General features: G+C 48.8%; 58 protein-coding genes, 1 other RNA gene and 1 other annotated feature (1 of these 60 cut by a window edge). Of the genes, 38 read left to right on the forward strand and 21 right to left on the reverse strand.

All coding sequences use genetic code 11. The annotated features are described in order from the left end of the window. Positions 1-66 precede the first annotated feature (66 nt). Complete coding sequence (locus ASG81_RS00005) at positions 67-744, forward strand: helix-turn-helix domain-containing protein (protein WP_056627247.1); 678 nt, start codon at positions 67-69, stop codon at positions 742-744. A gap of 32 nt (positions 745-776) precedes the next feature. Beyond that, the gene (locus tag ASG81_RS00010; RefSeq protein ID WP_235548695.1) at positions 777-1619 is read left to right on the forward strand and encodes an IS3 family transposase; all 843 of its coding nucleotides are present in this window, start codon (positions 777-779) and stop codon (positions 1617-1619) included. Positions 1620-1824: 205 nt separating this feature from the next. On the opposite strand, the gene ASG81_RS00015 is transcribed toward ASG81_RS00010, so the two are convergent. Both ASG81_RS00015 and ASG81_RS00020 read right to left on the reverse strand, forming a co-directional pair. Beyond that, complete coding sequence (locus ASG81_RS00015; RefSeq protein WP_056627254.1) at positions 1825-3861, reverse strand: LTA synthase family protein; 2037 nt, start codon at positions 3859-3861, stop codon at positions 1825-1827. Positions 3862-3885: 24 nt separating this feature from the next. After that, a complete protein-coding gene (locus ASG81_RS00020; protein ID WP_056627257.1) occupies positions 3886-5031 on the reverse strand; it encodes a THUMP domain-containing class I SAM-dependent RNA methyltransferase in 1146 nt (381 codons plus the stop codon). A 146-nt stretch (positions 5032-5177) separates the two neighbouring features. Between ASG81_RS00020 and ASG81_RS00025 the strand changes: the two genes are divergently transcribed. Further along, entirely contained in the window at positions 5178-5807 is a 630-nt protein-coding gene (locus ASG81_RS00025) for an O-methyltransferase (RefSeq protein WP_056627260.1), read from the forward strand. Positions 5808-6481: 674 nt separating this feature from the next. Here the strand turns inward: ASG81_RS00025 and ASG81_RS00030 are convergent. Then, positions 6482-6766, reverse strand: a complete 285-nt coding sequence (locus tag ASG81_RS00030; protein WP_056627262.1) for a hypothetical protein — start codon at positions 6764-6766, stop codon at positions 6482-6484. 162 nt (positions 6767-6928) lie between these two features. Further along, a complete protein-coding gene (locus tag ASG81_RS00035; RefSeq protein WP_056627265.1) occupies positions 6929-8149 on the reverse strand; it encodes an MFS transporter in 1221 nt (406 codons plus the stop codon). 214 nt (positions 8150-8363) lie between these two features. On the opposite strand from ASG81_RS00035, the gene hemE reads away from it, so the two are divergent. From hemE to ASG81_RS00070, 7 genes are all read left to right on the forward strand, one after another. Then, on the forward strand, positions 8364-9434 hold the full coding sequence (hemE, locus tag ASG81_RS00040) for a uroporphyrinogen decarboxylase (RefSeq protein WP_056627268.1): 1071 nt from the start codon (positions 8364-8366) through the stop codon (positions 9432-9434). After that, entirely contained in the window at positions 9427-10380 is a 954-nt protein-coding gene (gene hemH, locus ASG81_RS00045; RefSeq protein ID WP_056627270.1) for a ferrochelatase, read from the forward strand. The genes hemE and hemH overlap by 8 nt, the downstream gene beginning before the upstream one ends. A 5-nt stretch (positions 10381-10385) precedes the next feature. Then, positions 10386-11858 carry a protoporphyrinogen oxidase gene (gene hemG / locus ASG81_RS00050; RefSeq protein ID WP_155971039.1) on the forward strand — a complete coding sequence of 491 codons (1473 nt, stop codon included), beginning with the start codon at positions 10386-10388 and terminating at the stop codon, positions 11856-11858. 99 nt (positions 11859-11957) lie between these two features. Continuing rightward, positions 11958-13256, forward strand: coding sequence for a CapA family protein (locus ASG81_RS00055; protein WP_056627276.1), 1299 nt, complete (start codon positions 11958-11960; stop codon positions 13254-13256). 29 nt (positions 13257-13285) lie between these two features. After that, complete coding sequence (locus ASG81_RS00060; RefSeq protein WP_056627278.1) at positions 13286-14026, forward strand: glycerophosphodiester phosphodiesterase; 741 nt, start codon at positions 13286-13288, stop codon at positions 14024-14026. Between the two features lie 45 nt (positions 14027-14071). After that, the gene (locus tag ASG81_RS00065; protein WP_056627281.1) at positions 14072-14938 is read left to right on the forward strand and encodes a DUF92 domain-containing protein; all 867 of its coding nucleotides are present in this window, start codon (positions 14072-14074) and stop codon (positions 14936-14938) included. A 166-nt stretch (positions 14939-15104) separates the two neighbouring features. After that, entirely contained in the window at positions 15105-15383 is a 279-nt protein-coding gene (locus tag ASG81_RS00070) for a DUF2277 domain-containing protein (RefSeq protein ID WP_056627283.1), read from the forward strand. Positions 15384-15500: 117 nt separating this feature from the next. Here the strand turns inward: ASG81_RS00070 and pepF are convergent, their stop codons facing one another. The 3 genes from pepF to ASG81_RS00085 all read right to left on the reverse strand — a co-directional run bounded on the left by pepF (position 15501) and on the right by ASG81_RS00085 (position 18033). Next, complete coding sequence (gene pepF / locus ASG81_RS00075; RefSeq protein WP_056627285.1) at positions 15501-17291, reverse strand: oligoendopeptidase F; 1791 nt, start codon at positions 17289-17291, stop codon at positions 15501-15503. A gap of 194 nt (positions 17292-17485) precedes the next feature. Beyond that, positions 17486-17668 carry a hypothetical protein gene (locus ASG81_RS00080; protein ID WP_056627290.1) on the reverse strand — a complete coding sequence of 61 codons (183 nt, stop codon included), beginning with the start codon at positions 17666-17668 and terminating at the stop codon, positions 17486-17488. Positions 17669-17799: 131 nt separating this feature from the next. Next, entirely contained in the window at positions 17800-18033 is a 234-nt protein-coding gene (locus ASG81_RS00085; RefSeq protein ID WP_056627292.1) for a hypothetical protein, read from the reverse strand. A gap of 141 nt (positions 18034-18174) precedes the next feature. Here ASG81_RS00085 and ASG81_RS00090 point away from each other — a divergent pair, with 141 nt between their 5' ends. The 3 genes from ASG81_RS00090 (at position 18175) to ASG81_RS00100 (ending at position 20071) form a co-directional block, all read left to right on the forward strand. Then, a complete protein-coding gene (locus tag ASG81_RS00090) occupies positions 18175-18876 on the forward strand; it encodes a class I SAM-dependent methyltransferase (protein WP_200961392.1) in 702 nt (233 codons plus the stop codon). Positions 18877-18955: 79 nt separating this feature from the next. Then, positions 18956-19153: a cold shock domain-containing protein gene (locus ASG81_RS00095; RefSeq protein ID WP_056627297.1), complete on the forward strand. Its 198-nt coding sequence runs from the start codon at positions 18956-18958 to the stop codon at positions 19151-19153. A gap of 198 nt (positions 19154-19351) precedes the next feature. Next, positions 19352-20071, forward strand: coding sequence for a YebC/PmpR family DNA-binding transcriptional regulator (locus ASG81_RS00100; protein WP_056627300.1), 720 nt, complete (start codon positions 19352-19354; stop codon positions 20069-20071). A 92-nt stretch (positions 20072-20163) separates the two neighbouring features. Here ASG81_RS00100 and ASG81_RS00105 read toward each other — a convergent pair whose 3' ends face one another. Next, positions 20164-21351: an MFS transporter gene (locus ASG81_RS00105; RefSeq protein WP_056627302.1), complete on the reverse strand. Its 1188-nt coding sequence runs from the start codon at positions 21349-21351 to the stop codon at positions 20164-20166. Between the two features lie 133 nt (positions 21352-21484). Between ASG81_RS00105 and ASG81_RS00110 the strand changes: the two genes are divergently transcribed. The 3 genes from ASG81_RS00110 to pfkA all read left to right on the forward strand — a co-directional run bounded on the left by ASG81_RS00110 (position 21485) and on the right by pfkA (position 23909). Continuing rightward, complete coding sequence (locus ASG81_RS00110; protein WP_056627305.1) at positions 21485-21802, forward strand: hypothetical protein; 318 nt, start codon at positions 21485-21487, stop codon at positions 21800-21802. Between the two features lie 78 nt (positions 21803-21880). Beyond that, on the forward strand, positions 21881-22909 hold the full coding sequence (locus tag ASG81_RS00115) for a tetraprenyl-beta-curcumene synthase family protein (RefSeq protein ID WP_155971086.1): 1029 nt from the start codon (positions 21881-21883) through the stop codon (positions 22907-22909). A gap of 31 nt (positions 22910-22940) precedes the next feature. Continuing rightward, positions 22941-23909: a 6-phosphofructokinase gene (gene pfkA, locus ASG81_RS00120; protein WP_056627311.1), complete on the forward strand. Its 969-nt coding sequence runs from the start codon at positions 22941-22943 to the stop codon at positions 23907-23909. A gap of 80 nt (positions 23910-23989) precedes the next feature. Here the strand turns inward: pfkA and ASG81_RS00125 are convergent, their stop codons facing one another. The 3 genes from ASG81_RS00125 to ASG81_RS00135 all read right to left on the reverse strand — a co-directional run bounded on the left by ASG81_RS00125 (position 23990) and on the right by ASG81_RS00135 (position 26559). Continuing rightward, positions 23990-25186, reverse strand: coding sequence for a putative glycoside hydrolase (locus ASG81_RS00125; protein ID WP_056627314.1), 1197 nt, complete (start codon positions 25184-25186; stop codon positions 23990-23992). A 242-nt stretch (positions 25187-25428) separates the two neighbouring features. Next, a complete protein-coding gene (locus ASG81_RS00130; RefSeq protein WP_056627316.1) occupies positions 25429-25623 on the reverse strand; it encodes a hypothetical protein in 195 nt (64 codons plus the stop codon). A 138-nt stretch (positions 25624-25761) separates the two neighbouring features. Then, positions 25762-26559 (reverse strand): YitT family protein, encoded by a 798-nt coding sequence (locus ASG81_RS00135; RefSeq protein ID WP_056628254.1) that lies wholly within the window; start codon positions 26557-26559, stop codon positions 25762-25764. Positions 26560-26753: 194 nt separating this feature from the next. Here ASG81_RS00135 and ASG81_RS00140 point away from each other — a divergent pair, with 194 nt between their 5' ends. The 4 genes from ASG81_RS00140 to ASG81_RS00150 all read left to right on the forward strand — a co-directional run bounded on the left by ASG81_RS00140 (position 26754) and on the right by ASG81_RS00150 (position 29996). Next, the gene (locus ASG81_RS00140; protein ID WP_056627320.1) at positions 26754-28358 is read left to right on the forward strand and encodes a DEAD/DEAH box helicase; all 1605 of its coding nucleotides are present in this window, start codon (positions 26754-26756) and stop codon (positions 28356-28358) included. A gap of 128 nt (positions 28359-28486) precedes the next feature. After that, positions 28487-29263, forward strand: a complete 777-nt coding sequence (locus ASG81_RS00145) for a YesL family protein (RefSeq protein WP_056627322.1) — start codon at positions 28487-28489, stop codon at positions 29261-29263. Positions 29264-29310: 47 nt separating this feature from the next. Next, positions 29311-29493, forward strand: a non-coding RNA gene (gene ssrS, locus ASG81_RS29500) — 6S RNA. Between the two features lie 113 nt (positions 29494-29606). Then, positions 29607-29996 (forward strand): DUF1499 domain-containing protein, encoded by a 390-nt coding sequence (locus ASG81_RS00150; protein ID WP_081417032.1) that lies wholly within the window; start codon positions 29607-29609, stop codon positions 29994-29996. An 80-nt stretch (positions 29997-30076) separates the two neighbouring features. Here ASG81_RS00150 and tpx read toward each other — a convergent pair whose 3' ends face one another. Continuing rightward, complete coding sequence (tpx, locus tag ASG81_RS00155; RefSeq protein ID WP_056627328.1) at positions 30077-30595, reverse strand: thiol peroxidase; 519 nt, start codon at positions 30593-30595, stop codon at positions 30077-30079. A 102-nt stretch (positions 30596-30697) separates the two neighbouring features. Here tpx and ASG81_RS00160 point away from each other — a divergent pair, with 102 nt between their 5' ends. Both ASG81_RS00160 and ASG81_RS00165 read left to right on the forward strand, forming a co-directional pair. Then, entirely contained in the window at positions 30698-31342 is a 645-nt protein-coding gene (locus tag ASG81_RS00160; protein ID WP_056627331.1) for a rhomboid family intramembrane serine protease, read from the forward strand. A gap of 38 nt (positions 31343-31380) precedes the next feature. Further along, entirely contained in the window at positions 31381-32277 is an 897-nt protein-coding gene (locus tag ASG81_RS00165; RefSeq protein ID WP_056627334.1) for a LysR family transcriptional regulator, read from the forward strand. 86 nt (positions 32278-32363) lie between these two features. Here the strand turns inward: ASG81_RS00165 and ASG81_RS00170 are convergent, their stop codons facing one another. After that, a complete protein-coding gene (locus ASG81_RS00170) occupies positions 32364-33044 on the reverse strand; it encodes a zinc metallopeptidase (RefSeq protein ID WP_056627337.1) in 681 nt (226 codons plus the stop codon). Between the two features lie 36 nt (positions 33045-33080). Beyond that, on the reverse strand, positions 33081-33506 hold the full coding sequence (locus ASG81_RS00175) for a MerR family transcriptional regulator (RefSeq protein WP_235548688.1): 426 nt from the start codon (positions 33504-33506) through the stop codon (positions 33081-33083). A gap of 528 nt (positions 33507-34034) precedes the next feature. Here ASG81_RS00175 and ASG81_RS00180 point away from each other — a divergent pair. The 3 genes from ASG81_RS00180 to ASG81_RS00190 are packed head-to-tail and all read left to right on the forward strand — an operon-like array spanning position 34035 to position 37253. After that, complete coding sequence (locus ASG81_RS00180; RefSeq protein ID WP_056627339.1) at positions 34035-35390, forward strand: ammonium transporter; 1356 nt, start codon at positions 34035-34037, stop codon at positions 35388-35390. A gap of 48 nt (positions 35391-35438) precedes the next feature. Continuing rightward, positions 35439-36506 (forward strand): DUF294 nucleotidyltransferase-like domain-containing protein, encoded by a 1068-nt coding sequence (locus tag ASG81_RS00185; protein ID WP_056627342.1) that lies wholly within the window; start codon positions 35439-35441, stop codon positions 36504-36506. A gap of 12 nt (positions 36507-36518) precedes the next feature. Continuing rightward, complete coding sequence (locus ASG81_RS00190) at positions 36519-37253, forward strand: 3'-5' exonuclease (protein WP_056627346.1); 735 nt, start codon at positions 36519-36521, stop codon at positions 37251-37253. On the opposite strand, the gene ASG81_RS00195 is transcribed toward ASG81_RS00190, so the two are convergent. After that, positions 37239-37706: a Mov34/MPN/PAD-1 family protein gene (locus ASG81_RS00195; protein WP_056627350.1), complete on the reverse strand. Its 468-nt coding sequence runs from the start codon at positions 37704-37706 to the stop codon at positions 37239-37241. The genes ASG81_RS00190 and ASG81_RS00195 overlap by 15 nt on opposite strands. A gap of 320 nt (positions 37707-38026) precedes the next feature. Here ASG81_RS00195 and ASG81_RS00200 point away from each other — a divergent pair, with 320 nt between their 5' ends. After that, positions 38027-38566, forward strand: a complete 540-nt coding sequence (locus ASG81_RS00200; RefSeq protein WP_056627353.1) for a TlpA family protein disulfide reductase — start codon at positions 38027-38029, stop codon at positions 38564-38566. A gap of 58 nt (positions 38567-38624) precedes the next feature. Here ASG81_RS00200 and cimA read toward each other — a convergent pair whose 3' ends face one another. Continuing rightward, positions 38625-40241, reverse strand: a complete 1617-nt coding sequence (gene cimA, locus ASG81_RS00205; RefSeq protein WP_056627356.1) for a citramalate synthase — start codon at positions 40239-40241, stop codon at positions 38625-38627. A 202-nt stretch (positions 40242-40443) separates the two neighbouring features. On the opposite strand from cimA, the gene ASG81_RS00210 reads away from it, so the two are divergent. The 3 genes from ASG81_RS00210 to ASG81_RS30515 all read left to right on the forward strand — a co-directional run bounded on the left by ASG81_RS00210 (position 40444) and on the right by ASG81_RS30515 (position 42321). Further along, entirely contained in the window at positions 40444-41730 is a 1287-nt protein-coding gene (locus tag ASG81_RS00210) for a DNA polymerase IV (RefSeq protein ID WP_056628259.1), read from the forward strand. A 53-nt stretch (positions 41731-41783) separates the two neighbouring features. Next, positions 41784-42020: a ferredoxin gene (locus tag ASG81_RS00215; RefSeq protein ID WP_056627358.1), complete on the forward strand. Its 237-nt coding sequence runs from the start codon at positions 41784-41786 to the stop codon at positions 42018-42020. Between the two features lie 118 nt (positions 42021-42138). After that, a complete protein-coding gene (locus ASG81_RS30515; RefSeq protein ID WP_162254981.1) occupies positions 42139-42321 on the forward strand; it encodes a L,D-transpeptidase in 183 nt (60 codons plus the stop codon). Positions 42322-42327: 6 nt separating this feature from the next. Here ASG81_RS30515 and ASG81_RS31770 read toward each other — a convergent pair whose 3' ends face one another. Further along, a complete protein-coding gene (locus ASG81_RS31770) occupies positions 42328-42468 on the reverse strand; it encodes a hypothetical protein (protein ID WP_200961393.1) in 141 nt (46 codons plus the stop codon). A 174-nt stretch (positions 42469-42642) separates the two neighbouring features. Here ASG81_RS31770 and ASG81_RS00220 point away from each other — a divergent pair, with 174 nt between their 5' ends. Continuing rightward, on the forward strand, positions 42643-43740 hold the full coding sequence (locus ASG81_RS00220; RefSeq protein ID WP_081417033.1) for a quinone-dependent dihydroorotate dehydrogenase: 1098 nt from the start codon (positions 42643-42645) through the stop codon (positions 43738-43740). A gap of 17 nt (positions 43741-43757) precedes the next feature. Next, the gene (locus ASG81_RS00225) at positions 43758-44561 is read left to right on the forward strand and encodes a GTP pyrophosphokinase (protein ID WP_056627367.1); all 804 of its coding nucleotides are present in this window, start codon (positions 43758-43760) and stop codon (positions 44559-44561) included. Positions 44562-44657: 96 nt separating this feature from the next. On the opposite strand, the gene ASG81_RS00230 is transcribed toward ASG81_RS00225, so the two are convergent. Together ASG81_RS00230 and ASG81_RS00235 are read right to left on the reverse strand one after the other, a co-directional pair. Continuing rightward, on the reverse strand, positions 44658-45194 hold the full coding sequence (locus tag ASG81_RS00230; RefSeq protein WP_056627370.1) for a PCYCGC motif-containing (lipo)protein: 537 nt from the start codon (positions 45192-45194) through the stop codon (positions 44658-44660). Then, a complete protein-coding gene (locus ASG81_RS00235) occupies positions 45191-45706 on the reverse strand; it encodes a thioredoxin family protein (protein WP_056627372.1) in 516 nt (171 codons plus the stop codon). Before ASG81_RS00235 ends, ASG81_RS00230 begins: the two co-directional genes overlap by 4 nt. Positions 45707-45849: 143 nt before the next feature. Here ASG81_RS00235 and ASG81_RS00240 point away from each other — a divergent pair, with 143 nt between their 5' ends. The 3 genes from ASG81_RS00240 to ASG81_RS00250 are packed head-to-tail and all read left to right on the forward strand — an operon-like array spanning position 45850 to position 49090. After that, positions 45850-47493, forward strand: coding sequence for an RsmB/NOP family class I SAM-dependent RNA methyltransferase (locus tag ASG81_RS00240; protein ID WP_056627375.1), 1644 nt, complete (start codon positions 45850-45852; stop codon positions 47491-47493). A gap of 1 nt (position 47494) precedes the next feature. Then, complete coding sequence (locus ASG81_RS00245; protein WP_056627378.1) at positions 47495-48247, forward strand: pseudouridine synthase; 753 nt, start codon at positions 47495-47497, stop codon at positions 48245-48247. A gap of 45 nt (positions 48248-48292) precedes the next feature. Further along, positions 48293-49090, forward strand: coding sequence for a Cof-type HAD-IIB family hydrolase (locus ASG81_RS00250; protein WP_200961394.1), 798 nt, complete (start codon positions 48293-48295; stop codon positions 49088-49090). An 85-nt stretch (positions 49091-49175) separates the two neighbouring features. Here the strand turns inward: ASG81_RS00250 and ASG81_RS00255 are convergent, their stop codons facing one another. Further along, complete coding sequence (locus ASG81_RS00255) at positions 49176-51149, reverse strand: DEAD/DEAH box helicase (protein WP_056627383.1); 1974 nt, start codon at positions 51147-51149, stop codon at positions 49176-49178. A gap of 129 nt (positions 51150-51278) precedes the next feature. Between ASG81_RS00255 and ASG81_RS00260 the strand changes: the two genes are divergently transcribed. The 4 genes from ASG81_RS00260 (at position 51279) to leuS (ending at position 56051) form a co-directional block, all read left to right on the forward strand. Next, the gene (locus ASG81_RS00260; RefSeq protein WP_056627386.1) at positions 51279-51473 is read left to right on the forward strand and encodes a YwbE family protein; all 195 of its coding nucleotides are present in this window, start codon (positions 51279-51281) and stop codon (positions 51471-51473) included. 55 nt (positions 51474-51528) lie between these two features. After that, positions 51529-51831: a hypothetical protein gene (locus ASG81_RS00265; protein ID WP_056627389.1), complete on the forward strand. Its 303-nt coding sequence runs from the start codon at positions 51529-51531 to the stop codon at positions 51829-51831. A 144-nt stretch (positions 51832-51975) separates the two neighbouring features. Continuing rightward, entirely contained in the window at positions 51976-53178 is a 1203-nt protein-coding gene (locus ASG81_RS31560) for a GNAT family N-acetyltransferase (RefSeq protein WP_056627393.1), read from the forward strand. 107 nt (positions 53179-53285) lie between these two features. Further along, positions 53286-53531 (forward strand) — a binding site (T-box leader). Positions 53532-53612: 81 nt separating this feature from the next. Further along, complete coding sequence (gene leuS / locus ASG81_RS00275; RefSeq protein WP_056627396.1) at positions 53613-56051, forward strand: leucine--tRNA ligase; 2439 nt, start codon at positions 53613-53615, stop codon at positions 56049-56051. Between the two features lie 40 nt (positions 56052-56091). On the opposite strand, the gene comER is transcribed toward leuS, so the two are convergent. After that, a protein-coding gene (gene comER, locus ASG81_RS00280; RefSeq protein ID WP_056627399.1) for a late competence protein ComER crosses the window boundary here: on the reverse strand, positions 56092-56389 show its 3' portion. The gene runs 542 nt beyond the window's last position; only the last 298 of its 840 coding nucleotides appear in the window; its start codon lies off the right edge, out of view — the gene reads right to left on this strand; it ends in the stop codon at positions 56092-56094.

Consider the following 56389-nt stretch of genomic DNA (forward strand, 5'->3'; position numbering starts at 1 on the left):
TGATATGCTCCCCATACAGTAGACAGGTTAAATAATAAAACCTGCTGCTGTGAGGGGAGCTTTTTCATGTCAAAAGAACAGTATAGCGCACCAGAGAAACTTGCGATCCTTGATGAAATAAAGAGGGGGGAAATTGGTGTTAAGGCTGCAGCTGCTAAATACAGCACAAACAAAACAACCTTGGCAAAGTGGCGTCGTCGTTATGAGTTGTATGGATATGAAGGGTTAGAGAAACAGAGCCACAATCGAACATATTCCGCGGATCTGAAGCTTCAAGCGGTAAAGGATTATCTCTATGGAGGGTTATCTCAGTATCAGATCATCGACAAGTACAAAATAGCCAGCCGAACCCAACTCTCCAACTGGTTGAAGAAGTATAATGGTCATAGCAGCTTAACAACCTATACAGGGGGCAAGAAAGCTATGACAAAGGGTCGTTCAACCACGTGGCAGGAGAGGATAGACATCGTTCTCTATTGTGTTGCCCATCATCATGACTWCCAAAAGGCGGCAGATCATTACGAGGTCTCCTATCAACAGGTGTACCAGTGGGTAAAGAAGTATGAGGACGGGGGGCAAGAGGCTCTCAAAGATGGCAGAGGGCGTAAAAAAGCGACAGAGGAGCTAACCGAAGCAGACCGCCAAAAGCTTGCGATGAAGAAGCTGGAGTATGAAAATGAGCGGCTTCGAGCAGAAAATGCGTTCCTAAAAAAGTTAGAGGAATTCCAAAGGAGGCGAAGCTAAGCGGGCACCGTCAGGAGAACGTCTATCTTGCCATTCAAGCCGTTCAGCAAGAAGAATCATTCAGCGTACAAACTTTGTGTGAAATCGCAAATATTCCACGGYCAAGCTATTATAAATGGCTGAAGCGCAGACCCAGCTCCCGTGAGCTGGAGAACCAACAACTTACTCTTGCTATGATCGAGCTGTACGAGAAGGTTAACGGTATCTACGGATACCGTCGATTAACCCTTCATTTGCGCAGGCAGACCAATCACCCGATTAACCATAAGCGCGTACAACGCCTTATGAAGCTAAAGGGAATCCAATCGGTTATTCGTAGAAAGAGAAAGAAATATGTGAATGCAACCCCGCAGCAAGTCGCTGAAAATCTGTTAAACCGCGAGTTTCATGCAGAAACACCGAATGAGAAGTGGTTAACCGATGTAACGGAATTCAAATATGGCAGCGGTCAGAAAGCATATTTAAGTGCYGTTCTGGATCTTCATGATAACACGATTGTCTCTTATGTCTTAGGACATTCCAACAACAATAGTCTTGTATTCCGAACGATAAAGTCAGCCTTACGAGCGGCACCGGGCAGCAAGCCTATGCTTCATAGCGATCGTGGCTTTCAATATACCTCTTTAAGATTCAAGAAGTTATATGGAAAAAAATTGACCCAAAGCATGTCACGTGTTGGCAGGTGTATCGATAACGGCCCCATGGAATCATTCTGGGGAACCCTAAAATGCGAGAAGTATTATTTGCGTACTTACAGTACCTTTAAGGAGCTCGAAAGGGATATTAAGGCCTACATCCGCTTTTACAATTACGAACGATTACAGGCGAAATTAAACGGCCTCAGTCCGATGGAATTTAGGACTAAGGCCGCATAACTGGTTTTTATTATTTGTACTGTCTACTTGACGGGGCGCAGTTCACGATTACAGGCGAAATTAAACGGCCTCAGTCCGATGGAATTTAGGACTAAGGCCGCATAACTGGTTTTTATTATTTGTACTGTCTACTTGACGGGGCGCAGTTCAGTTTGGTATCGAGTCAGCCCTTCTTGTTATGCAAAAAATAATATTTTAACTGGCTTTACTTATGGCTAGCTGTCTCTACATCGCTGCTGGCGCGCGTTTCCGCAGCAGCTTGCTCCTTGAAGCCATTGATCAGATCGTTCATAACGATCTGATCGGACATGCTTAGCTCGGTGCGCGCACCTTCGTAGGCGCCAATGCATGCGCTCATATCGCCTGCTGTATGTTCTTGAATATTCCAGCAGGCGCCATGCCCCGCGATACCGTCGGCAGAAGGCATATAGTAGACGGCACCATCGGTGAAGGCGCCATTTCTCAGTACGACCTTTTTGCCTAAGAGCGGTTTATCCGTCAGCAGAGGAGTTCCGATCAAGTATTGATCGGCAGTTGAAATGCCTAGTAAATGCATGATCGTCGGCGTTATATCAAGCTGTCCGCCTACCCCGGTATACGTTCCCGCATGCTCGTCCTTCGGCAAATGAACAATCAAAGGAACCTGCTTTAGAATCATTTGCTGCTCAAGTTCATCTAGCTTCCTGCCAAGGAATGATTCGAACAGCGACCAGTCATTGATCGAGTTGTCGTGATCCCCGTACATCACCAGAATTGTGTTGTTCCAAAGTCCTTCTGCTTTCATTCTGTCCACCAGCTCGCCGAGCGCGGCATCCACATAATGAATCGCCTGCAAGTAATCGCCCATCATTGTACCATCCAGCTCTCCCAGGCTAAGCTTCTTCTCCGCAGCCGGAATCACGTAGGGATGATGGCTGGACAGCGTGATGAGGAACGAGTAGAAGGGTTGCTTCTGTTCGGAGATCACATCGATCGATTGCCTGAAAAAAGATTTGTCTCCAAGCGCCCACCCGATTTTTTCATCCTGCGTAAAATGCTTCAAACTGTAAAACTGATCGTACCGCATATTGTGATACATCGTGTTACGGTTCCAAAAGCCGGCCTCATAGGAGTGAAAAACGGTTGTCCCATAATCGTTTTCTTTTAAAGTTTTGGACATGCAATCAAACTCGTTCGGTGCGTACTGGATGAATACGGAACCGTTTGCTGCCGGCTGCATCGAGCAGTTTGCGGTAAAATCGGCATCCGAGGTTCTTCCCTGGGCGGTTTGATGATAGAACTGGCTGAAATAAGCGCTTTGCTTGATCAGGCCGTTTAGATGAGGCGTAATCTCTTGGCCGCCAATAGATCGATTGATCATAAAGTTTTGAAAGGCTTCAAGCTGCACCATTAAAACATTGCTTCCTTCGTACGCGCCAAAAAGCGCATCATGCTCGAGCGCACCGCGCAGGTCGCCGCGCGCTTCGATCCACTTTTGCGCTTCCGAGTACTGCTCGGCGGTTACGGTCTCGGCGTCAAGCCAGTTCTGCTTCACGTAACGGTATACGTCATAACCGTGGAAGCCAAGCGCGCCCGTGACATTATAAATCGATAGGTTCCACCAGTTGCCGTCGAAAATACCTTGTCCCCACGTACGCTTAGCTTCATTCACATTCGTGAAAACAAGCGATGAGCCGATGGTCAAGATGACGGCGCTCAGCATGATACGGACGATCGCTTTTTGCCAGACGGGAGCCGCTTTACGATGCTCGTTCGTATGGCGAAGATCGCCGTGGCCGCGCCAAATCACATAGACCGCAAACGGAATAATAGCGATCCAGTCAAAGAACAAAATAAAATCTTTCGCCTGAAGCAGCGTTCCGATGCTATCGCCTAATGAATCTACTTGTCCGAGCTGAAGCAGCACCGGGACCGAGATTAAATCTTGAAAGTAACGATAATAAATGAGATCGGCATATAAAACGAAGGATGCGATCACATTTAGCGCAATAAGTGAAACAATCCGCCCGCGAACGGGCAGCCAAATCGTCCAGAAGCTGAAGATCAGAACGGCGCCCAGCTCAATAAGAGCGTCGATACCGGTCATTTTCATGTTGGCTACATGAAGAATTTCTGAGAACCAATATAGTTTGGCCAGCATCACGGCAGTAAACAACAGCAGGTCGACAGCTTTAAACCGCTCAAGCCCAATTAACAGGATGCTCATGCCGCGACGTACTGGATTTTGTCCACTAGATAACATAAGTAAACGACCCTTCCTCTCTCGCTACTGCCGATTTCCGCGAGGAGGAAGCGGTCCGAAAAATTGCAAGTAATTACACTCGATACGCCCATTGAACAGCTTCCGTTTCTTATCAGCCGGGCGTCCAAAATAATGCTCGATCGTTGTGGAAGGACTAATTGAGAAATACGACCATGTCGGATAGTGCAGCGCAGTCAGACCGAATTGGCGCAGCGCGGCCTCCGCTTGCACATCATCACCGAGCCGTTCGCCGTATGGCGGATTCGTAATGATAACGCCGTATTCGCCTTGCAGCTTTACTTTTGCAACAGGCTGAACGGACAGCTTAATCTCTTTGCCGAAGCCTGCCTTCTTGATCGCAGCCTCTGCGATTTCGATCGCACCCGGATCAATATCGGAGCCGGCAATTTGGAGCGGAATATTATCCTTAACGGAATCAAACGCCTCGTCGCGCGCTTCATCCCACAGCTCATTCGGAATAAGCGGCCAGCCTTCGCTGTTAAAGCTCCGACGAAGTCCAGGCGCAATGTTCCACCCGATCATAGCAGCTTCAATCAGTATCGTGCCTGACCCGCAAAAAGGATCATACAGCGGTCGTTCAGGACGCCAGCGGCTAAGCTGAACGAGCGCAGCTGCCAGCGTTTCCCGAATTGGAGCTTCGGTAGCTACTTTGCGATAGCCCCGTTTGTGCAAGCCGTCGCCGGTCGTGTCAAGCGTGAGCATCGCCCGGTCATTCATAAGCGTTACTTCAATAACGTAACGACCACCGTCCTCAGGAAACCATTCGGTGCCGTAACGCTCGGACATTTTGTCCACGACTGCCTTTTTTACGATGCTTTGGCAGGCTGGAACGCTTGTCAGTTGTGATTTTTGCGACCGGCCGTTAACGGGAAATTCTCCGTCGTTCGGAATCCATTCCGGCCAATCGAGCGCTTTCGTGCCTTCAAACAGCTCCTCGAAGGTGGTTGCATGGAATTCTCCCATTTTAATAAGGATTCTGCCTGCGGTGCGCAGCCAGAGATTGGTTCGGCAAATATCGATCGGCCCGCCTGTGAAATTAACGCGTCCGTTCTCCACTTGCAAGTCGGTATACCCTAAATCTTTCAGCTCGCGTGCGACAACCGCCTCAAGCCCCATCGGCGCGGTTGCGATTAGCTGTAACTTTTCCATTTTTACACTCTCTCTTCATCTATACTTTGCGACGGTAGAAGTCACGATTAAGACATATGCTTGTAACCCTACGAACAAAAACATACAATCAAGTATAGGACAAATTAGGTTGTTTTTACAAATTGCAAAAATGGAGAGAGAAAATAATGTTGCAGAACGAACAATATGTAGATTCACTTTATGGGAAAGATGCCGATCTTGAACGCGCAAAAGCAGGCATAGCAGCAAGCGGAATGCCGGATATTTCCGTTGCTGACGGCTATGGCAGGCTGCTTACGATGCTTGTATCGCTGTCGAATGCGGAAAGTATTGTAGAAATAGGCGCGCTTGGCGGGTATAGCGGCATTTGCTTGGCACGGGGGCTGCGGGAGGGCGGAAGACTGGTATCGCTCGAGCTGCTGCAAAACTACGCGGATCTAGCCAAAGTGCATATGGAAGCGGCCGGATTAGGAGACAAGGTGGAGTATATGGTTGGCGATGCGAAGCTAAGCTTGGAGGAGCTCAAGTCAGCCGGCCGTAAATTTGATTTTTTCTTCATTGATGCGGATAAAGAAGGATACCCGGTCTATCTGGATTATGCCATTGCCCTGGCTAATCCTGGAGCTGTTATCGTAGGCGATAACATTCTGCTCCGCGGCAGAACGGTCGATCCAGCCAAAGCGGGCCCGTCGGTTCGCGCAGTACGTTCCTTTAATGAAACGATCGCGTCAGACGACCGCTTGCAGAGCACGGTGCTGCCCGGCTACGACGGACTGGCGATAGCTATTGTCAAATAAGTTAAGTAATCGACGCCCGGAGCGATTTCGGTATGACGCCGAAATCCTTTCGGGCGATTTTGTCACTTGAAGTTTCTCATTTGATTGAAAGAGTAAAGAACTAAGAAAAAGAGAGAAATTAGGCGATTTCAGGAGAGAAATAAGGATATTGCAATCTAAAATGAATTATTTGAATATTTCAAAAAATGAGATTATAGTATAAGTATCAACTCAAGATAAAAGTTCTTGAAAAGGCTAACCCTCACAAGGAGACTTTAGTAGTGAGAGCGCATTCAGGAACTATAGTATCTTGGAGATTGATACTATATCCTCAATCCTTATGGTAATGATTTCGAATCACCGTCAGGACGGTCTGGATTAAATAGCTTCTATTAAGCAGGCTATTTAACCAACGTCAAACCCAATGGGTATAAGATGAAAGATGGAAGGAATTACCTGACAGGTTAGGCAGAAGGGATAAGGTAGCTGATGAATAATCAGTATTACCTGCTCAATGCCAGTCTCAGACGATTTCTATCGGATGAGAATAATCGTGGAGAGGAGTCTGGGAAGTAGAATGGATATAGTGGAAATCACGTAAGCCTCATTTATTGACGAATGTCGATAAATGAGGCTTTTTGTTTGTGTGACGACCTTACTCCTGGACTCTTTGCGATCGCGAAATTATTAGGCTCCTAGCTAAAAAACAACGAGTGCATGCAATCGATAAACATCTTGTTGTACTCCGAGCGGCTTAGGTCACGGCTGCAGTTAATATCTCTTCCGAGAAATTGAAACCATTCAATGATTGTATCATCCTTCTTGTACACAAATTTGCTGTTTTCCAGTAAAAATGTATCGGTTTCAATTTTCGGAACGTTGGCAAAATCAAGCTGCATACCTTTTTGATCCGCAGCCATCTTTACAAGCAAGATCAGCATTTTAAACGGATCATCGTACATTTCGAACTGTTCGCTCATCCTCGTTCACTCCTCTCGCATTCTCAAGCCCATCTTACTTTAGCCTTATCATAATGAGAAGAGGGTTAGCACATTTCATGACGATTTTAAAGAAAGTGATGAGAATTTTAAGACTTTATCCTAGGAATGTATTCCTCCTCACAAACTGTCTAGCGAACGGCGTCAGCCGTCATTGCCTCGCTGTGGCAGCGGCCGCTTGCGCTGCAGCGACTGCCACACCCATCCCGCGTTAACCATAAGCATGACCGAGGATAGGATGAACAAGCCCTGAATACCGATCCAACCGGAGAGGGCCCCGCCGGTAATAGGGCCGATCATGTTGCCAAGGCTCATCGTACTGGTGTTAAAGCTGTAGGAACGGCTCTCCATACCGTCAGGTGTGTATTTGCGAATAAGGGAGTTTACCGCTGGAATAAGCCCCCCCAGAAAAATGCCGAGCATAAAACGAGCCAGCAGCAACTGCCATACGGTTCCTGCCAAAGCTTGTGGAATAAAGGCAAGCGAGGCTCCGACAAGTGCGGCCCCGAGCACACGCTCCGCGCCAATCCGGTCGCTAAGCCTGCCAAGCAGCGGCGAAGCAACGAGATTGGATAGTCCTGTGACGGAGCCGACGAAGCCGGCGTAGAAGGCAAGATTAGCGGTTGTACCGTGCAGCTCCTGAACGTAGAGCGGAATAAGCGTCATCGGACTCATCATCGCGAATTGGATGAGAAAAGTGACGGCGAACAGGGCCGTAAGCTGAGGAATTCCGCTTAGCTTCCGGAAACCTTCAATAACCGAAGCCTGCTCGCGGGCAGCTGCCTTCATACGGTCAAAGGGCTCTTTTACGACCAGCAAGGCAAGCAGCGAAGCCGCAAACAGCAACGCTCCCGTCAAATAGAATATCGGCCGGAAGCCGATCGTATCTGCAAGCAAGCCGCCAATGAATGGACCGAGTATCGTTCCGGCAATCCCGCCGGATTGAATCGTTCCCATCGCGAAGCCCATCCGGTTTTTTGGCGTTGTTGCGGAGATCAAAGAAATCGAGGCAGGGTTAAAACCGGAAATCGTACCGTTCACCATACGAAGCAGCAGCAACTGCCAAGGGTTAGTGGCAAAGCCCATCAATACCATAACGATCGACATGCCGAAGCCTGATCGAAGCAGCATCATTTTGCGGCCGTACCGGTCCGCCATCTTCCCCCATATCGGTTGAAATATAAATGAAGAAACAAAGTTTCCGGCAAAAATAAACCCGGCCCAAACGCCGATCTCATGCTTATCTTTTAAGCCTAAATCAAATTGTAAATAAAGAGACAAGAACGGAATGATCATCGTCATCCCAGCCATAACGAGAAACTGTCCGAACCACAACACGATCAGATTTTTTTTCCATTGTTCCATAACCAAAGTATAACATAAGTTATACTGAAATTTCCTTTGGCCGGTTGTACAGAAGCATGGTGATCAGAATGGGCAATTATTCATGCGCTCTTCATGCAACTAACGACTGATTGTCATACTATTGTCATAGGAAGCCGAAAAGCGGCGGTTGTTAGGTTCGATGAAAAAGGGCATAATGGAAGCATAGGAAAATTCATAGAAATGGGGAACGGGAATGTCTTATAACGACCGTTTCATACGGGCTTGCCGGAAGGAACACGTAGATCAAATACCTGTATGGTACATGCGACAGGCAGGAAGGTACGATCCTGATTATCGCAAAATAAAAGAAAAGTATTCTTTGCTTGAAATATGCAAGCAGCCGGAGCTTGCGGCTGAAGTTACGATGATGCCGGTTCGCAAGCTGGGCGTCGATGCCGCTATATTATACTCGGACATTATGAATCCAGTTGCTTCGATCGGCATAGATTTTGATATTGTCGCCAACATCGGGCCGGTAATCGCGAACCCGATTCGTTCTGCGGCTGACGTGGAGCGTCTGAAGCCTATTGACGTGGAAGGGGATCTCAGCCATGTCATTGAGACGATTCGTATACTGGACCGTGAGCTAGAGGTTCCGCTAATTACGTTCGCTGGCGCGCCATTCACGATTGCGAGCTATTTAATTGAAGGAAGACCTTCCAAAAACTATTTACGCACGAAAGAAATGATGTACAGCGAGCCGAAGCTATGGCATGAGCTGATGCGAAAGCTTGGCGACATGGTCATTACTTATTTGCGCGCGCATATTGCGGCAGGCGGCAAAGCTTTTCAATTATTTGATAGCTGGGTAGGCGCCTTGACTCCTGCTGATTTCCGGCAATTCGTATTGCCGACGATCGAGCGTATTTTCGCAGAGCTGGCGGATTTGCCGCAGCCGAAAATTTATTTTCCAGGCGTTAGCTCAGGCGAATTGCTTCCGGAGCTGCAAAATGTGAAGGCAAATGTGATCGGTCTAGATTGGCGTGTATCGCTGGATGAAGGCCGTCGTAGACTGGGCGGCGGATTTGCGGTTCAAGGCAATTTGGATCCGACAATATTAACGGCGCCGATCAGCGTTATTGAATCGTATGCGAAGGAAATTATGGATAGCGGCATGGAGAAACCCGGATTTATTTTTAACCTTGGGCACGGTTTATTCCCGGAAGCTTCGCTCGAGAAGCTGGCTGAGCTAACTGCATTCGTACATTCGTACTCGAAGAAAGCGATCGCAGACAGAAGTCTGAAGGAGGCCAGTCATGTCTGAGCATAAAGGGCAAAAAACCGGGGTGCTCGTTATGTCCTACGGTACGCCGGAGTCGATGGACGATGTAGAGGCATATTACACGCATATTCGCCGCGGAAACGCCCCGACGCCTGAACTGCTTGCAGAGCTGAAGGGCCGTTACGAAGCCGTCGCGGGCGGCGTATTTCCTTTGCGGGAAAATACGAACGGGCAGGTAGCCGGTCTGCAGGACAAGCTGGAGCAGCTGGCACCGGGCCGATTCGTTTGCTATCAGGGCTTGAAGCACGCAAAACCTTATATTGAAGTCGGCGCCCAGGAAATGGCGAAGGATGGCATCACGCAAGCGGTTGGGATCGTGCTTGCCCCTCATTTTTCGACGATGAGCGTAGGCAGCTACATAAAGCGTGCGGAGGAGAAGGCGAAGGAGCTTGGCATTGCGATGACTTTCGTAAAGCAGTACCACATGCATCCGAAGCTGCTGCAGGCGCTAACTGGCCGGGTCGTAGACGGATTAGGCCGTTTGGCCGCCGCTGCAGGTGGGGAAGAGAACGTGAAGGTGCTGTTCAGCGCACACAGCTTGCCTGAGAAAATTCGCGAGCTTGGCGATCCGTACGAGCAGCAGCTGCTTGAAACTTCTGCAGCGGTTGCGAAAGCGGCTAATGTGAAGGATTGGCAGTTTACATGGCAAAGCGCGGGTAGGACAAGGGAGCCTTGGCTCGGACCGGATATTTTGGAAACACTGCCGGTGCTGGCGGAAGAAGGCGTTAAAGCGGTGCTCGTTGCGCCGGTCGGCTTCGTGTCGGATCATTTGGAAGTTTTATATGATCTTGATATTGAAGCGCAGGCTGTTTCAAAACAGCTGGGCTTAGCTTTAGACAGAATCGCGATGCTGAATCGCGATCCACTATATATGGAAACGTTGGCGGAATCGGTTATCGAGGCCTTGAACTGCCAAGGGAAGGAATGAATGAGATGCGGAGAATCGGAAACCCTGATCGAATTGTCATTATTGGCGGAGGGATCAGCGGACTGAGCTCCGCTTTTTATTTGCAGCGGGAAGCGGAGCGACAGGGCAAGGAGATTGCAATTACCATCGTAGACGGTGCTCCTGCCTTTGGCGGAAAAATTAATACGCTGCAGCATAACGGGTTCGTCATCGAGAAGGGGCCGGACTCTTTTTTGGCGCGCAAGCAGGCCATTATCGATTTGGCATTAGAGCTTGGTTTGGAGGATGAATTGACGACAACGAATCCGGGAGCGAAAAAAACATATATTTTGCATGAACGCAAGCTGTACCCCATGCCGCCTGGACTCGTGCTTGGCATACCGACGGAGATTGGCCCATTCGTAAAAACTGGCTTATTGTCATGGGGCGGCAAGCTGCGCGCTTTGCTGGATTTGGCGCTGCCGGTCCGCAAAGATAACAGCGATGAGTCGCTTGGCGGCTTTTTGGAGAGGCGTGTAGGCAATCAAGTGATGCGCCGTATCGCTGAGCCGTTGCTCGCGGGCATTTATGCGGGGGATTTGAAGAAGCTGAGCCTGCAGGCAACCTTCCCGCAGTTTGCAGCTGCTGAGCGCAAGCACGGCAGCCTTATTCGCGGCATGATGCATAACCGTAAGGCTAGCGCGTCTGCCGGCGCTCTGCCAGCCGTTGCGAAGGGAGGCACCTTCCTCACGTTTAAGGGCGGTTTATCGACGCTGGTAAAGGCGCTTGACGAAGCCTTGAGCAAAGCTCAGAGGCGTCTTGGCACGAAGGTTACGGAGATTAGGCGCAATGCGGATAGCTCAGCGGAAGCGGGCAGCATGCGTGAAGTATCCGCTGAGGGCGGGGCAGGCCGTTACGAGGTTGTGCTGGACAGCGGAGAAAGGCTGCAGGCTGACCGGATTGTGATGACGGCACCGGCTTATGATGCGGCTGATCTGCTGGAGCCATTGACGGATTGCAGCGAGCTGCGAACGGTTAATTACGTATCGGTGGCAAACGTGGTAATGGCGTTTGACAAGTCGACGTTTGGGCTTGATTTTGACGGATCAGGGTTTGTTGTGCCTCGCTCGGAAGGGCTGCATATTACGGCTTGCACATGGACGTCAAACAAATGGCTGCATACGAGTCCGGATGATAAGGTGCTGCTGCGCTGCTATGTAGGCCGCTCAGGAGCCGAGGAAAGCGTTAAACTGCCGGATACAGAGCTTATTAAGGCAGTACGGAAGGATATTGAAGAAACGATGGGCATTAAGGCAGTTCCGATGTTTACTGAAATTACGAGATTGCCACGTTCAATGCCGCAATATCCTCTCGGCCATTTAACGAATATGAAGCAGCTTCGGGAACGTTTTGAACGGGAGCTGCCAGGCGTCTGGATCACCGGCGCGGCATTTGATGGCGTCGGTCTACCGGATTGCATCAGACAGGGCAAGGAAGCGGCGCAGGCGATTTTAAAATAAGGCCATGTAATTGTTTCCCCACCTAAGGTGGATCATTGCTATAATGGTAGAGTCTAAGATTCCCAGACTTTTAAACCTTTCGCAGAGGAGCCATCTTTCATGCATGTATCACGGTCCGAAACGCATAAGCAGGACAAGCTTAGCCGGAAAAAAAGGCTTAAAAGACTCATTATCGTTAATTTAACGCTGCTTGGTATCCTTATAGTAGGGCTCGGCGCATGGCTTGCCGCAGCGAATTCAGATAAGCTGCAAGATTGGTTTAGCTTTGCGGGCGGTAATAAGAAGGAACAGGCGGAGGCAGCGAAGCAGGATGCCGAGGACGCAGGAAATGCTGCAGAACAAGAGGGAAATACGAATTCATCCATAGATGAACAGAGCAATAAAGGCGGTACAAATGTAACGCCTGAGGAAGACAATGCAGCTGCAGCGGAGCCTGAAGCAGCAGACAACGAAGCTGAAAAAATTAGCCTTTCCTTTGTCGGAGATTTGCTGGTCGAACAATATGTGAGTGCAATTACGGAGCAAGAGGGCTATGATTATTTGTATAAGCCGTCGATGCTTTACTTAAGCGAGCCAGATCTTACGGCAGGAAATTTGGAATTTCCAATAACGAATCGCGGAGTGCCGGCAGAGGGTACGCCATATGTGTTCAAAGGCGCGCCGGATGTACTTCCAGCGATGCGCAATGCCGGCTTCGATGTCATGAGCCTTGCCAATAATCATGCGCTTGATCAAGGCGCTGAAGGCATGTTCGACACGATGAAGCATTTGGATAAGGCAGGCATATCGCATATGGGTACGGGAAAAAACGATGCGGAAGCTTTTACGCCTGTCATCAAAGAGGTGCGGGGCATTAAAGTAGCTTATATCGGCTTAAGCAGAGTGCTGCCGTTCAATTCGTGGAAAGCGGATAAGAATGTAGCCGGAATAGCCGAAAGTTACGATACAAAACGCGCGGTTGCCGCTATTGCGAAAGCAAAGGAGCAGGCGAATATCGTTGTTGTTATGGTGCATTGGGGCAAGGAGCGGGTCGATCAGCCGGAGCAATACCAGAAGGATTTTGGAAGACAGTACATTGATGCAGGCGCGGACCTTGTAATCGGCAGTCACCCGCATGTGCTGCAGGGCTTTGAAATGTATAAAGGCAAATGGATTGCATACAGTTTAGGAAACTTTATTTTTAGCTCTTATCCGAAGGAGACAGCGGCAGAAACAGGGGTCCTTGACGCGCTGTGCTCAAAAAACGGCGACTGCGGCCTGACTTTCCATCCAATGGTTACGGTACAAGCGCAGCCGACTCCTCCTAAAGCGGATACGGCAAAAGCGATACTGGACCGGTTGTCCGCCCTTTCGTTTGGCGTGAAGCTCAATGAGGACGGCACAATCGTTCCTAATTAACGGATGCCTTCTGAAAGGATGATTGCATAATGAGAAATCCGTGCGTTGCGCACCGAGGCTGGTCTAGCCGCGCGCCGGAAAATACGATGGCTGCCATACGGCTTGCAATCGCTGATCCTGATGTGGAATGGATTGAAATAGATGTTCATCTGTCGAAAGATCATATACCGGTAGTTATACACGATTACACGCTGCGCAGAACGACGAATGGAAGGGGCGATGTGAAGAGCCTGACGGCTGATGAGCTTACGTCCCTCGATGCCGGCCATTGGTATTCGCAAAAATATCAGGGAGAGCCTGTTCCGACGCTTGAGCAGGTGCTCAGAGAAGCGGTTGGCCGCTGTAAGCTTAATATTGAGCTGAAGACCGATGGAATCCGTTACCCTATGATTGAGCAAAAGGTATTGGGATGCATTCAGGCTTACCGGGCGGAGAAGGAAGTCGTCATCACGTCCTTTCATGAAGGGACGCTATTTCGTATGCGGAAGCTCTCGAGTCAAATTCGTACCGGACTTATTATTGATGGTTGGCGCAATACGCTGCCGAAGGAGCTAAAGGAGCTCGGCTCCGATTTTCTGTCCATCGGCTATTCAAGGTTAAATAAGGAGCGAGTCGCGCTGCTCAAAAACGCAGGCATTCAAGTGATGGCCTGGACGGTCAACGAGAAACGCGCGATCCGTAAAATCGCCGCGCTTGATCCTGATATCATGATATGCACGAACTATCCGGAGCGGTGGCACGAGCTGCGGCTGCAGAGCGTGATCAGTTAGGAGCACTCATTTCGGATATCGCAAAAGCAGGAGGTCGCTCATTTCATGGTTGGATTGCTGGAGGAATGGTGGTTAAGGCTGCTTGCCGGACTATTAGGAAGCGGCCTTATTGCCGCAGCTGCCTATCGTGTGCGCTCGTTGTCCGCTTCAGGCGCATGGTCGGCGATTATTATGGGCACAGGCTATGTCACATGGGGAGAGCCGGTCTGGTTCGGTTTGCTGATCGGCTTCTTCGTCTCCTCGACGCTGTGGTCGAAATGGAAGCGGAAGCATCGTGCGAAGGCATCGGCCGAAGCAAAATATGAGAAGACCGGTCGCCGCGATGCCGGGCAAGTCTGGGCAAACGGCGGCGTCGGCTTGTTCTTGTGCGCCGCCAATGCGCTGTGGCCCGATCAGGGGTGGCTGTTCGCGTACATCGGCGTGATGGCTGCCGTGAACGCGGATACTTGGGCCACCGAGATCGGAGCCCTAAGCAAGACGGCGCCGCGATCGGTGACGAGCGGCAAGCCGGTTGTTGCGGGAACGAGCGGCGGGGTCACGCCGCTCGGCAGCGCAGCAGCGCTCGCAGGCGCCGTGTTCATCGGCGCCGTTGCCGCGCTGCTGCTGGCGGCCCCGCAGCCTGCCGAGGCTGCTGCGGGTACGCCAGGCGGCGGAGCCGCAGCGGCGGTCTATATCGCCGCCGCGGCCGCCGCCGGCCTGGCCGGTGCCTTCGCCGACTCCTTGCTCGGCGCAACCGGCCAGGCCATGTACCGCTGCCGGATATGCGGCAGCGAAACCGAGCGCGCCGCGCATTGCGGCAGCGCGGCGGAGAAAGTGCGCGGCTTCGCCTGGCTTAACAACGACAGAGTGAACCTGCTGTCGTCGCTTTTCGCAGGCGGGCTGGCATGGATCATTGGTCAATTGCTGCTGTAAATCCCTTAGTAAAACCGATCACATCGTAAAAAAACATCGCGGCTTTCGCGATGTTTTTCATTTTTTTGCAAGGTTAATTATTCTGCCTATTGCCGCTCGATTCACTGGCAAGGGAAAATGATGTGTTGTAATATTGAAGGACTACTGAAAATAAAAGGAGAAAGCTATGTGCCGAAATATAAAGACGTTATTTAACTTTGATCCTCCGGCTACCGACGATGAGATTTTTGCGGCCTCGCAGCAATTCGTGAGAAAGCTTTCGGGCTTTAACAAGCCTTCACAGGCGAATGAGGAGGCATTTAATCGCGCTGTAGAGGAGGTTGCAATCGCTGCGCGAACTTTGCTCTATTCACTCGTAACGAGCGCCGATTATCGTAATCGCGAGGTGGAGCTAGAACGTGCCCGCGCTAGATCTGCGCGAAGGTTTGGAGCGGGAGAGGGTTAAATGGACTCTTCCGCGATCGTTACACTGCCGGAACAGCCAATACCGTTCATTCTTTAAGTCAGGATATTTCACAATAAAAAGACCGCCAAGCTCGCTTGGCGGTCTACCTTATTTTGTCTACTTCGTCAATTGCTCCATCTGTCCGATAAGCTCTTCGAACACGCTCATCGCTTGCTCGATCGGCTCAGGTGAGGACATGTCGACGCCTGCCTTCTTCAGAATGTTGATGGAGAAGTCGCTGCCTCCGCTTTTCAGGAAACCGAGGTAACGTTCAACGGCAGGCTCGCCTTCCTCCAGGATCTGCTTGGAGAAGCTGGTTGCTGCCGAGAAGCCTGTTGCATATTTGTACACGTAGAAACTGTTGTAGAAATGGGGGATACGAGCCCATTCCATTTCGATATCTTTATCGATGACCATGTCTTTGCCGTAATACAGGACGTTAAGATCGTAATAGATTTTGCTAAGCTCCTGCGGAGTCAGCGAATCGCCTTGCTCGGAGCGCTCGTGTACGATTTTCTCGAACTCTGCAAACATCGTTTGACGGAATACGGTCGTACGGAACTGATCCGCGTAATACGTAAGCAAATACATTTTTTCCTTTGGATCTGTCGATTTGCCAAGGAGATAATCCATCAGCAGCGCCTCGTTCAATGTAGAAGCGACTTCAGCCAGGAAAATCGTGTATTGCGCGTCACGGTAGTTTTGATTCGTGTCCGAGTAGTAGGAATGCAGCGCATGGCCCATTTCGTGCGTCAAAGTGAACATGCTGTTCAAGTTGTCTTTATGGTTGAGCAGCACATAAGGATGCGTACCAAAAGCGCCCCAGCTATAAGCGCCGCTGCGTTTTCCTTCATTCTCGTAAACGTCAATCCAACCGTTGTCAAAGCCCTCTTGCAGCACCTTCAAATAATCTTCGCCTAGCGGCTTTAAGCTTTCGCTTACCGTTTTTTTAGCTTCCTCGAACGTAATGTCCAGCTTGAACTCGTCAACGAGGGGGGCGAACAAATCATACATATGAAGCTCGTTTAAGCCGAGCAGCTTCTTGCGCAGATTCATATAACGGTGCATAAGCGGCAAATGCTTGTGAATTGTATCGATCAGGTTCGTATACACTTCCTGCGGAATGTTATCGCCGTAGAGGGACATATCCAGCACAGAATTGTATTTCCGGGCCTTCGCATAAAAAATGTTTTTCGTTACGTTTGCAGTTAACGTAGAAGCGAGCGTGTTTTTCAGCTTGCCGTAAGTATCGTACACCGCTTTAAACGCTTCGCGGCGCACATCTTGATTTTTGCTTTCGAGAAATTGTATGTAACGGCCATGTGTCAGCTCGATTTCTTCGCCGTCTTCATTTTTTACTTTAGGGAACTTCAAATCCGCATTGTTCAGCATGCCGAAGATCGTTCCTGGCGCGGAGCTCATATTGCCCACCTGAGCAAGCAGCGCTTCTTCGTTTTTCGATAAAACATGAGCCTTCTGGCGGCGCATTTCTTCGAGGGTGTGGCGGAATTTGGCAACGGACTTATCAGATATGATCGCATCCAGCTTCTCATCTGGGAGGCTGAGCACTTCAGGCGTTATGAATGAAAGAGCCTCTCCCGATTCAACGCTTATTTTTTTCGATTTATCGGAAAGCGCTTGATAGGTCGGCTCTGCGGTATCCTCGTGATGTTTCATATTTGCATATACATAAAGCCGTTCCACATGCATCGACAGTTCATCCTCCAGCTCGAAGCAAGCTTTAAGCTGTGCGACGTCAGCCAGCTTTCCTTGGAATTCAGGAATTTTTTTGATTAGTGCCTTCGCTTCCGCAAATTCCTTGTCCCAAGCAGCTTGGCTTTCAAATAAATCCTCTAGCTTCCAGCGGGTTTCCGGTGCGGATTCTGAACGTTTCGGTACGTGATTCATCGAATTCCTCCTTGGTATGGATAAGGTTGGTAAGACATGCCCGGTATATGCTGCTGTTTCTTTGGAAGCGCCAGCACCCGGCACGAGGCTTAAAGCAAGCAGCAGGGGGAGCCATTTCATCCGGTTATCACCTCGGAACACAGTTTGTGTTTACTATGTCCGAACGCGACGCACCGTATTCAGCAGTCCGCTAACTATGCTGGACCCATCGTAAAAAAGGCATAAACAATAAGGAAGAACGCAAACGCTATGAATGCGATGGATAGCATCGCAAGTCCGCGGCGCAAACCAAGGGGCAAGGAGTCGCGCTTCATAATAACGATCGCTCCAAGCGAGAAGGCTGCAATAATAAAAATAATCGAAGCGGTAGGATCCATCTGCGGGTAAGGCCTCCTGAAAATAAACTGGCTGGACTGGCAGCATCATCATTTTACCTATGCAATGCGGCGTAACGTTATGTTCGCCGCAAAGGGTAAATTTTCCTGCCTCATGGAAAGAACCGTAAGGATTATACTTCCTTCAAAGCGCGCATAATCGATTCTAATTCTTCTTCGCGGCCTGCAAAGTCGGAAGCGCGAAACCGGTTTTGCGCCCAATGCAGCATTTCTGGACGGCTTATGAACGTATGGGTGTCTTCTCCCCATTGATCGGAGATTTCCCGAACGATGAGCGTTTTGCCTTGTACTTCTACAGTCAGCATATTGTATTTGTCGGTCTTATAAATTTCGTGTTTTTTGAACATGTGTACTTTCCACCTTTGTAGTAGTTAATTATGGTATTATTATCATCATAGCCATTATGAAGGCTGTAATCAATACGGCAGCGCAATAAGCAAGCTCAATAGAGACGAGATTTGATGAGACGAGAAGAGGAGAGAGCACGAATGGGTAAGCAGGGTTACGAGCAAATTGGTGTCGCTATGACATGCAGAAGCTACGAGGAATATATTAGAATGTTCGATTTGCAGCAATCGGATTTGGAGAATGGTACGGTGCTTGATGTAGCGGCAGGCGGCTCTTCTTTTACAGCAGAGGCAAACGCTAGAGGGTATTCGGCATATGCTGTAGATCCAAGGTACGGAGCGGGGATTGAAGCGTGGATCAAAGAGGCCGAGCAGGAGATCGATACATCGACTGCTAAGCTTGCAAAAATAAAAGAAAATTTTGACTGGAGCTTTTATGGCTCGCTTGATAACCATCGCGCAGGCCGGGAAGCGTCCATAGAGCGATTTGCTGCCCATGTACAAGGCAGCTCCGAAACGGATCACTATGTATATGGCATGCTGCCTGAGCTTCCATTCACGGATGATCAATTTTCACTTGTGCTTTGCAGTCATTTTATGTTTTTGTACGCGAATCAATTCGGACCTGATTTTCATATAGAGGCTATTTTAGAGCTAATGCGCATCTGTAAGCCCGGCGGTCAAATACGCATTTATCCGCTTATCTCATTAAATTGGGAGCCGTATCCCGAGCTCGAGCAGCTGCTTGAGACGATATCGGCGAATGGAGGCAGGACAGAATTGTTTCCTTCAAGGCTTCCTTTTATTCCTGGATCGAGTCAATATTTGAAAATTTTACTTTAATTGCTTTTTCTTTTTTGGATCGATATAATAATTTTACTCGCCATCTCAAAAGGGCGGTTATATTTAGGAGGTTGTTCAATTGAAAGGAACAGTTAAATGGTTTAATGCGGAGAAAGGCTACGGCTTCATCCAAACAGAGGGTGGAGAAGACGTCTTCGTGCATTTCTCAGCGATTCAAGGCGAAGGTTTCAAATCTTTAGATGAAGGGCAAGCGGTCGAATTCGACATTACTGAGGGTAACCGCGGTGCTCAAGCGGCCAACGTCACTAAACTATAGGAACAATGTGCGAATGAACGATTGAAAAGGGCTCCCTGGCGACAGGGGGCCCTTTTTTAAAGTAATGCAATGATTTATAAATATGGAAGAGCTGATTTTTGCTTCCAGCTGAAGCGCGCGCGCGCTCGCTTTCATTGACCAAGTCGTGTCTGCGGTGATAAACTGTTGCTTGGAAACTTTGTCAGGGGAGCGAGCATAATGAAATTCAAATTGTTCAAAGACCGTAAAGGTAAGGCCGATCAGGCTAAAAATAACAAGTTCGTTAAGCTCGGACGTGAAATTTACGTTCAAGCGCGCAGAGGTGGACCGAATCCGGATTCTAATTTCGGTCTGAAGACGGCGATTGCCAATGCAAGAGCAGAGCAAATGCCGAACGATAATATCGAACGGGCGATTAAGAAGGCTGCTGGCGCTGGAGATGGCGTTGAATACGAGGAAATCATGTATGAAGGCTATGGGCCAGGCGGCGTAGCCATTATGGTTAAATGCTTGACCGACAATCGGAACCGGACGGCTGCCGACGTCCGCTCCGCGTTTAACAAGCGCGGCGGAAACATGGGCGAGAGCGGCTGCGTAGGCTATATGTTTGATCATAAAGGACTGCTTGTTGTGGATCGTGAAGTTCATGAGACCGACGAGGATTCGATGATGATGATTTCACTTGAAGCCGGTGCGGAGGATGTTGTCGTTAATGATGACAGCTTTGAAATTTTGACGCATCCGCATGAGTTTGAGCAGGTGAAAAACGCGCTTGAGAAGGATGGCTTTTCCTTCGTAAATGCCGGTGTAAGGTGGCTGCCTCAAAATATGGTCAAGGTAGAAGGCGAGAATGCGGACAAGCTGCTTAAGATGATGGATGCTTTTGAAGATAATGACGATGTGCAGGACGTATATTCTAATTTTGAAATTGCCGAGTAGGCTGTACCTCCAGTCATAGAAACAGGGCTGCTACCTAAGCGTGTGATATACACGCTTCACGGAGCAGCCCTGTTTGCTATTGTTAAGGCCTATTAACGGTCTAACCGGCTGATATAGTAACGGGTAAAAAAGGCCGCTGCGGCAACGAGCGCAAAGCCGGCACCCATTTGGAAGAAAACTTCACGTCCAAAATGCTCATAAATATAGCCGCCGAACATCCCGCTGATCACACCCGCAAGCCCCGTCCAGACGACGGCATAAACGGCTTGTCCGGAAGCGCGGTACTCGTCAGGTATGAGTTGCGACAAGTAGCGCAGCGCGGTAGAGAAATAAATGCCGAACGAGATGCTGTGCATCGCTTGCGTTGCGATGACCCAGCGCGGATCTTGAATATCGCTGAGCAGCCAAAGGCGCACCGCGTACATGATGGATGCGATCATGAGCAGCGGGAGCTCTTTAAATTTGTGGCCGTATTTGCCGAGCAGATACAAAATCGGAATCTCGCTCAAGGCGGACACGAGCCATGCAAGCCCGACGAGCGAATCACTGGCGCCCATTTGACGCATAGAGACGGCAAGAAAGCCTTCGTACATCCGGTGTGGAATGGATATCGTCAATATGATTAAAAAGAATAACAGTACATCGCGCTGGCGGAGAAGCTTAAAAAATCCGGTGAAGTCGATTTTGCGGGCGGTTCCCTGATAATCCTTGATTCTAGTTGTTAGAATGAGCGTGATTGCAATCGTGCAAAGGGCAAGCGGGAGCGTCCAATGTGAGCCGATCCCCTTTAGAATGAGACCGAACGTATACGCCGTTACAGCAAAGCCAAGCGATCCGAAAATACGAATAAGCGCATAGGGCGTTCCGGTATACTGACTGGACAATAGAAGCAAGCTGTCGCTTAACGGATTTATCGGTGTCTGAAAAAAATAAAAGCCCATCATGACAAGGCATACAAGCGCAAAATTTTCAATGGGGAAAAGCAGCGATATCATGACGAGTTGACCGAACAGCAGAAGCATAAGCAGCTTTTTGATCGTTCGGTATTTGTCGCTAGCCATGCCTAAAATGATGTTGGCGAAGATTGATATGAATGGTCCGGTCGAATAAATAATGCCGATTTGCTGCTCTGAAAAGCCTCTATCCAAAAAATATAGCGGTATAAAGGAGACGACCATCGCCGCCGTAGAATAAGCGGAGAAGCTGTATATACGCAGCGAAAAAGTCTCCTTGCGCGCTGTCTTAGAGGGCACTACTCGGGCTATCTCTGATGTATCCATCGTAGAATGCACACTCCATTCCTGTCTTAAACAATATGAATATTAGTATAACATGATTTGGTATTCGTACCAATGAGATTTGAAGCTGGATTATTATGAGTCGAAATGGTACATTTAGATGTGGAGGTTTACAATGGGAGCTTATCGTTTTGACTGGAATGAACGGCTTCGGATCCGTATTCCCGTGATGGAAATGGAATGGGAGCAGTATGAACCAAATAAGCAGCTTGCGATCGTTGAGCAGTGGGAGCTTATACGAGGGACGATTCCTGACCGAATTATTGAATTTGAACAGCTCATTAACTTAAAGCAAGCTCAGCTGTTTGATGAAGACAGCTTTGAGCAATCCTGTTTACTAAACTACGAAATTGCCGATTATGCAAGTAGGATTAATGATCTGCACATTTGGTATCGTATTGACCAGCAATTAGAATCACGCCGACATTCATGAACATGAATTTGAGGAGGGTGCATCGTGAGATTGACGACTTTAACAGGCAATCGGGTGCCCCAGAGCCCGTTAAAGCTCATGCATCGTGTATATAAATATGTTCTACCCGAAGTGGAACGGGAGCTAGGCACGCATCGTCTCATCGCGGAGAGGATACCCGATGCTGAGCTGCGAACGCAGGCTCTTAACAGCATGGACAGCAAGAAGTTTCATTGCCAAGGTGGCGGTGTATACGCAGCTGCAAATTTAGAGCGCAGACATGTGCTTATTCCGCTAATTGTCGCTCTGCAAACTATTAGCGACTACTTGGACAATCTATGCGACCGCAGCACTTCTCTGGATTCGGATGATTTTCGATTACTGCATCAATCGATGCTCGATGCCATCAATCCCGAAGCCCGGCTTCAGGATTATTACGCTTTGCGTAACGAGAAGGACGATGGCGGTTACTTGCATCATCTCGTTCGGACGTGTCAAATACATATTGCGCAGTTGCCTTCCTATAGAAACGTGCAGCAGCATGTGACCGAGCTGGTCGGCCTATATGGTGATTTGCAAGTGTACAAGCACATTCGCAAAGAGTTGCGCGAGGAGCATTTGCTCGCATGGTGGGAGCTGCACCGCAGCAGCTATCCGAATCTGCACTGGAATGAATTTGCTGCGGCTACAGGCTCGACGCTAGGCATGTTTATGCTGTTTCTGGCAGCTAGCGAGGACCGTCTATCCGAACAGGACGCGGCCGCGATCAAAAATATTTACTTTCCGCATGTATGCGGCCTCCATATTTTGCTCGATTATTTAATCGATCAGGCAGAGGATTATGCAGGCGGAGATCTGAATTTTTGCAATTATTATGATACTGAAAGTCTGCTTGTTGAGCGCCTTGGAACCATCGTGAACCGGGCGCGTGAGGATGTGAAGCAGCTTCCTGCTTCCCGTTTTCATCGTTTGATCATTGAAGGGCTGCTAGCCTTATATTTGTCAGACCCGAAGGTCCGCCGCCAGGCGGATGTCAGAGATGTTTCGAGGAGGCTAATGAAGAACAGTCCGCTAACGCGTCTGTTTTTCCTTATAAACAGCATCTGGATTCGGAAACAACAGGCCTAACTATAAAAAAGACAATGTGGAGGAATGGACCATGTCTGCAGTCAAATCAATCGCAGTACTGACAAGCGGAGGAGATTCGCAAGGAATGAACGCAGCTGTTAGAGCTGTTGTAAGGAGCGCATTATTTCACGGTTTAGATGTTTACGGTGTTCAACGCGGCTATCAAGGACTTATTAACGATGATTTGCGCCAAATGGATTTGCGAAGCGTAGGCGACATTATCCAACGCGGCGGGACGATTTTGCAAACAGCGCGTTGTAAGGAGTTTATGACAGCGGAAGGGCAGCAGCGCGGAGCGGAAGTCCTTCGCTCTAGAGGTATTGACGGCTTGGTCGTTATTGGCGGCGACGGCTCTTACCAAGGTGCGAACAAGCTGAGCAAGCTGGGCATTAAGACGATGGGTCTCCCGGGTACAATTGACAACGATATCCCGTTTACTGATATCACGATCGGCTTTGATACCGCGGTTAGCATTGTAGTTGATGCGATTAACAAAATCCGCGATACGATGTCTTCGCATGAACGTTCGTCAATCGTGGAGGTTATGGGACGTCATTGCGGCGATATCGCGCTTTATGCCGGTCTTGCGAGCGGTGCGGAGACGATTCTCGTACCTGAGGTATCGTTCGAGCTTACTGAGGTTGCTGATCGTATGAAGACGAATTTTGCCAAAGGTAAGCGTCATAGTATTATCGTTGTCGCAGAAGGCGCAGGTAAGGGCGAGGAAGTCGCACGTCAAATAACGGCTAACAGCGGCATTGAGCCGCGCGTGACGGTGCTTGGCCACATTCAACGCGGCGGAACGCCAACGGCAATCGACCGCATTTTGGCAAGCCGGCTTGGAGATTTTGCAGTAAGACAGCTGATGGCTGGCGACTCAGGCAAAGCATGCGGCGTCATTCGCGGTGAGCTTGTAACGACGGATATCGATACCGTAGTAAACACGAAGAAGCCGTTTGACATGGGTATGTATGAGCTGGCCCTTCGTTTGTCCCAATAATAGAACCATTTCCGCTCTAAAAAAATCCACCGGCGCTGCGATAGCGATGGTGGATTTTTTTATTACAAAGGCCGTTACGGTTACTTATACACAACGCCAGGGGAGTATTTATTGCCCGCATTCCAGAGCAGGTACTCTTGAATGCCAGTGTCATGAAGCGCTTTAATTTGTGCTTCGACCTCGGCTTTGCCATACTTCATATAATGACCAGTACCTAACCAGCTTGCTGTGAAATCTTGAATCCATGGCCGAATGATCGGCTTAAGATCCAAGGTTGGATCAAGCTTTTTATGTGTGTCGAGCATAGCTCCTTTTATGATCTCATAAGGGCTTCGGTCCGGATCCTTCTGCTTAAACCAGCCTGTGCTGTAGTGACTTGGATAAACCATAGGTGAAATAACATGAACATCATTCGATATTTTCACGAAATCCTGGCCGATCCCTTCGGCTGCAGGCACAGATGCAGCGTATCCGAATATGTCGACCGAAACGCGCACGCCAAGCGGCTCAAGCTGCTCGCGGGCGTATTTAACGAAGCCGGCGACCGCATCGACGCGGCTTTGTTCCGTTTTGTTATAGCTAAGATTGGCTGCTTTTTTCTCAAAGCCTTCGGGAAAACGCACATAGTCGAATTGGATCTCCATAAAGCCAAGCTTTGCCGCTTCCTTCGCGACGGCGATGTTATAATCCCAAACCTCCTTGCGGTAAGGATTCACGAAGCTGTCGCCGCGGCCGTTTTTCCAAATCGTGCCGTCCTGATGGCGGAACGAGAGCTCGGGCTGCTTGCGGGCCAGCACCGTATCCTTGAATACGACGATTCTTGCAATCGGATAAATATCGTGCTGTTTAAGGGTTAGCATAAGTCCATTAATGTCGCTGATATATTTCATTGAAGCGCCAATCTTTTGCAGCTCGGGTGTCGTCGTTGGATATGTAATGTACCCGTCGTCATCTTTAATATCGATAACCATGCTGTTCAGCTCAGAACTGTCAACAAGCTTTAATAAGGATTCCATACGCGCACCGCCGGCGCTGTGAGCCGTTACATAAATACCTTTGATCGGCGGGGTATCCGGCTGCGGATCTTTCTTGACATTTGCTGCTTCGGAGGCTCCTCCATTTTTGGTCCCGTTTATGGACAGTTCTGGTTGTATGATCGTTTGACCGGCTGCGGTGTTTAGGTAGACAACAGCTAGCTGCTTCGTTGCGGCACTCTGTTCTCCGCTTCCGGTGAGCAAGTTGTACAGCAGCAGTAAGCTTGAAATGATGATGTCCATTTTGCTCTCCCCTCGTTAACTATTCAGTTCAAATTATAAAGCAGTTGACAGGTCTCGGTCATCAACTTTTTTGAACGTATAAGAAAGTATATGTTGTATTTTTGCGTGCAAGCTCATTTTTTCTTTGTGAAAATAAGAAAATTGATTTGCGGATAATGGCAGCTGTTTTGGCTGAAAAATAAACAAAAAGCCAGTCGAGTTTGACTCGACTGGCGTCTAGCGAATTCATATGTCCCGCATTGTCATTGCAACAAAGCTTCTCTCTGCTGATTACAAATACTATGCTGCACAATTTCCATTGCGTCCGCGGGCTCGAGTAGCGCGAGACCGTCACGCAGCACAATGCTGATGTCCAATTCACGTTCAGTAAGAAAAGGACTAAGCTCTGGAGCAAGCTTCTCTACAATTTGAGACAATTTGACCGTTTCCATATCCATTGAGCATCACCCTTTCATATCGAATGTTTAGGGGAAATCATATGGCAAGAAACCAAAGCTACGGGATACAAACATTATAACAGGATCATTTTCAAAAACATAGGGATACTCTGTAAAATCCATATTTGCGTATATAGTTTAGTCTTTTGGCTTAGAAAAGTCGCCGATGACGCCCACCGTCTCCACGATGTTAATGAATGCATGAGGGTCAATGGAGGTGATCGTTTTGCTTAGCTCGGCTAATTCATATTTCGTTCTTACAGTCATCAGCATATCTCGATCTGCCTGGGAATATGCACCGCGTGTTTTAATTATCGTAATGCCGCGCGGGTGCGAGAGCAGCTTCGCAAGCAGCTCCTCGGTTTTGGTCGTGATGATGAAAGCTGTTAATTTAATATGCCTTACATGGATAAGATCTACTACTTTGCCGGCGGAAAAAATGGACAAGAGCGAGTAAAGAGCCGAATCCCAGTTTTGGGTAAACATAACAAGCAAAGCAATGACGGCGCCATTTAATATAAAAATAATCATTCCCACCGGCAAATCGCGTTTTCGGGTAACGATGGACGCAATAATATCGAAGCCGCCTGACGAACCTCCGTAACGCAAGGTTAAGCCGCTGCCAAAGCCGACTAAAATACCTCCGAACACAGAGCCGAGTACGATATCTTCGGCAATTTGGGTGACCGGGATGATCTGAAGGAACAAAGTAGACAATATTACAGTGTATATGCTCCACATAATAAATCGATGGCCAACTGCGAACCATCCCCATAACAAGACAGGCAAATTAAGGATGAAATAAAGCAAGCCGATATTGCCGCCGGTTATATAGCCAATCACCATGGAAATACCAGATATTCCGCCGCTTAACAGCTGGTGTGGTATGAGAAATAAATTGAAGCCTAAAGCGATGAGGAGGGAACCTGCAGTCATAATCGGTATCGTTATTAGGTAACGCAGGGAGTGTGGATTCAATACATTCGCCCCAATGCAACTGATATGTGTTTTACTTATTTTGTAACGCTTAGTATGGCTTTAATCGGTTTACTGGTATTCACGATTGAATGTGTGCTATAATGATTTGGATTTCTTAAGTAGGCTGAAGATAAAAGGAGTATGAGAAAAGTTTGAAAACATTTGCAGAATTTGGCTTAGAACCGAAAGTGTTGCAAGCTATTACCGAACTTGGATTTGAGGAATCTACCCCGATTCAAGACAAAGCGATCCCTATAGCTATGGCAGGTACAGATCTTATTGGCCAAGCACAAACGGGTACAGGAAAGACAGCGGCATTCGGAATTCCGCTCATTAACAAAATTCCGACAAGCGAGGAACGCATTGTCGCATTAATAATGACGCCAACCCGTGAACTCGCTATTCAAGTGGCTGAGGAGATCGGGAAGTTAACTCGATACAAGGGTCTTCGCTCGCTGCCGATTTACGGTGGGCAAGAAATTGGACGTCAAATCCGTGCATTGAAGAAGAAGCCTCAAATTATTATTGGAACACCAGGACGTTTGCTTGACCACATCAACCGTAAGACGATTCGTCTCGATGATGTACAAACGGTTGTTTTGGACGAAGCGGATGAAATGCTTGACATGGGTTTCATGGATGATATCCAATCGATCTTGAAGCAAGTGCCTGAAGAGCGTCACACGATGCTGTTCTCCGCAACGATGCCGGTTAATATTCAGAAGCTTGCGCAGCAATTTCTGAAGAACCCTGAGCATGTTTCGGTCATTCCGAAGCAAATCACGGCACCATCTATTGAGCAATCATACATCGAGGTGCACGAGCGCCAGAAGTTTGAAGCGCTTAGCCGCTTGCTCGATATGGAGTCCCCGGAGCTTGCTATCATCTTCGGCCGTACAAAACGCCGGGTTGATGAGCTAAGCGAAGCGCTTCAGAAGCGTGGTTACACGGCTGATGGCTTGCACGGAGATTTGTCTCAAAACCAACGGGATAGCGTAATGCGCAAATTCCGTGACGGCAGCATCGATGTGTTGGTAGCAACAGACGTTGCTGCACGCGGTCTCGATGTTTCCGGCGTAACGCATGTTATCAACTTTGACCTTCCGCAAGATCCTGAGAGCTACGTACACCGTATCGGTCGTACAGGCCGCGCAGGTAAAGAAGGTACTGCTTGGTCGTTCGTAACGCCTCGTGAAACCGATCACCTTCATTTCATCGAGAAAATTACCCGTCAGAAGATGAACCGCAAGCCGCTTCCAAGCATCGCTGAGGCTATCGAAGGTAAGCAACGCTTAACGGCTGAACGTCTTCTTGAAGTTGTACAGAACGAAGAGTTCACGGAATATAAAGCGATTTCCATTCAATTGCTTGAGCAATATGATTCCGTTCACTTGCTCTCCGCAGCAATCAAATTGCTGACAGGTGAGAAGAAAAACGTAGAAATCGAATTGACGCCGGAAGATCCGCTTCGCGCGAAAAAACGTAAACCGGACATTCGTTCGAATGGACGTCCATTTAACCGCAGCGGCTCATCCTCATCATACGGCGGCAACCGCAGCGGCGGCGGCGGATATCGCGGTCGCGATGACAGACGCAGCAGCGGCGGTACTGGCGGTACTGGCGGTACTGGCGGCAGCTCGCGCGGCGGCTACGAGACACGCGGTAACAGCGGCGGCTACGGCGGCAAGAGAAGCAGCGAAGGACGCACTGAAAACCGTCGTCCGAAAAGCTCAACCGATGGTTACGTAAACAACTAATTAATCTTTACCCATATATTTTCCAAAAAAACCGAGAAAGTCCGTGACCCTAACGGGCATCCGGACTTCTCGGTTCTTTTTTTTGTTATTGTCCGTAGGATTAATCTTACATTCTGGAGGCAGATCAGATGGAACCAAGAGGGTTAATGGGTGGATTTTACCGAATTTCCGAATGGATTATGCGGTTATCGGTTATCAATATATTATGGTTAGTCTGCTCAATTCCTTTCGTTTTCTTTGCGTGGGGACTGCTTTTCTCACAGGATGAAAGTCAGGTATATTCCGCGTTAATTGCTATGGCTGTCATTGCTCCTTTTACCTTGTTTCCAGCCACTGCGGCAATGTTTGCAGTTGCTCGCAAATGGGTAATGGGTGAGAGCGATGTTGCGCTGTTCAAAACTTTTTTTCGTGCCTACAAGGAAAATTATAAGCAAAGTATGCTTGGCGGTATTATTTATACGATTCTGCTGGCGATTATGATTGTTGATTTTATCGTATACCGTGATCAATTGAATTTGTTGTCATACATCTTCATTGCTTTTCTTGTTTTGTTAATCGTCTCGTTATTTAATTTTTTCTCCATGCTTGTCCATTATCATATGAAAACGTTTCAATTGCTGAAAAACGCTGTCCTCATTACGATCGGCAAACCTTTCCGTTCGCTGTCGACTGCAATAATGAGCGGAGCTGTCATCTATTTCAGCACGCGGTTTACGTTTCTTATTCCATTCTTTATGGGCAGTATCATCGCTTACTTGGCATTCTGGAATTTCAATTTGATTTACCAGAAGCTGCAGGATCAAGCGGAGAAAGCGCGTTTAGCGGAGGAAGAAGAGGCAGAGAAGGCTGCGGAACTTGACCGTATCGATTTGGTTAAGGATGATTCGAACGACTCCAGTAAATAACAACCGATCAAAGTTTACTTTTTCTTATGTTCGGTCTATAATAGCAATACCTCCTGCGATGCTCGTTACGGCTTTACGCTGTTTTGAACCAATGGCTGTTTCACGGGAGACCAATATCGAAACGTAGCTGACATGCCCCCGAAACGGGATCTCAAAAGCGGTTCTGCGGTCACCCACCTGCGTAAGCGGGTTCAGAAACATGTGAGTCGGACGGCATAGGCGGGTTCTCATTTTCAAATGAAGAGCATTTGCTGGTTAAATCCGGTGATAGCTCTTTTTTCATTGGACAAATCATGGTATCATATAGAGTAATGTACATAGATGCCGGAGGGGGAGATCGTTGTTGTTGAAGCGGACCTTAATCGGGCTTCTGCGCAGTCATGAACAGACTGGCGACAGAGCCAAGGATCCAATGCTCAAATCTCATTTCTACAAGCTGCCGAAAGATAAGACTTGGGATGAAGTGATATCGACTCTTAAGAAAATGCAAGGCTATAAGGTGCTGCACGAGGTGCAATCCGTTGGTGAGATTGTGCTAGAGAAGCGCACGGCATTTGGAAGAACGATGGACATTACCGTTTCCGTCATTAGTGTAAACCCGCTGCAATCGGCTGTCGATATTTATTCAGCGTCCCGCGGATCGTTAGGGGATCTTGGTTCTAATTACAGAGTCATCCTGGATTTATACCGTACACTCGATAAGAAGCTTGCCGCATTTAAAATTAACAGTTAATACATAAACAAAGCGAGGAAGGATATCCTTCACTCGCTTTGTTTGCAATATTTGAAAAAATAAGCTCTATAGGATACTGATTATACGAGCGCTTTGACAGCGTTGATCGCTTGCTCATAGTTCGGGTGCTCAGTCATTTCAGTCAAGTATTCAACATACTGAATCGTGTCATTAGCATCGATGACGAAGATCGAGCGTTGATCAAGACCAAGCTCTTTAATGTATGCGCCGTATGATTCGCCGAAGCTATGTGCTTTGTAGTCAGAGAGTAAAACGACTTTGTCGATGCCTGCCGCACCGCACCAGCGAGCTTGTGCGAAAGGAAGGTCAACGCTGACCGTGAGGACAACAACATTATCTCCTAGTGAGCCTGCAACTTCATTAAAACGGCGAGTTTGCGCATCGCAAACGCCTGTATCGATGGAAGGCACAACGCTGATTAATTTGATTTTACCGGAATAGTCCTTAAGAGAAACATTTTCTACGAGCGATTTGTTAAGGATGAAATCAGGAGCCTTGTCTCCTGTCTTCAGTTCTGGTCCAACTAATGTGATCGGATTGCCCTTGAAAGTGGCGACTCCATTACGTTCTTGTGTCATTTGAAAAAATTCCTCCTCTAAATTGAATGGTTAATACCAGATTTATTATAATCGTTATGAAACGGCCTTGTCCAATTGTTGGAGAGGAAAGGTGATGAATTAATGATCTTCTTGCGATATGAAAGCTTTCGCTCTTATTTAAAGCTTTATCCGGTTACGGCTGCTGTGATAGCTCTAAATATGATTTATTTTATCGTAATTGTCATTAACGGTAATCCGAATGAAGGGCTGCATGCGATTCGGTATGGCGCCTTTATTACCAATCCGAAGCTTGATCCGTATGGCATGCTGGAGCCGTGGCGTTATGTAACTTCGATTTTCATGCATTCAGGGATTGAGCATTTGCTTTACAATATGTTTGCCTTGCTAATATTCGCACCGCCGCTTGAACGTCTTCTAAATAGCGTCAAATATGCTTTGTTTTATTTACTTTGCGGCATAGCGGGTAATGGAATGAGTGCATGGACCAACGTTCTCGAAGGAGGCTTCGACACTCACGTGGGTGTGGGAGCTTCGGGAGCGATTTACGGTGTTTACGGTGCGTTTCTATACATTTCCTTGTTCAAGAAGTCGAGGTTGGATGAGGGCTCGCGCAAGACGGTTTATACGATTTTAATTTTTGGGGTTATTTATTCCTTCCTTGTGCCGAGCGTTGACCTGTGGGCCCATGTTGGAGGCGCTCTGGCTGGCTTCCTTCTTTACTATGTATTCGACCGCTTGAATACGCATAGAAATAAAGTGCTTTGAATGAAAACTTTGTATATATGGGAGAGAAACGAACAGGTATGGAACTTCGTCAGCTTTATTATTTTGTAAAGGTAGCAAAAAAAGAACATGTCACTCAAGCGGCAGAAGAGCTGCATGTGGCGCAATCGGCAGTCAGCCGGCAAATTCACCAGCTGGAAGAAGAGCTTGGCGTAAAGCTGTTTGTTCAAAAGGGAAGAAACCTGCAGCTGACGCCTGTCGGCCAGCTTTTTCTGAAGCGTGCTGAAGTCATCTTGGCTGATTTAGAGAGGGCTGTCATTGAAATACATGAATTTCTGGATCCTGAAAAGGGTGAAATCAGACTCGGCTTTCCGCATAGCTTAGGGATTTCATTAATTCCTCAGGTCGTTGCTGCCTTCCGAAAGCTGCATCCGAATGTGAAATTTCGATTTAAGCAGGGGATGTATCCGTCGCTTATACGCGACATGATCAAAGGCGATATAGATTTGGCATTCATCTCTCCTTTTCCCGATGAGCATGAATTTGTGTGCGGCGAAGTGCTGCTCACTGAAGAGCTATATGCCATATTGCCGCCTGGCCATCGTTTATCCGACAAGGAATCGATTGAGCTGAAGGAGCTGGAGGATGAGACATTCGTTTTGTTTAGCGAAGGCTACTCGTTAAGACCGATCGTCTGGGAAGCCTGCCAGGAGGCGGGGTTTACACCGAAGATCGGCTTTGAGGGTGAAGAGACGGATACGATACGCGGATTAGTGGCTGCAGGAATGGGTGTAAGCTTACTGCCGGAAATGGCGCTGCACTACACGGGTCCGCTGCATCCTACAAAGATGCGTGTAACCGGGCCTCAAGTGACACGAACAATCGGGCTTATACGACGTTCAAATGAGAAGCTGCCGCTTGTTGCGAAAGTATTTCACGGCTTTTTGCTCCGTTATTTTCAAGAGGGAAATAAGTAGCCGGGCAAGATAAATAAAAGAGGAGCTGTTCCTAATGGTCTACAAAGACCATTTGAAACAGCTCCTTTTTTTTGTATCAAGTTTTGTTATTCTTGGCGGCTGCCGCCTACAAAAATTAATATATATCTTATAAGCTCCAGCAAGGAAAGGAGGGCTGCCGCTACATAAGTTAATGCTGCTGCATTAAGCACCTTTGCAACGCCCCGTTCCTCATCGTTCGTAATGAAGCCTTCTGCAATCATAATGTCTCTTGCGCGGTTGCTGGCGTTAAACTCAACCGGCAGGGTGATGATCTGGAACGCTACCGCAACCGAGAAGAAGATAATGCCAAGCCCGATCAAATTCAGTGCCGAGAAAAGGATGCCGGCGATGAATAGGAATGGGGCAACGCCAGAGGCGAAATTAACGACCGGAAAGATGCGGTGGCGCAATACGAGCATAGGGTAATGCTCTGCATGCTGGATTGCGTGTCCGACCTCATGACAGGCGACGGAAACCGCTGAAATTGTATTTTCGTAATAAACGGGCTCCGATAGACGTACAACGCGGTGAATAGGGTCATAGTGATCAGTGAGTACGCCTCGTACAGGCTCGATAGGCACATTGTGTAAACCGTTGGAATCAAGCATTCGCCGTGCTGCCTGGTAGCCGGTTAAACCGCTGTTAGCTTGAACGCGAGTCCATTTCTTAAAGGTTCCCTTAACACGGAATTGTGCCCAAATCGTTAATATAAAAGCGAGCACAATTAGGATGTAAATAAACGTCATCGAGTCATTCCTCCATTATAGTGATGAAATATACCGCTACATGAGGGAGCTTTTGTTGATGAGCAGCATCAGTGCCTCGATACAGGCTGCTGTCTGCGGCATCAGACGCGTGTAGAGATGATTGGCCTGACGGGGCTTGAGCTTCTTGATGACGGGCTCCAGCTCCTTCACTTCACGCTCCAGCTGGCTTAGATGATGCTGCAGGTCGGTTAGCTTTCGCGAGACTTGCTCCTCAGGTGTGATTTTGCTCCAGCTTTCAATTGTTGCTTTTATTTCATCTAAAGTATATTTATCCTTTTTCATCTGTTCAATACGCTCTAGACGCTGCAAGGTTTCATCGGAGTAGAGGCGATAGTTTTTGGCAGAACGCTCTGCAGGTTTAATTAGACCGATTGAGGTGTAATAATCAATTGTTCGCGGGCTGATTTGCGCCAGCTTGGAAAGTTCTCCGATCCGGTACATATTTATATCCTCCATTCGTTCAATAATAAGAAAGTGAAATACCGTCATACCCTATATTTCATTCTGTAAAGCAGTTCTGTGTAACCATAGATTAAACGTGAGTTAACTACTATACTCTTAATGATAATAGGAAAGTAACTGTACAGTCAAACTTGTTATTTGACCATGCCTCTAGATCTTTCCATTCTTATAAATATGAGAAAGTTTTATTTTATTCCTTCTATATAATGTTAAGTTTATTTTTAATTTTAATACAGACAAGCAGTCGTTCGAGGGAACTATCATGAATTCCACAAGTAGGAGTCAATGCCTAAAAAAAGTGAAAATGCGAAGAATAAGTGGGAAAGATGGGGGGTTTTGGGGTTGATTTGTTTAAAAACTTAACGTTCGTGTCATATTTCGTGCCGAATGTTTGATTTTTTTTATAAATTTCGATAAAACGTATTGTCAAACTGAGCACTACTGACTATAATGACATTAAGTCTTTCCTCTCATGTAAGGAAACATAACACTTAGGGAGTGGTCGTATTGATTAAGAAAACGATGTTGGCTTTGGGAATCTTTACCTTATTGTTTCCAGTAATGGCGTTTGCAGAGGATCCTTCCGCCGCAACGTTGAACATGGGTCTAAACTCGCTCTGGGTTATGCTCTCGTTCATTCTAGTTCTACTCATGCAAGGCGGATTCATTCTTCTTGAAACAGGCTCTACTCGCATGAAAAACGCTGGCCACGTTGCAGGGAAAACGATTTTCACAACGGGCTTGGCTGCACTTATTTATTGGGCAATCGGATACGGTATCTCATTCGGCGGCGATAGCGGAGTAAATGCATTGTTCGGCTGGGGCAACTTCTTCTTCGATCCAGCAGTAGCTGCGGGAGAAGGCGAAAACTATCCAAGCACTGTATTCTTCTTGTTCCAACTGGCATTTGCAGCAGTATCGCTTTCCATCGCATGGGGCGGTTTCGCAGAAAGAGCGAAGCTTTCATCTTATATCGTATTTACACTTTTCTTCATCGCTATTATTTACCCGGTAGTTGCTCACTGGATCTGGGGCGGCGGCTGGCTCGCTGAAGATGGAGCGCAAGACTTTGCAGGTTCTACAGTCGTTCACTTAACGGGTGCGCTTGCAGCATTCGCAGCAACGGTTTTACTTAAACCGCGTATCGGTAAATTTAACAAAGACGGCTCTGCAAATGAAATTTTGGGTCATAACCAAGTGTTCACAGCACTTTCTGTATTGCTTCTATGGGTTGGCTGGTTCGGTTTCAACGCAGGCAGCACAGTAGCTATTGGCGACGGTTTCTTCGGTTATGTTGCGTTTAACACGATGCTCGGAGCAGGCGCAGGCGGCGTGGCAGCACTTCTAATTTCTTGGGCAGTTACAGGCAAGGCGGATATTACATCTATGCTTAACGGTACGCTTGCAGGTCTTGTTGCCATCACGGCATCTTGCGCTTACGTTGCTCCTTGGGCTGCGGTAGTCATTGGCCTTGTAGCTGGTGTGCTGGTATTCTACAGCGCGAAGTTCTTCGAGAAAATTAAAGTCGATGATCCAATCTACGCTTTGTCCGTTCACGGCGCAGCCGGTGTATGGGGTACGCTTGCTAACGGAATTTTCGCAACACAAGCGCTTGCTGAAAAAGTTAATGTTGGTCAAGGCGGTTTGATCGATACGGGCAGCTGGAAGCAGCTTTGGGTTCAATTCGAATCCGTTGTAGTTGTTGGAGCATTCGTACTCGCAGCCTCGTTCCTTATCCTTGGCATTATGAAACTAATCATGGGCTTCCGCGTTACGGAAGAGCAAGAAATTATCGGTCTTGACCTTAGCGAGCATGGCGCTTATGGTTATCCTGAGCAAATGAAAAAAACAGGAAACATTTAAGGATAATGGATTGATCATGATGGACTGACCGAAGGGAGAGGGCGTCGCATGAGTGATCCGGTGCGATTGCAGCTGCTTAAGCAGATTGGCTCAGCCGATCATGTAGAAGGGCTGCGTAGCTTGCGGGATCAGGTACACGAGCAGATGGAAGCTCTTCTCCCAACGCGTCCGGTCGAACAATTTAATGTACAACTTAATGAGGTGCACGATGCGGTTATTCAACGCTCAATTATCCTCGCAGAAGCGGAAATGGCACGGTTGGGGAAGGGTTCTCCCCCCGTGCCTTACGCGTATATATTGTTCGGTAGCGGCGGTCGGAAAGAGCAGACATTGTCAAGCGATCAAGACAGCGGAGTTGTCTATCAGGATCCAGTAACTGATTCAGCGGAAGTAAAAGTATATTTTAAAGAACTGTGCGATCTAATTGTTCTGAATCTTCGGAAGGTTGGCTATCCGCCTTGCGAGGGGGATGTGATGAGCAGTAATCCGGAATGGTGCTTGTCTTTATCGGAGTGGGGCAATAAGCTGAATCATTGGTTTGAGGAGCCGGCGTGGGAAGCTGTTAGATACTTGCTTATCATTGCGGATGGACGATGCGTTTATGGCGAGCATAGGCTGGTCGATGAGCTTAAGGATTTGTTTTTTACCGATATGCTGAACCATCAGATCATCCTGCAGCGCATGCTGGATAATACGCTGCGCCATAAAGTGCTGCTGGGCTTTTTTGGCCAATTATTAAAGGAGCAGTACGGCCGGGATTCTGGCAGCCTGGATATTAAATACGGCGCCTATATACCGATGGTTAATTCGATTAGGCTCTTATCCGTTCAGTCCGGTATCCGGGAAACTTCGACATTAGAGAGAATCAAAATGCTTGTGAAGGCCGGGAACATGTCCGAGTCGGACGCAGTTGTATATGCCCAAGCATTTCGTGTTTTTTTGCGGCTCCGATTGATGACTACCGAACAGAATGTAAATGATTTATATGCTAATAATGGTAAGCTGTCCAGCCGTAAGCTGACGAAGGAATTGACGGATGAATTAAAGAGTAGTCTGCGTCTAGGCAAGAAGCTGCAGCGAGCGGTATTCAAGCAAACAATGCGCAGGCTTACGTAAGGCGGTGGAGGAATGAAAGAACCAAAAGGCGTCGGTCGCATGTGGAACCTATACAAAATGGGAGGATTTACGCCTGCCATCGCATCTATGCTAGGCTCGCAAAATGCGCAGCAAATGGCGTTTATTCGAAATATCAATAAAGAGCAGCGTAAGCAATCCATGTTCGACATGCCTCTCCGGGAGCTTGAGGTTGTTGTATTTGACCTTGAGACAACGGGCTTCTACCCGACGAACGGCGACGAAATTATTTCGTTTGGCGCTGTTTTGTTGCGAGGCGGAGAGCTCGTGGAGAGTGAATCGTTCTACAGTCTTGTCAACCCGAAGCGAAAAATTCCGAAAGCGATCATCGAATTAACGGGTATTACGAATGAAATGGTGGAGGATGCGCCCGATTTAATGCAGGTGCTTCATGACTTTATGGAGTTTGTCGGCAGGCGCCTGCTTATTGCCCATGCTTCCGGTCATGATAAGCAGTTTCTAAATGCTGCGCTGTGGAGGACATCTAAAATAAATTTAAACCATAGAGTGCTGGATACGATGATGGTAGCGAAATGGCTGGAGCCGAACCTGGCAGGATACAGCCTTGATGAATTGCTCGAGAGCTGCTGTATTCCTATTACGGAACGGCATCATGCGCTGCAGGATTCAATCATGACGGCTAAGCTGTGGCAAAATTATTTGGCAAGGATTTTGGAGAGAAATATTACGACGCTAGGTGACCTATATGCTTATTTAAGTAAGCACTAGCTGTAACGGTACGAACGTTCCTTGTGAGCGGCGATAAGGCTGAACGTGAGGAGCTTCGCTGTTTTGCAGTGATATAATCCAATAGGTAAGCTCGGATGCAGGGAGAAACCCTTCAGAGTCGCTAGAAGACGGTACGGCCTCTGTGCGTGGATGAGAGTGAAATAAGCCGACAAGCGTTTGTCGGTTTTTTTGCATTTCATAATAAGCGGTTGTCCACTCTGCCGGATCGAAGGAGAATGAATGCGTTGGATCGATATGCGTATTTGTAATGGAGATGATCGTATCAATGACGTGATAGTCTGTTGCTCCGGATAATTGAGCAGTGGGGGCTAAGGCAGCATGACTGCTTGCAACGATTCCGCAAGCTTCTCGAGGCTTAGCCTTCGCACAAATTTGTATGAGCTTCTCATAGGCTGATTTAGTAATATAACCCTTATTTTGCCCCGCTTTCATAGTAACGCCTCCCGATAAACGAGTTTAATTATAAAGCAGAATAGCTGTATTTATTAATAATAATTTATCCATTCGGTTCCAGCAAATATAGTATAACGGAATATGTTTCATTCCGCACCTCTGTTGCCCTAAATGGGGTAAAAGGTATGATTGTCGATATGCTTGCCGACAATAAGCTTACAACATGAGGTTGGCTGTCCAGTACAGGGATTCGTGACGTTTTTATGGCTAATTGGTCTCGTGGGTTGAGCTTCCATACGGTGCATGATACCATGGAGCCATACAGGTATGATGATATTTGGAGAGAAGGAAGGTACTTCATGAAACGCGTCATTGCGCTTTTTGCGATTGCATTTGTGTTTGCTGGCTTAGCTGTATTCCAATATAAAACGGATCGTCTTGACTCGGTTACGCTGGCTGCTCCTGCTGCAGATTTTAAGCCGAAAGCGGGATTTGCGGCAACGGCTTTCAAGCTTCCAGCGCTTGATGAGCAATCATATGAAGTGGGCGGCAAGAAGAACAAGCTGACTTTCGTCAACTTTTGGGCTTCCTGGTGCGGGCCTTGCGAGCTTGAAGCCCCCGACCTGCAGCGTTTGCATGAGCAATATGGAGACGTGATCCAGCTCTATGGCGTAAATGCGACGAAGTACGATAAAGAGCGTGCAGCCAGAGATTTTGTTAATGAGCATGAGTTTACGTTTCCGATATTAATGGATCGCGCGGGCGATGTGACGAAGCAATACAAAGTCGATACGTTTCCGACAACGTTCCTGATCGACAGCGAGGGCGTTATAAGAGAGAGAATCAACGGTGTCATCACTTATGCCGAATGGGAACGTTTAATTGAAAAGTGGATGTAAGAAGCTAAAATAAGGGCTGCCGGTGCGTCAACAATGACACACCGGCAGCCCTTATTATTTAATGATTCACAAGACCGATACGATCGAGCGGATCCACATTTGCGCTATCTACCTTTACCATACCCAGCAAGGCGTAACGTATGCTGTCCACAAGGGCCTCCCAGCTTGCTTCGATAACGTTGTTAGAGACGCCGACTGTACTCCACGTATTGTCCAGTCCAGTCGACTCGATAAGCACACGAACCTTAGCCGCTGTAGCGTCCTTCTCGTCGATGACGCGGACTTTATAATCGGAGAGATGGATGCTTTCAATATCCGGATAAAACTGCACCAGCGCCTTGCGCAGGGCGTTATCCAGGGCGTTAACAGGCCCGTTGCCTTCAGCTGCCGTATAAACCTGCTGACCGCCAACGTTGATTTTTACAATGGCTTCGGATATCATTTGGCCGTTCGTTTTTTCAACGAGCATTTTAAACGATTCAACCTTGAAAACTTCCTTAGCCTCGCCCCCGAATGCTTCGCGAAGAAGAAGCTCCAAGGAAGCGTCGGCGCCCTCAAATTGGTAGCCTTGATGCTCCAAATCCTTGATCTGATCCATGATGAGCTTAGTCTTCTCGTTATTCGTATTAACGTCAAGGCCGAGTTCTTGCGCCTTAGAAATAATGTTGCTTTGTCCGGCAAGCTCCGAGACGAGAATACGCTGCTTATTTCCTACGAGCTCCGGCTGAATATGCTCATAGGTTTTCGAATCCTTCATAATTGCAGAGACGTGAATTCCGCCTTTGTGGGCGAATGCGGCATTGCCCACAAAAGCTTGACCGACTGGCATGTGTACGTTTGCGATTTCGCTGATGTACCGGGCTGTTCCTGTTAGCATGCGCAGCTTCTCCTCCGGCAGCACATCGTAGTTCATCTTGATTTGGAGGTTTGGTATGATGGAGCACAGGTTAGCGTTACCACAGCGTTCACCGTAGCCGTTAATTGTACCTTGCACCTGACGCGCGCCGGCTTCAACGGCGGCAAGCGAATTCGCAACGGCCAGCTCGCAATCGTTATGCGTATGAATGCCGATTGGCGTCGATAATTCCTGCCGGACTCGCGTTAGGATTTCATGGATTTCATTCGGGAGCGTGCCGCCGTTCGTATCGCATAGAACGAGCCAATTTGCGCCAGCCTCCTGTGCTTTCTTCAACACCGAGATGGCATATTCCGGATTGTTCTTGTAGCCGTCGAAAAAATGCTCCGCATCAAACAACGCTTCCATGCCGTTATGCTTCAGAAAAGCGACCGAATCATAAATCATCGCGAGGTTTTCCTCTAGCGTCGTCTGCAGCGCTGTATGTACATGGAAATCCCATGACTTACCTACGAGTGTAGCGGCGGGAACGCCGGATTCAGCGATACGCACAAGGCTTGCATCCTGCTCAGCTAAACTGTTTTTTCGGCGGGTGCTGCCGAATGCGGTCATTTTGGCATTAAGTTTGAATGCTTTGATTCTTTGGAAAAATTCAATATCTTTGCTGTTGCTTCCCGGATTGCCGCCTTCGATATAATGAACGCCCAATGTGTCGAGCTTCTGGGCGATTTTTAATTTATCATCCGCGGACAGGCTGATCCCTTCGCCTTGTGTACCGTCACGCAGCGTCGTATCAAAGATTGAAATGTTTGTTGTCATTAACGGGACGCCTCCTTCACTCATAGCCTTTACAAATCATAATGTACTATTATAACACTTGTTGCTGTGAAAGTAGAGGGGGGCTTGTAATTTTTGTCCCTTTGTCTGGAACGCGTTGACTGGGCCCTAATGGAATTGTATGCTGGGGGTGACCAAGCTTATGTAAGCTTATTGTTCCGAATAGGCGGTGTATCGCACAATGATGACAAATGTAAATGAGCATTATCCGGCCAAAGGCCGTGTTATCATTCATTTGGATATGAATGCCTTCTATTGTTCCGTGCATGAAGCAGAGGAACCTGAGAAATATAAGGATAGGCCAATAGCGGTATCGGGCAGCGTAGAGCAGCGCAAGGGAATCCTCGTGACCTGCTCGTATTCAGCAAGGCGAATAGGAATTAAGACCGGCATGACGGTTAGACAGGCGCTTAAGCTATGTCCCGAGCTTATTTTGATAAAGCCTGATTTTAATTTGTACCGCAAATATTCACATGGCTTTATGACCATTGCAAGACAATACACGCCGCTCGTGGAGGCTGTTTCCATCGACGAGTGCTACATGGATATTACAGGCTCGAAAATGTTCGGTTCACCGCTGGAAATTGCCGCGTCGCTTCAGCAGCGAATTATGTCCGAGTGGTCACTTCCTTGTTCAATCGGCTTAGCTCCGAACAAGCTGCTTGCGAAGATGGCTTCCGATATGAAGAAGCCGAATGGTCTTACCGTACTGCGCATACGGGATGTGAAAAATGTCTTATGGGATAAGTCATGCGATACCTTGTTCGGAATCGGGAAGAAAACGGCAGATAAGCTGGCGAAGCTGAACATACGGACGATCGGTCAGCTAGCGGCAACAGATGAAATGCTGCTGAATAAACATTTTGGCGTAATAGGCTCCTGGATGAAATCCGCGGCTCACGGTATCGACCGCTCTGAGGTTAATCCTAATAGGGAGCGAAATAAATCGATTGGGCATACGACGACGCTCCCAAGCGACATTACCGCGCGCGAGGATGTATACCGCGTGCTGCTTAATTTGGCGGATCAGACGGGACGCAGGCTGCGGAGGCAGAAGATGGTGGCTACAACCGTCCAAATTACGATACGCAAGCCGGATATGACGACGATTGCGCGCTCCCATACGCTTGCTGCCCCGACGCAGGCGTCTGATGATTTTTACAGGGAAGCCTGCAAGCTGTACGACCGGCATTGGAAAAACGGCGAACCGATCCGTTTGCTCGGAGTTACGCTGCAAAACCTGACGCTGCTGGATGAAACCGCCATGCAGCTCGATTTATTCAGCTACGAGCAGCAGCCCCGCAAGGAGGCGCTGACGCTAGCGATGGACCGGCTCCGCGATAAGTATGGAGAGGATGCGGTTCTAACCGCAGGAATGCTGGGAGACGACCCCTCGACCTTAATTAGGAATAAACGAATTCGAGGGACATCCTTGCAAAAGGATGATACTTTGTTATATATTGATGATTGAAGCTTGACTGTTAGAGACGAGATTATTTGTATATTTATTTGGGAGGGATTTCCATGGGTAAGTTTACTTGGGTAGAAAAAGATACGTGCATCGCTTGTGGAGCTTGCGGAGCGACCGCTCCTGATATTTATGATTATGATGATGAAGGTCTTGCAGAAGTAATTTATAAAGCTGACGGAAACAAAGGCAACACGGAAATTCCAGAAGATTTGTTTGACGATTTGCAGGATGCGGCTGACGGCTGTCCTACCGATTCGATCAAAATTGCTGATGTGCCGTTTAACTATTAATTTTTGTTAGGATGAGAAGCTCCTCTCCGCTATCAGCGGAGGGGAGCTTTTTGTATGCCTGCATTAGGCAAATCGAAACCGGGATACAAATAAGCTTGAGTCCTGGCTGAAAAAGCGCTTGAAGTTTCGTATGGGCAAAGAGGATGTGGAGGAGCTGTTCGATTTGGTGCCGCTTGGCAAGATTGTCAAAATAAAAAACGGGACGCTTCCGTCCAAGGTGCAGCGGCCAGCCGAACGCTTTAAGCTCGAGCCGCGCCAGAACGAAACCAATCCCGCAAAGGTGTATAAATGGTTGATGTAAGCTGTCTTACGAAGTAAAAATCAAAAGCAGCGCGATCGTAATAATGATAGCGCCGGCGATTGAGCTGAGCCAGATTAGTGCTTTTTTATTGACTTCTTCCTTTGGCTTGGCTTTTATCGTTGCCGGTTTTCTTTTTGGTGAGCTCATCGACAATCAACCTCTCTATTTCATAGATATAAATAGTATGATCCCATTGTAATCGTTTTCTAGACAAGCCGCAATATAACGGATGCGTATACCTTGCGTGCAGGCTCTTTTCTTTTTGTTGCAAAAAAGATAAACTGTCAGGTAGAACATACATCTGAGATCGGAGTGAGTACGTTGCTTTATTCTTCTATTTTAAAGCCTATTTTTTTTCGTATGGATCCTGAGAAGGCCCATCACCTTGTCATTGACGGCTTGGCCGCAGGGGCAGTAGTGCCTGGACTTAACGGGCTGATGCATGCAATGTACGGCGTAGCAAAGTCGCCGGAGCTTGAGACTCAGCTATTCGGATTACAATTTCCACATCCGGTGGGTCTTGCTGCCGGGCTTGATAAAAACGGGAAGGCCGCGGACGGCTTCTCCAGCGTAGGCTTCGGCTTTGCTGAGGTAGGAACCGTGACGCCTAAGGGACAAGCCGGCAATGAGCAGCCGAGATTGTTCCGTCTCCCGCCGGACGAAGCGCTCATCAACCGGATGGGCTTTAACAATGACGGTACGGCAGCGATGGCAGAGAAGCTGTCACGCCGTAAAATAAACAGGATTCCGATTGCCGTCAACATTGGCAAAAACAAAACGACGCCGAATGAATTGGCTCACGAGGATTACCGGACCTGTATTCGCGATTTGTATACATATGGCGATTTTTTTGTCGTCAACATCAGCTCTCCGAACACACCCGATTTACGCGATTTGCAGCACGGAGAAGAGCTGAGAAATCTGCTTAGCGCCGTAAAAAAGGAAATGAATGCACAAGCAGCGAAAGAAGGAAAGAAAACAAAACCCGTTCTCGTCAAAATTGCTCCGGACATGACAGACGAGCAGCTGGAGTTAACCGTTGCAACGATAGTGGAAAGCGGCGTATCGGGCATTATCGCGACGAATACGACTTTGTCACGGAAAGGACTTCAGCATTCCAATGCAGGGCAAGCGGGGGGGCTTAGCGGCAAGCCGCTGCGCGACCGTTCAACCGAGGTCATTAGAGCCATTTATAGACAGACAGGCGGGCAGCTGCCGATTATTGGCTCCGGCGGCATTTTTACCGCCCAGGATGCATACGATAAAATCCGCGCAGGAGCTTCCTTGGTTGAAATTTATACAGCGCTTATCTACAAAGGGCCGGGTTTGCTCCGTGAATTGACAAACGGTTTGAAGGAATGTTTACGTAAAGATGGCTACCGAAATATTGCCGAAGCAGTAGGTGCAGATCACGTTTAAGAACAGGAGGCGGCCGGATGGACGGTAGAGACTGGAATCTTTTTTTACAGCCTTATGAACAAGCGGTTGAAGAAATGAAAGTGAAGTTTAAGACGATGCGGGTTGAACTGAAGATAAGAGAAGCTTACGCACCCATTGAATTCGTCACCGGCCGGGTGAAGCGCATATCCAGCATATTGGAAAAAGCGAGGCGCCTGAACGTTCCCTCGGATAAGCTGGATACAGGAATTGAGGACATTGCGGGCATTCGTATTATGTGCCAATTTGTGGATGATATTCATCGAGTGGCGAGCCTAATTCGAACGCGTAAAGATCTTTCGCTCGTATACGAGAAGGATTATATTACAAACTTCAAGGACAGCGGCTACCGCAGCTACCATATGATCGTAGAATATCCGGTTCAAACCGCGCTTGGATACAAAATCGTACTCGCCGAAATTCAAATTCGCACCTTGGCGATGAATTTCTGGGCAACGATCGAGCATTCATTAAATTATAAGTTTAAAGAGAGCCTGCCCGAGGACGTGCGTGACCGATTGAAAAAAGCGGCGGAAGCCGCATCGCAGCTCGATACGGAAATGACCAGTATACGCAAAGAAATTTTGGATGCGCAGACGGAATTTGAGGAGCAGTCCAATGTGGTCTCTAAGGTGCTGAGCGGCATTCAAGACTTATATTTCTATCACCGGGTGCGCGAAGCTGCGCAGTTCCAAATGAAGTTTAACGAGAAGTTTGAGAAAGAGGATTACCATGAGCTTAACCAGCTGTCGCTCGATATTCAAGCGGCAATCGGGAAAGCCAAAAAAGCGAACCAAACTTAAAAATCGACAGCTTTCATGCTGGTTGAAAGATATAAAAAAAGTGGTTGAGCGAGCGCTCATCCACTTTTTTTTGTTTCCTATATACAACCGGCAAGACTAGCGGCTGGATTTGTTAGGCTTAAATGAGGCATCGATCGCTTCACGTATTTCATCAGCAGTCTTGCCTTGCTTGCTTAAGGCGATGACTTCCTCCATCTCTTTCTTGCAAATGCCGCAGCTTGTGCTGTGATTCGTCCAGGTTACGCTGCCCTCGTCTGCGGGATTCCCGGCCACGTAGCAGCGCAGGAGCGAGTCGTGAGGGGTTTCAACCGCCAGTCCGTCCGCGCAGCCGCAATAGCAATTTACGCCGCTCATAATGTCAGCGTGATCGTGTACCGCTTTGTAGAGCTCGCTTGTATGCGGTGTATAATCAGAGAGAAAGGCTGGAAGCTCGTCATACGATGCTGTCGTCTGCCAGGTTTCGGAGCCGTGTTGATGCTCAGCGCCGGCCTTGTCATCATCCGCTAAGCCGCATGCGGTAAGCAATGTAATGAATGCGAATGCCAGAAGCAGGGCATACATGATACCGCGAATGCGAGAGCTTCGCTGCTCTTCGGCGATCTGTTCATCGGTCAGGCGCTGACGCTTCATCATTTCGTTTCAGCTCCCGAATATTTGTTGAAGAACGCTCTGAAGTCATCCAGGCTGTATCCTTCTGTACCCCCTTCAGACAGGCCTCCCTCGAGCTTATCCAATTGAACGCCATCTTTGAAAAAGACAAGAGTTGGCGTATACTCGACATTATATTTATTAAAGTAGGAAGGGAATTCCCTTAGGTTGAATTGCGGAAGATCGATACCGAGCTCATCTGCGAGCGGCATTAATTGCGGTGTCGTTTTCTGGCAGTGCGGGCAGTCGGAAGCGAACAGGTAGACGAAGAAATCTTCCTTATCGGCAACCTTCTTGTCCAATTCAGCCGGTAATATGATATTCTGATAGTTAGGATCATCAAGCTGCTTGCGTGTTTCCGGGTTTAGCTCTGACACGGGCTTGTCATATAGGGCGTTTGTCTTGCCGCTGTTGTTCAGTACAAATATGAAGCCGAATAGAATGATGACGATTCCGATGTACACATAAATCATTTTCACTTTCTTTTTCTTTTTCATTTGTGCGACTACCTCCGAAACGAGTTTATGGGTGGACAAGTCATTTCTAAACGGCATGTCCTTACTTTAATATATTATATAACAAAGCAGTATGAGGATGTAAGAGCACGGACATCGACGACAATTGGCAGGAGGAAATGAGCATGATCGGCAATTTGCCGCGTAAATTCACAGAAAAAATGGAAAAGCTGCTGGGAGATGAATATGACAAATTTATGTCTTCCTATGAGGCTCCAAGAGTATATGGTTTGCGGATCAACCGTTTGAAGCTTAGCGTCTTGAATTGGAAGAAGCTATCTTCCATGGGTGAAGCGGTGCGTCCGATTCCATGGGCTGAGGATGGCTTATATTACAAGGAAGGCGAGCGTCCGGGCAAGCATCCTCATTATCATGCGGGTCTTTATTATATCCAAGAGCCGAGTGCAATGGCTCCGGTTGAATTGCTGGACGTACAGCCTGGACATCGCGTGCTCGACTTATGCGCGGCTCCCGGAGGAAAATCGACGCAAATAGCAGGAAAGCTGCAGGTCAGCGGCGTGCTGGTCACCAATGACAACGCGAGGGAACGAACGAAGGCGCTCGTGAAAAATATTGAGCTTGCCGGCGTACGTAATGCCGTCGTGCTGAACGAGGAGCCTGCGGCTATCGCGGCTGTTTTTCCTGCATGGTTCGATCGCATCCTCGTTGATGCGCCCTGCTCCGGCGAAGGCATGTTCCGCAAGGATGATTCCATGATTGCAGATTGGGAGAAGCATTCAACCCTGCGATGCTCAGTCATGCAGCGCGATATTTTGCGACATGCAGCAGCGATGCTCGCGCCGGGAGGACGAATCGTCTATTCGACCTGCACCTTCTCGCCTGAGGAGAACGAGCAGCAAATTGCAGCATTTCTCGCTGAGCATGATGATTTTTTTGTTGAAGCAGTACCTCATCAATTCGGATGGACGGCGGGCAGAACGGATTTAGCAGCGGAGACAGCACAGCTTGACGGTGAACGCCTTCAAAGCATTCAAGGGACAGTAAGGCTATGGCCGCATCTTATCGAGGGAGAAGGCCATTATGCGGCAGTACTGAGGCGCAGCGGCGAGCGGAAAGCTGAGCAGGTGCTGGCTGCAGCGCCGATTAATCGTCCTGCAGCGAGGGCCGCCGGAGGAAGCTTGAAGCGCGAGACGCCGCAGCAGGGCGGCAAACGGCTGGATAAGAAGCAGGATCATAGGGATGAACGGCGCGCAAACAAACGTCAGACCAAAAACGAATGGGCAAGCGCTGGGATGGAGCGGCCAGCCAATAAGCGGCCGGCTAACGGCCGTGAAGGCACTGCGGCGAATGCAGCCGAGGAAGCAAGTCCAATCGACTTGTGGCATCAGTATGCGGAGCAGTTTTCAATTGGTGCCCTAAGCTGGACGGGACGAGTGGTGGCCTATGGCTCACGCGTATATATACAGCCTGACGAGCTGCCTTCACTGGATGGCTTGCGCGTGGTGAGAGCGGGCTGGTATGTAGGAGAGGCCGTTCGGGGCCGGTTTGAGCCGTCGCATCCGCTGGCGATGGGATTAACTCGCGAAGATGCAGTACGCTCGGTTAATTGGAGCTCAGATGATGAGCAGACGCTCCGTTTTCTCAAAGGGGAAACGTTATTTATAGAGGAGTCGGAAATACAGGTGCAGGAAGGCTCGCCGGTAAAGGGATATTTATTAGTCTGCACGGACGGCTATCCGATCGGGTGGGGGAAATATGCTGGAGGCATGATCAAAAACGAACTGCCGGCAGGATGGAGATGGATGTAGGATGAGCAAACGAATGCGTATCGATAAGCTGCTAGCCCATATGGGACTTGGGACGCGCAGTGAAATAAAAAGAGCGGTAAAGCTCGGTAAAGTGAATGTGGACGGCCAAGTTGTTAAGGATAGCGGTCTCATCGTTAATCCGGACGAGGCTGATGTTGTATTTGATGGTGAGCCAGTCGTTTATCGCGATGTCGTTTACTTTATGCTGAATAAGCCGCAGGGCGTTATTTCGGCGACGGAGGATGGACGCGAGCGTACCGTTATCGATTTGCTGGAGCCGCAGGACCGGCTTCGCGAACCTTTTCCCGTGGGACGGCTGGATAAGGATACGGTAGGCTTACTGCTGTTAACAAACGACGGACAGCTTGCCCATGAGCTATTGTCTCCCCGGAAGCATGTTGCCAAGACGTATGAAGCGCTCGTCCTGGGAAATGTCGGAGAAGAGGATAAGCATCTATTCTCAGCCGGGCTTACGTTGGATGACGGATACGTTACGATGCCTGCAGACCTGCAAATTAAGGGACGCGAGCAGCGGGAGAATGAGACGTACTCTACCATATCGCTTACGATTATGGAAGGGAAGTTTCATCAGGTAAAAAGAATGTTTGAAGCTGCAGGCAAGAAAGTCGTCTATTTAAAAAGAGTGTCCATGGGCCCGCTTAAGCTCGATGAATCGCTTCCCGAAGGCTCCTATCGCGAGCTTTCCGGTGAGGAAGTGGAGCTGCTCCGCTCTCATCGGCAAGTGGCGGAATAAAGAGAAAAAACCATTTTGATAATAAATAGGAAAAGGAGTGGCATTATGAGCTTGCAATATGATTTAATCGCCTTAGATATAGATGGTACACTGCTAACGGATGACCATGTGCTGACAGCGCCTATTCGCGAAACGGTGCATGAGGCTGCCGAACGCGGCGCTCAAATTGTGCTGTGCACCGGACGGGGCCCATCCGCAGCGTTTCCCGTGCTGGAGGAGCTTGGGCTTGGAGGGACGATCATTACGCATAATGGAGCTGCAACGATAAACTCGGATGACCGTTCTGTTGTACATCAATTCGATATGGTTCCAGACCATCTGCTGAGCTTCGTTACGTATTGCCGCGAGTACGCAATCCATTTTGATTTGAATACGGCCTTCGATATGATGGTCGAGAGTATGACGCCAGAGGCGGAGACCATGTACAGTCATTTTCACACGAAGCCGTACATTCAAGATTTTCGGCAGGGCTTGCCGAGCGGGCTCGTCAAATTTACAGTATTCGGAAGCAAAGAGCAGATGGATGTGGTGCAAGCGGATTGGGCGGAGTGGCCGCAGCATCTTCATACAATCCGCAGCGGTGATTATTTTATCGACGTACATCATGCGGAGGCGAATAAGGGAAGAGCGCTGCAGCAGCTGGCGGAAATCCGTGGCATTGACCGAAAGCGTATTCTGGCAATTGGCAATTATTATAACGATATTACGATGCTGCAATACGCAGGTATGGGTATTGCGATGGGGAACTCCCCGGAGGAAGTCAAGCTTGCGGCTAACGCGGTCGCCCTCTCGAATGGCGAGAACGGCGTTGCGAGAGCGCTGCGCGAATATGCTTGGTGCTGACTGGAGCATGGAATAAAAATAATGGGCTGTTTCCGCAGGGTATTTAAATACCCTGCGGAAACAGCCCTGTTTAATTATCTTTAAATTAGCGATTGCGGCCGCCGCGGGGCTTGGTTGAAGAGCTTCCGCTGCGTGAGGTGTTGCGACCGCCTGCCGGTGCGCTGCTGCGTCCGCCTGCGGAAGAATGATTGCGACCGCCGGAAGGCGAGTTGCCGCGCTGACCGCCACGGCCGCTTGCTTGGGCGTTGCCGCGAACGGCGCCGCGGTTGCTTGCTTTAGCGTCGCTGCGCGCTGCTTCCCAAGGACTCTCTACCGAGGAAGCAGCACGGCCCGCAGCATGCTCTGCGCCTCGCGGACTGCCAATGCCTCCTGTGCGGCGTTCACCGCCGCGAGCTGCATTGCCGCGATTGCCCGGTTGTTCACCGCCGCGAGCTGCATTGCCGCGATTGCCCGGTTGTTCACCGCCGCGAGCTGCATTGCCGCGATTGCCCGGTTGTTCGCCGCCGCGAGCTGCATTGCCGCGATTGCCCGGATGTTCGCCGCCGCGAGCTGCATTGCCGCGATTGCCCGGTTGTTCACCGCCGCGAGCTGCGCTGCCGCGATTGCCCGGGCGTTCACCGCCGCGAGCTCCGTTGCCGCTTTCGAACCGATCGCCGCGACGAGCTGCCCAGCCGGTGCTTTCGCCAGCAACTTCGGCAGATGGACCACGGCCCTCTGCCGTTCTGCCGTTACGTTTGCCGGAAGCGGGACGAACGGTCTCGCGCTGCCCTCTGCGGCCGCCTGGCTTAGCGCTGCGATCCGATTGGCCTGAGCGGTCACGTCCGCCGCGACGTCCGTCCGCGGATGGTTTGCCATTGGCGCTGCGAGTGCCGCCTTTGCCAGCTGCACCGCGGCTCTTCTCCGGACGATCGCCAGGCTGCGGGCGTACTGCAGTTTCTGTGCCTTCATTATCGATCGCGCGACGGGTTAGCTTGGCGTTAATGCTTTGCTCAATGAGCAGCAGGTGGTTTTTGTCATAAGGCGTCGCCAGCGTTATGGCAGCCCCTTCTTGACCCGCGCGGCCGGTTCTGCCGATACGGTGAATATAAAGCTCGCCGTCCTGCGGAACGTCATAGTTATAAACATGAGTTACACCTTCAACATCAAGTCCGCGTGCAGCAACGTCAGTAGCTACGAGCACCTGAAGGCGCGCGTCTCTAAAGCGCTTCATGACCTGCTCACGCTTCGCTTGGGTCAGATCGCCGTGCAGCTCATCGGATTCGATACCGAGTTCTTGAAGCTCCTTGTTCAATTTCTTTGCGCGAACCTTCGTCCGGCAAAAAATAACGGCCAAATAGGGCTGATGACGCTCAAGCAAATGAACCAGCGTTTGCAGCTTGCTTCTGTCCGTCGTTTCATAGACGATTTGCGTAATGCTGTCCAGCGTTACATTCGTGCTGCGCACGCGAATATCAACAGGCGATTTCATATAATCCGCTGCCAATTTGCGAATGGCATCAGGCATCGTTGCGGAGAACAGCATCGTTTGACGCGCCTTTGGCGTTTGCGAAATAATGCTTTCTACTTCAGGCAGGAAGCCCATATGGAGCATTTGGTCGGCTTCATCGAGGATAAGCATCTGCAGCTTGCCTAAGCTGACGGTTTCACGCTTCATATGATCGATTAGGCGGCCAGGCGTCGCAACGACGATATGGGGCGAGCGCTGCAGCTTGCGAATTTGAGCTTCAACATCTTGTCCGCCGTAGGCGGCAAGAACGCTTGCGCCAACGGCTGGTACAAGCTTCTTGAGCTCGCCCGTTATTTGAATGGCAAGCTCCCTTGTCGGTGTCAATATAAGAGCCTGTACTTGCTCTTTCTCTATATTAATCCGTTGCAAAATAGGCAAAGCAAAGGCAATCGTTTTGCCTGTGCCCGTTTGTGCTTGCGCAATGACATCCTGTCCGTTAAGAAGCAGCGGAATAGCTTGTTTTTGAACCGGTGTCGGCTCGGTAATCCCATCTTGTTGAAGCAATTCGCTTAGCTTAGGTACGATACCCAAAGCGTTAAATGCGTTAGACATTAATAAATTTCCTCTTTTCGTTTACATCGTTTGATATTTAGTATAACAGCTGTCCTTATAATGTGCATCTTTACTTTCCTTATGCTATGATGGAAGCCAAAATTACGAGCAGCAGAGGAATGGTTAACGATGAATGGAACAGAGCGCTCCGCCATTAGAGCGGGGCTTGAGGTCGATATTGTATTAAAGCAGGATCAACGGACAGGAAAGCTGACGCGCGGCGTGGTGAAGGATATTTTGACGAATTCGCCAAAGCATCCGCATGGCATTAAAGTAAGGCTGGAAGGTGGTCAGGTAGGCAGAGTCAAGAACATCCTTGTTTAATGACGCTGCGGCTAAACTTAAAAACATTAGCTGAACATTAAAGGAGCGCGGTGCGATGGCATTCGGCATCAAGAGACAGGAGATGGAGCGATGGAAGGCGTCAGTTTCCCGCGGGGAAATTGCTTTTCTCACGCATTACTGGCAGGATCCGCGGTTTCCAAACATGCGAACGGTGACGAAGGTCGGCTGCTCCGACATGGAGAAGCTGTCACGCTGGTGTCTGGATAACGGCCTTAATCCCCGTTATATTCACGCTCGGTCAGAATATCCGCATTTCGATTTACTCGGTCCGAAGCAGCGGGAGGTTTTACGGCAAGCGAATCAAATGGAGCAGCTTGAGCGGTTCGGCATGCTGTGACGATAGAAAGCGCATTTGGCTGCTCATGGAGCAGCTTTTTTTTGTGGATGACATCAATTTCATCTCGCTCGTAGACGAAGCTTCTAGTATGATAAGAGAAACGCTTGGAAGTGTTTACATATTTTACGAGAAGAGGAAATTCGAATGGCTACCGAAAAAGAGCAGCTGCTGCGCAGCTTTGGCGAATGGATATCGTTTGTGACGGAGCTGGCGAACGACGATGCACGCGTATGGAATCAGAGCGTCGCGACCGGAAAATGGACGGTTCGTGAGGTCGTAGCGCATATCGCGCGATGGGATGATTATTTTTATAATGAAGCGATTGCCAAGGCGGCAGCGGGCCTGCCGCTTACGGTCAAACATCTCGATTATGATACGTTCAACGAGGCTGCGAAGGCATACGGGAAGAACGCTTCAATAGAAGAGCTAGCCGGGCAGGCAGCGAAGAGCCGCAAACGAATTATAGATACTGTAGCTGAACTAACAAATGAGCAATATGAAGCGGCATATGAGGATGCTGATAGGCATCCTTTCCAGATGACTCAATATATCAAGGATTTTATTTGGCATGACCAGCATCATATAGAGCCGATAAGGAAGCTTAAACATTTTCGGCTTGAGCAAATGAGCTTGAACGGCTGGCCGGCGCTGCAGACGCTTATTTACGATGGATGGCTGCTGCGGTTTGCGGAGGGCTATACGAAGCGCTCTAATTCGATTAATCCGATATACGGCCACACCCTGGAGCTGGACGCCAAAATACGCGCCTGCGAGAAGCGGTATGAGCAGCAAGGCATACGTACCTTTTTCAAAATTACGCCCTTCAGCCAGCCTGCCTCGCTTGACGAGGAGCTTGCCTCCCGCGGTTATGAGCTTATCGACCAAACGATCGTTAAGACGGTACGTCTGGCCGATGTGCTTTCGCCCTCCCAGGCTGATATATGGCTCGAAAACGTGCCTGCTGAAGGCTGGCTGGATACCCTCGCACTGTTTAGCGGTCTAACGGAAGAGCAAAGATCGATTACCCGCAAAATGCTGGAGCAAATAGTACTTGAGAAATGCTTCGCTATTGTGCACGAGAATGGAATTCCGGTTGCTTGCGGATTTGCGGTGATTGAGGACGGCTGGATTGGACTATATGATATCGTCACCGATCCGGGCAATCGGAATAAAGGTTATGGCGAGCAGCTCATTTTGCATTTGCTTCAATGGGGCAAGGGACGGGGCGCGACTGACAGCTTTTTGCTCGTCGTGAAAAATAATGCGCCAGCCAATCGTCTATACGAAAAAATCGGTTATGTGCCGCAATATGAATATTGGTATAGGGCAAGGCAGAACCAGCAATAAGCGAATCTTGCATGGAAGAAAGCGATTGGAGTCAGGATCAGAGCAGGGAAGCTCTCTTGACACCGTACCGCTCGATCTTTATAATCGGAACTAACCATTTTTATGCATATGGAGCGTTGAAGAGGAATAGTAATTTCGTTTGTAAGGTCTAGAGAGCCGGCGATTATGGTGCAAGCCGGTCCTGCTGCGAAATGAAGCTCGCCTTGGAGCTGTGCGATTAAGGGGCCGATGCACGGAATCGGCTGCGGAAAGCACCGTCTGGCCTGCGATAAAGGCGACAAGTGAGCGATGGGCAAAGCATGCCTGCCGCTAACTAGGGTGGTACCACGGGAGAACAACCTCTCGTCCCTAGCGATATTCGCTAGGGGCGGGAGGTTTTTTGTTTTTATTCAGCAGTAAGCTTACAGCACATATTTTTAGGAGGACATTTACAAATGAGTCAAGAACAGCAATTTCACGGTTACAACCCGCTTGTTGTCGAGCCCAAGTGGCAGCAATACTGGGATAAGAACAAAACGTTCCAAACGATAGAGGACGCGGAGAAACCGAAATTTTACGCGTTAGACATGTTTCCGTATCCATCCGGAGCGGGCTTGCATGTAGGCCATCCTGAGGGCTATACAGCTACGGACATCGTATCCCGTTACAAAAGAATGAAGGGCTACAACGTGCTTCATCCAATGGGGTGGGACGCGTTTGGCTTGCCTGCGGAGCAGCATGCACTCGATACGGGACAGCATCCGCGCGATATCACGTTCAAAAATATCGATAATTTCCGCCGTCAAATTAAATCGCTTGGCTTCTCGTACGATTGGGACCGCGAGATTAGCACAACGGATCCTGAATATTACAAATGRACGCAATGGATTTTTATCCAATTGTACAATAGAGGACTTGCATACGTCGCAGAGGTATCGGTTAACTGGTGCGAAGCGCTTGGAACTGTGCTGGCTAACGAGGAAGTCATCAATGGCCTCAGCGAGCGGGGGAACCATCCGGTCGTCCGTAAGCCAATGCGCCAATGGATACTGAAAATTACCGAATATGCGGATCGGTTGTTGGATGATCTGGAAGAGCTTGACTGGTCGGAAAGCATTAAAGACATGCAGCGCAACTGGATCGGCAAGTCGAAGGGCGCTGAGGTTACGTTTGAGATCGACGGTCACGATTCGGCATTGGTCGTATTTACGACTCGCCCGGACACTTTGTTCGGCGCGACATACTGCGTTTTGGCGCCTGAGCATGAGCTTGTTGCGCAAATCGTGACAGCAGAGCAAAAAGCAGCCGTTGAAGCTTATCAAGAAGCTGCAGCGCGCAAGAGCGATCTCGAGCGCACTGATTTGGCAAAGGAAAAATCGGGCGTTTTCACCGGTGCCTATGMCATTAATCCTGTTAATGGCGTAAAAACGCCAATTTGGATTGCTGATTATGTATTAGCCGGTTATGGTACGGGCGCTATTATGGCGGTACCGGGCCATGATGCCCGCGACTGGGAATTTGCGAAGCAATTCGACCTTCTGATCGTTGAAGTCGTGCAAGGCGGAGATGTAACGAAGGAAGCTTATGCGGGCGATGGACCGCATGTCAACTCCGAATTCCTGAACGGCTTGACGAATGAGGATGCGATTGCAAAGATGATCGAGCATTTGGATGCTTCAGGCAAAGGAAAAGGCAAAATTACGTACCGCTTGCGCGATTGGCTGTTCAGCCGCCAACGCTATTGGGGCGAGCCGATTCCGATTCTCCACCTGGAGGACGGCACGATGAAGACGGTTCCCGAGGATCAGCTGCCGCTGCTGCTGCCTGATGTTGATGCGATTAAGCCTTCAGGAACGGGCGAGTCGCCGCTTGCAAACGTTACGGAATGGGTTAATACGATCGACCCTGAGACTGGCATGAAGGCTCGCCGCGAGACGAATACGATGCCGCAATGGGCAGGAAGCTGCTGGTACTACCTGCGTTTCATCGATCCTAAAAACGATAATCAGATTTGTTCCCCGGAGAAGCAAAAGCAATGGCTGCCGGTTGACTTGTATATCGGCGGTGCTGAGCATGCGGTGCTTCACCTCCTTTACGCCCGTTTCTGGCATAAGGTGCTTTATGATATCGGCGTAGTCGATACGAAGGAGCCGTTCCATAAACTCGTTAACCAAGGGATGATTCTCGGCAATAACAATGAGAAAATGTCCAAGTCACGCGGCAATGTCATTAATCCGGATGATATCGTAAATGAGTTCGGCGCGGATACGCTTCGTATGTACGAAATGTTTATGGGACCGCTTGAGGCGACTAAGCCTTGGAATACGAACGGCGTTGAAGGTACGTACCGTTTCCTAAGCCGCGTATGGCGCTTGTTCGTTAACGAGGACGGCAGCCTGAGCGCCAAAATCGGTGACGGCGAAACGAGCGATGCGTTCAAGCGTACTTGGCATCGTTCAATCAAGAAAATTACGGAGGATTACGAGGCATTACGCTTCAACACCGTAATTAGCCAGCTGATGATTTTCGTCAATGAGGCTTACAAAACCGAAGTGCTGCCGCTTGCAGCGATGGAGCAATTCGTTCAATTGATTTCTCCGATTGCTCCGCATATCGCGGAAGAGCTGTGGGAGAAGCTGGGACACAAGGACTCGCTGACTTACGCCTCGTTCCCGACGTATGAGGAGGCTTGGACAGTCGATCAGGAAGTGGAGATCGTGGTTCAGGTCAACGGCAAAATCGCGGACCGCATTTCCATTGCAGCCGATATGGACGTCGCTGAAATGGAGAGCCTGGCGAAGGAGCATGAGAAGGTGCAGGAGCTTATTGCCGGTAAAACGATCCGCAAGGTGATTGCGGTAAAAGGCAAGCTGGTCAACATAGTCGCAAATTAATGCAATCCGAAGAGGTGAGCGGGCTTTAGCTGAAGAACAGCTATTGACCGTTCACCTCTTCGCCTATAAATGCGCTCGAAACCTTGGCTAAATCTTCATTGAATTTGGCGTGAGTCGTACGTATGAGCTGGTTAAATACGCCATCCGTCTCGCGGCGAAGCAGGTTTAGCGCTTTGGCGGTAATACCGCCGGGCACGGCAACTCTTTCCTGAACATCCGCCGGCGTCAGACCGCCTTCGTTTAGCAGCATGCCTGTGCCAAGCAGCATAGCGCTTGCCACTCGCAGAGCTTCCTCACGGCCGATACCCGTTTCCTCGACGGCTGCATCGACGAATTGT

The sequence above is a fragment of the Paenibacillus sp. Soil522 genome, assembly GCF_001428245.1.
Classification (GTDB): domain Bacteria; phylum Bacillota; class Bacilli; order Paenibacillales; family Paenibacillaceae; genus Pristimantibacillus.

Bases quoted from the DNA above. Each gene is read 5' to 3' on its own strand.
- ASG81_RS00015 (WP_056627254.1), bottom strand. From the start codon at position 3,861: ATGTTATCTAGTGGACAAAATCCAGTACGTCGCGGCATGAGCATCCTG.
- ASG81_RS00020 (WP_056627257.1), bottom strand. From the start codon at position 5,031: ATGGAAAAGTTACAGCTAATCGCAACCGCGCCGATGGGGCTTGAGGCG.
- ASG81_RS00025 (WP_056627260.1), top strand. From the start codon at position 5,178: ATGTTGCAGAACGAACAATATGTAGATTCACTTTATGGGAAAGATGCC.
- ASG81_RS00030 (WP_056627262.1), bottom strand. From the start codon at position 6,766: ATGAGCGAACAGTTCGAAATGTACGATGATCCGTTTAAAATGCTGATC.
- ASG81_RS00035 (WP_056627265.1), bottom strand. From the start codon at position 8,149: ATGGAACAATGGAAAAAAAATCTGATCGTGTTGTGGTTCGGACAGTTT.
- hemE (WP_056627268.1), top strand. From the start codon at position 8,364: ATGTCTTATAACGACCGTTTCATACGGGCTTGCCGGAAGGAACACGTA.
- hemH (WP_056627270.1), top strand. From the start codon at position 9,427: ATGTCTGAGCATAAAGGGCAAAAAACCGGGGTGCTCGTTATGTCCTAC.
- hemG (WP_155971039.1), top strand. From the start codon at position 10,386: ATGCGGAGAATCGGAAACCCTGATCGAATTGTCATTATTGGCGGAGGG.
- ASG81_RS00055 (WP_056627276.1), top strand. From the start codon at position 11,958: ATGCATGTATCACGGTCCGAAACGCATAAGCAGGACAAGCTTAGCCGG.
- ASG81_RS00060 (WP_056627278.1), top strand. From the start codon at position 13,286: ATGAGAAATCCGTGCGTTGCGCACCGAGGCTGGTCTAGCCGCGCGCCG.
- ASG81_RS00065 (WP_056627281.1), top strand. From the start codon at position 14,072: ATGGTTGGATTGCTGGAGGAATGGTGGTTAAGGCTGCTTGCCGGACTA.
- ASG81_RS00070 (WP_056627283.1), top strand. From the start codon at position 15,105: ATGTGCCGAAATATAAAGACGTTATTTAACTTTGATCCTCCGGCTACC.
- pepF (WP_056627285.1), bottom strand. From the start codon at position 17,291: ATGAATCACGTACCGAAACGTTCAGAATCCGCACCGGAAACCCGCTGG.
- ASG81_RS00080 (WP_056627290.1), bottom strand. From the start codon at position 17,668: ATGGATCCTACCGCTTCGATTATTTTTATTATTGCAGCCTTCTCGCTT.
- ASG81_RS00085 (WP_056627292.1), bottom strand. From the start codon at position 18,033: ATGTTCAAAAAACACGAAATTTATAAGACCGACAAATACAATATGCTG.
- ASG81_RS00090 (WP_200961392.1), top strand. From the start codon at position 18,175: ATGGGTAAGCAGGGTTACGAGCAAATTGGTGTCGCTATGACATGCAGA.
- ASG81_RS00100 (WP_056627300.1), top strand. From the start codon at position 19,352: ATGAAATTCAAATTGTTCAAAGACCGTAAAGGTAAGGCCGATCAGGCT.
- ASG81_RS00105 (WP_056627302.1), bottom strand. From the start codon at position 21,351: ATGGATACATCAGAGATAGCCCGAGTAGTGCCCTCTAAGACAGCGCGC.
- ASG81_RS00110 (WP_056627305.1), top strand. From the start codon at position 21,485: ATGGGAGCTTATCGTTTTGACTGGAATGAACGGCTTCGGATCCGTATT.
- ASG81_RS00115 (WP_155971086.1), top strand. From the start codon at position 21,881: ATGCATCGTGTATATAAATATGTTCTACCCGAAGTGGAACGGGAGCTA.
- pfkA (WP_056627311.1), top strand. From the start codon at position 22,941: ATGTCTGCAGTCAAATCAATCGCAGTACTGACAAGCGGAGGAGATTCG.
- ASG81_RS00125 (WP_056627314.1), bottom strand. From the start codon at position 25,186: ATGGACATCATCATTTCAAGCTTACTGCTGCTGTACAACTTGCTCACC.
- ASG81_RS00130 (WP_056627316.1), bottom strand. From the start codon at position 25,623: ATGGATATGGAAACGGTCAAATTGTCTCAAATTGTAGAGAAGCTTGCT.
- ASG81_RS00135 (WP_056628254.1), bottom strand. From the start codon at position 26,559: ATGACTGCAGGTTCCCTCCTCATCGCTTTAGGCTTCAATTTATTTCTC.
- ASG81_RS00145 (WP_056627322.1), top strand. From the start codon at position 28,487: ATGGAACCAAGAGGGTTAATGGGTGGATTTTACCGAATTTCCGAATGG.
- tpx (WP_056627328.1), bottom strand. From the start codon at position 30,595: ATGACACAAGAACGTAATGGAGTCGCCACTTTCAAGGGCAATCCGATC.
- ASG81_RS00160 (WP_056627331.1), top strand. From the start codon at position 30,698: ATGATCTTCTTGCGATATGAAAGCTTTCGCTCTTATTTAAAGCTTTAT.
- ASG81_RS00165 (WP_056627334.1), top strand. From the start codon at position 31,381: ATGGAACTTCGTCAGCTTTATTATTTTGTAAAGGTAGCAAAAAAAGAA.
- ASG81_RS00170 (WP_056627337.1), bottom strand. From the start codon at position 33,044: ATGACGTTTATTTACATCCTAATTGTGCTCGCTTTTATATTAACGATT.
- ASG81_RS00175 (WP_235548688.1), bottom strand. From the start codon at position 33,506: ATGTACCGGATCGGAGAACTTTCCAAGCTGGCGCAAATCAGCCCGCGA.
- ASG81_RS00185 (WP_056627342.1), top strand. From the start codon at position 35,439: ATGAGTGATCCGGTGCGATTGCAGCTGCTTAAGCAGATTGGCTCAGCC.
- ASG81_RS00190 (WP_056627346.1), top strand. From the start codon at position 36,519: ATGAAAGAACCAAAAGGCGTCGGTCGCATGTGGAACCTATACAAAATG.
- ASG81_RS00195 (WP_056627350.1), bottom strand. From the start codon at position 37,706: ATGAAAGCGGGGCAAAATAAGGGTTATATTACTAAATCAGCCTATGAG.
- ASG81_RS00200 (WP_056627353.1), top strand. From the start codon at position 38,027: ATGAAACGCGTCATTGCGCTTTTTGCGATTGCATTTGTGTTTGCTGGC.
- cimA (WP_056627356.1), bottom strand. From the start codon at position 40,241: ATGACAACAAACATTTCAATCTTTGATACGACGCTGCGTGACGGTACA.
- ASG81_RS00210 (WP_056628259.1), top strand. From the start codon at position 40,444: ATGACAAATGTAAATGAGCATTATCCGGCCAAAGGCCGTGTTATCATT.
- ASG81_RS00215 (WP_056627358.1), top strand. From the start codon at position 41,784: ATGGGTAAGTTTACTTGGGTAGAAAAAGATACGTGCATCGCTTGTGGA.
- ASG81_RS31770 (WP_200961393.1), bottom strand. From the start codon at position 42,468: ATGAGCTCACCAAAAAGAAAACCGGCAACGATAAAAGCCAAGCCAAAG.
- ASG81_RS00225 (WP_056627367.1), top strand. From the start codon at position 43,758: ATGGACGGTAGAGACTGGAATCTTTTTTTACAGCCTTATGAACAAGCG.
- ASG81_RS00230 (WP_056627370.1), bottom strand. From the start codon at position 45,194: ATGATGAAGCGTCAGCGCCTGACCGATGAACAGATCGCCGAAGAGCAG.
- ASG81_RS00235 (WP_056627372.1), bottom strand. From the start codon at position 45,706: ATGAAAAAGAAAAAGAAAGTGAAAATGATTTATGTGTACATCGGAATC.
- ASG81_RS00240 (WP_056627375.1), top strand. From the start codon at position 45,850: ATGATCGGCAATTTGCCGCGTAAATTCACAGAAAAAATGGAAAAGCTG.
- ASG81_RS00245 (WP_056627378.1), top strand. From the start codon at position 47,495: ATGAGCAAACGAATGCGTATCGATAAGCTGCTAGCCCATATGGGACTT.
- ASG81_RS00250 (WP_200961394.1), top strand. From the start codon at position 48,293: ATGAGCTTGCAATATGATTTAATCGCCTTAGATATAGATGGTACACTG.
- ASG81_RS00255 (WP_056627383.1), bottom strand. From the start codon at position 51,149: ATGTCTAACGCATTTAACGCTTTGGGTATCGTACCTAAGCTAAGCGAA.
- ASG81_RS00260 (WP_056627386.1), top strand. From the start codon at position 51,279: ATGAATGGAACAGAGCGCTCCGCCATTAGAGCGGGGCTTGAGGTCGAT.
- ASG81_RS00265 (WP_056627389.1), top strand. From the start codon at position 51,529: ATGGCATTCGGCATCAAGAGACAGGAGATGGAGCGATGGAAGGCGTCA.
- ASG81_RS31560 (WP_056627393.1), top strand. From the start codon at position 51,976: ATGGCTACCGAAAAAGAGCAGCTGCTGCGCAGCTTTGGCGAATGGATA.